Raw genomic sequence first — 40,689 nt, forward strand, 5'->3', positions numbered from 1 at the left:
GGGAAGCAGCGAAGCGCACCCTCGGCATGCGGCACTTCGACGTGCAGCTCATGGGCGGGGCGGCCCTGCACCTCGGCAACATCGCCGAGATGAAGACCGGTGAGGGCAAGACCCTCGTCGCGACGACGGCGGCGTACCTCAACGCGATCCCGTCGCGTGGCGTGCACGTCATCACGGTCAACGACTACCTGGCGTCGTACCAGTCCGAGATCATGGGTCGCGTCTTCCGCGCCCTCGGCATGACGACCGGCTGCATCATCGCCAACCAGACGCCGGCCGAGCGCCGCGAGCAGTACGCGGCGGACATCACCTACGGCACGAACAACGAGTTCGGCTTCGACTACCTGCGCGACAACATGGCGTGGCAGGCCTCCGACATGGTGCAGCGCGGCCACTTCTTCGCCGTCGTCGACGAGGTCGACTCGATCCTCATCGACGAGGCCCGCACGCCGCTCATCATCTCCGGCCCGTCCTCGGGCGAGGCCAACCGGTGGTTCACGGAGTTCGCCTCGATCGCCAAGCGCCTCACGCCGGGCGAGGACTACGAGGTCGACGAGAAGAAGCGCACCGTCGGCGTGCTCGAGCCCGGCATCGAGAAGGTCGAGGACTACCTCGGCATCGACAACCTGTACGAGTCGGCGAACACCCCGCTCATCTCGTTCCTCAACAACTCCATCAAGGCCGTCGCCCTGTTCAAGCGCGACAAGGACTACGTCGTGATGAACGGCGAGGTGCTCATCGTCGACGAGCACACCGGCCGCATCCTGATGGGCCGTCGCTACAACGAGGGCATCCACCAGGCGATCGAGGCGAAGGAGAACGTCGAGGTCAAGGCGGAGAACCAGACCCTCGCCACGGTCACGCTGCAGAACTACTTCCGGCTGTACCAGAAGCTCTCCGGCATGACCGGTACCGCCGAGACCGAAGCGGCCGAGTTCATGTCGACCTACAAGCTCGGCGTGGTCCCGATCCCGACGAACAAGCCGATGCAGCGCATCGACCAGACCGACCTGGTCTACAAGAACGAGAAGTCCAAGTTCGAGCAGGTCGCCGAGGACATCGCCGAGCGCCACGAGCAGGGCCAGCCCGTCCTCGTCGGCACCACGAGCGTCGAGAAGTCCGAGTACCTGTCGAAGCTCCTCGCCAAGAAGGGCGTGAAGCACGAGGTCCTCAACGCGAAGAACCACGCGCGTGAAGCCGCGATCGTCGCCCAGGCCGGTCGCCTCGGCGCCGTCACCGTCGCGACGAACATGGCCGGCCGAGGCACCGACATCATGCTCGGCGGCAACTCCGAGTTCCTGGCGGTGCAGGAGATGCACGCCAAGGGCCTGTCGCCGACCGAGACCCCCGACGAGTACGAAGCCGAGTGGGACGAGGTCTTCGCCCGCGTCAAGGCCGAGGTCGAGGTCGAGGGCGACAAGGTCCGCGAGGCCGGTGGGCTCTACGTCCTCGGCACCGAGCGCCACGAGTCGCGCCGCATCGACAACCAGCTGCGTGGTCGTTCCGGCCGTCAGGGTGACCCGGGCGAGAGCCGCTTCTACCTGTCGCTCACCGACGACCTCATGCGCCTGTTCAACTCCGGTGCCGCCGAGAGCCTCATGGGCCGCTCGAACGTGCCGGACGACCTGGCGATCGAGAACAAGCTCGTCGGCCGCGCGATCCGTTCCGCCCAGGCGCAGGTCGAGGGCCGGAACGCCGAGATCCGCAAGAACGTCCTGAAGTACGACGACGTCCTGAACCGGCAGCGCGAGGCGATCTACAGCGACCGCCGCCACATCCTCGAGGGCGACGACCTGCACGACCGCGCGCAGTCGTTCCTCAAGGCCGTCATCGACGACGTGATCGACACCCACACCGGTGAGGGCTCGCCGGACGACTGGGACCTCGACGCCATGTGGACCGAGCTCGGCACGCTCTACCCGATCTCGATCTCCATCGACGAGGTCATCACCGAGGCCGGCTCGAAGGGCAAGGCGTCGCGGGACTTCCTCGGCCGCGAGATCCTCTCCGACGCCAAGCTTGCGTACTCCACGCGTGAGGAGCTCCTCGGCGACGAGGCGATGCGCGAACTCGAGCGTCGTGTCGTCCTGTCGGTGATCGACCGCCGCTGGCGCGACCACCTGTACGAGATGGACTACCTCAAGGACGGCATCGGCCTCCGCGCGATGGCGCAGCGTGACCCGCTCGTCGAGTACCAGCGCGAGGGCTACGCGCTGTTCCAGACGATGATGGGCCAGATCCGCGAAGAGTCGGTCGGCTACCTGTTCAACCTCGAGGTCCAGGTGCAGTCCGACGGCGAGAACGCCGTCATCGAGGCCAAGGGTCTCGGCGAGGACGAGGTCTCCGGCCTCGAGTACTCGGCACCGTCGATCGACGGCGAGGTCGAGGTGCGCGACGAGAAGGGCCGCCTCGAGCAGGCCGCCACGGCGCGTGCGCAGCAGGCCCAGGCCGAGGCCGAGGCAGCTGCCGAGCCCGAGCAGGGCTCCGCGTTCGGCAACGCAGCCACGGCCTCCGGCCAGGCTGCCGCGGCCGGCAACCGTGCCGAGCGTCGTCAGGCGTCCAAGAAGTAGTCCGCGTGCGCGTGAGCGCATCGTGAGCAGCAATGGTCGGGTCCCGCGTCGGGACCCGACCATTGCTGCTCACCAGGCGCACCACGCGCGCCGACGGCGGACGGGAGGCCCGTGGCGACACCGCCACGGGCCTCCCGTCCGCGTCAGGCACCTACAGGACGCCGATCGCGGTGGCCCGCCACCTGCCGTCCCGCGTCTCCAACCGCATCGCCACGGCGCGTGCATGGCTGCGCGTGTGCACGACGACGGTCGCCTCGGCGACGCCGTCCGCCGGTCGGCAGACGAGCACGCTGCCGACCCGCAGCACCGCTCGGCTCCGCGACCGTCGGCGCACCGAGCGGGCGTGCGCGGCCACGGCTGCACGTTGCTGCAGGTGCCGGTGCACGTCGTCGGTGATCCAGCGGGCGATGCTGTCGACCTCGCGGGCCCCGGTCAGGACCTCGGCGACGCACAGTCCCAGGGCGCGTGCGGTGTCCGCCGGGTCCGGAGGGCCGCTCGCCGGTTCCTCGACCGGTTGCGGTTCGACGATCGTCAGTGGCGGCGAGTGTGCCGTCGTCGTCGTGTGGTCGATCCGGCGTGCCTGCTCCGCCACCCCTGCCCCTTCCGTTGCTGGAGCGAGCGTATGGGGCGTGCAACATGAGAAATACAAAGCTGCTGGGCCTGTGGAGAGGGCGACGTTCTCCACAAGTCGGCGCACCTAGACTGGCTGGGTGTCGACCCTCAGTGACCTCGTCCTCGCGCAAGGCCGTTCCTCCGAAGCCGACGTGGAGTGGCTCCACCTGCTCGTGGGGGACTGGCAGCTCCTCGCCGACCTGTCCTTCGCCGACATGGTGCTGTGGGTGCCGACTGCCGAGGACGGCTCGTTCGTCGCCGTGGCACACGCCCGACCGAGCTCCGCCGCCACACTGTTCTACCGCGACATCGTCGGCCAGGAGATCCGCGAGGAGTGGCGCGGTCAGGTGACCGAGAGCTTCGCCGGCGCCCGCGTCGTCGACTCCGCCGAGCCCGACTGGTACGAGGACACCCCCACCCGGGTCCGTGCGATCCCGGTGCTACGGCGCCTCAGTGCCAAGAGCGCAGAGACCACCGAGCGGCCGATCGCCGTCGTCACGCGGCACTCCAACCAGGACGAGATGCGGACGCCGAGCCGTCAGGAACTGAACTTCACCGCGAGTGCGAACGACCTGTTCGGCATGATCGCGACGGGCGACTTCCCGGACCTCGGCGCACCGGCCGGTCCGCGCCGCGGCGCCCCGCGCGCCAGTGACGGTCTGCTGCGCCTCGACACCGCCGGCATCGTGACGTTCGCCAGCCCGAACGGCCTGAGCGCCTTCAACCGGATGGGCTTCGAGGGAGAGCTCGAACGGAAGTCCCTCGCCGAGGTCACCACCGAGCTCATCGGCGCGCAGCTCGACGTCGACGAGTCCCTGCCCCTCGTCGTCACCGGTCGCGCTCCGTGGCGGGCTGACATCGAGTCGAAGGGCGTGACGGTGTCGCTGCGGTCGATCCCGCTCCGCGACCACGGCGACCGCATCGGTGCGATCGTGCTCTGCCGCGACGTGTCGGAGCTCCGGCACCAGGAGCGCGAGCTCATCACCAAGGACGCGACGATCCGCGAGATCCACCACCGCGTCAAGAACAACCTGCAGACGGTGGCGTCGTTGCTGCGCATCCAGGCTCGTCGGACGCACTCCGACGAGGCACGGACCTCGCTGCAGAACGCCATGCGCCGCGTGGCAGCCATCGCGGTCGTGCACGACACGCTGTCGAGCGGCCTGAGCCAGACGGTCGACTTCGACGACGTCTTCGACTCGGTGCTCAAGCTCGTCACCGAGGTCGCCGCGTCGCACAACACGACCGTGCACCCGAAGAAGACCGGCGAGTTCGGGGTGCTGCCGTCCGAGGCTGCCACGCCGCTCGCACTCGGGCTCACCGAGCTCGTCACGAACGCCGTCGAGCACGGGCTGGACGGCCGCGACGGCGAGGTCGAGATCGTCGCCCGCCGGTTCGACGACCACCTGGAGATCGAGGTCCGTGACAACGGCGTGGGTCTGCCCGAGGGGAAGGTCGGGTCGGGCCTCGGCACCCAGATCGTCCGCACGCTCATCCAGGGCGAGCTCGGCGGCACGATCGACTGGCACACCCTGACCGGCAGCGGCACCGAGGTGACGATCACCATCCCGTTCCGCTGGCTGACCGCTCCCGCCTAGCCCCCGCGCTGCGCCGCGCCGCGGGAGTTGTGCGTCGGGTCCGCGCCCGCTCGTGAGGTTCCGAGATCTGCGCATCTCGGCGTGCGATCGCGGTGTGTTGCGGAACCGCCGTGATCAACGCACGGCGTGTTGTGGAACCCCGAGGACCAGCGCACGGCGTGCCGCCCCGCCCCGCCCCGTGCCCTACGCGCACGACGACGCCCGCCGCCCCTGAAGGGACGACGGGCGTGGGTGTGTCCTGCGGGAACCGGCCCGGGTCAGGAAGCGCGGCGGGCGCGGGCGGCGCGACGCTTCAGCGCACGACGCTCGTCCTCGCTGAGGCCACCCCAGACACCGGAGTCCTGGTTGTTCTCGAGGGCGTACTGCAGGCACATCTCGGTGACCGTGCAGCGCGCACAGACCGACTTGGCCTTCTCGATCTGATCGACGGCGGGCCCGGTGTTCCCGACGGGGAAGAAGAGCTCGGGGTCCGCGGTGAGGCAAGCTGCCTTGTCACGCCAGTCCATGTGTGGTGCTCCTTGATGTCGATGCTCGAACGGCAGGCCGGGGCCGGGGTTCGGGGGATCGGAACGCTGACCATGCATGAGGCATGAGAGGACAACTGTGGGGAGGAGTCCGCTGGAAGCGAGTCTGACGCCCGCGTGACGCTCGGGGGAGGAGCGACGAACCACGGGAGACGCACACCACATCGTGCCGTCCAAACGACCTCGAATATCGTTCCATACTGGTAGGGGCAAATCAAGGGTTCCGATGCTGGAGGATCACTGTGCACGATGACGACCCGACGGCGGTCGACCGTCCTGAGCGACGCTCACGCGCGCTGATCGGCCTGCTGGTGGTGGTCGGGCTCGAGTTCGCGGCGCTCGTCGTGGTCACGGTCGTCCTGGTCGTCGAGCTGATCGTCGCGCCGGCGTCGAGCCTGGCGTCCGGGATCGCCCTGACGATCCTGTCGGCCGTCGCGGCGCTCTGGCTCGGTGCGCTCCTGAACGGCCTGTGGAAGCGTCGCGCCTGGGTGCGCTCCGGGATCATCGTCTGGCAGGTTCTGCAGGGTGCGATCGCGATCGGCGCGTTCCAGGGTGTCTTCCGCGAGCCGGCGGTCGGCTGGGTCCTGCTGATCCCCGCCCTGCTCGGCATCACGTTCGTGCTGTCGCGGTCGGTCACGGCCGCGCTCGCGCGTCCCGTGGAGTAAACGCGACCGACAGACGGACGGGAGGCGCGGTGCCGGCTGGCACCGCGCCTCCCGTCTCGCTGTGGTCCGGTCCTCAGACCAGGCCGAGCTTCTTCCGCAGGCTCGCCACGTGTCCGGTCGCCTTGACGTTGTAGAGCGGCAGCTGCACGCTGCCGTCCTCGTCGACCACGATCGTGGAGCGGATCGTGCCGGTCACGATCTTGCCGTAGTTGTTCTTCTCGCCCCACGCGGCGTAGGCCTTGTGCACCGCCAGGTCGGGGTCACTCAGCAGCGGGAACGTGAGCGCCTGCTCGTGCTGGAAGGTCTTGAGCTTCGCCTGCTCGTCCTTCGAGACGCCGAGGACCTCGTAGCCGGCTGCCTGCAGCGACGACATGTTGTCGCGGAAGTCGCAGGCCTCGGTGGTGCAACCGGGGGTGGACGCGGCCGGGTAGAAGTACACGATGACCTTCTTGCCCCGCAGTGCGGCGAGCGAGTGTTCGACGCCGTCCTGGTCCGGCAGCGTGAAGTCGGGGGCGGTGTCGCCGGCGGCGAGACGGTCGGTCATGGTGCTCCTGTTCGCTTGGTGCCCACGAGTGGTCGTGAGCGCGCAGAACCCATGCTATTGTTGATTCCCGTTGCGGCACGGAAGCCGGAACATGCACCTCTAGCTCAATTGGCAGAGCAACTGACTCTTAATCAGTGGGTTCTCGGTTCAAGTCCGAGGGGGTGCACCACAACCACGAAGGCCCCGACTCATCGAGTCGGGGCCTTCGTGCGTTCCGGGGGTGCGAACGCGTTCCGAGCGGGACACGCCCGAGGTGCTTCCGGCGGTCGGATTCAGTCGGCGGCGACGTCGACGATCCGTTCCGGGCCGACGACGAGGTTGACGGCGCCGGCGGAGGCCGCTGCGAGGTCGGCGGTCAGGGTCCCGAGCGCGTCGGCGGGCACCCAGACCTCGAACGTCGCCGCACGTCCGTAGGCCGTCGCACCGAGGGTCGCGTGGTGGTGCCGGACCCAGTCGCGCAGGACGTTGTCGAGCCGGCCGGCCTCGGCGTGCGGGGCGTCGAAGTGCACCTGCGTGAGCGCCTCGCGTCGGACGAGCTCGGCGGTGTCGAGGGCCTCCGAGACCGAGGTCGAGTAGGCGCGGACGAGTCCGCCGGCGCCGAGCTTCACGCCGCCGAAGTAGCGCGTCACGACGGCGACCACGTCGGTGAGGTCACGGCGGCGGAGCACCTCGAGCATCGGCACGCCAGCCGTGCCCGACGGTTCTCCGTCGTCCGACGACCGGGCCTGGTCGCCGAGGGTGCCGGTGACCATCGCGGTGCAGTTGTGCCGGGCGTCCCAGCGGCGGCGTTTCACCTCGGCGATGACCCGCTCGGCGTCTGCCACGTCCGACACGGGGGCGACCGTGGTGATGAACCGCGACTTCGTGATGACGATCTCGTGCTCGACCGGGTCGGCGATCGTCGCGGGGAAGCTGCGGGCCATGCCCACGAGGCTAACGGCGTGCACGGTGTCCGCCGCGCTACGATGTCGTGCACGCACGGATGGGGAGGAGTCCGACATGGAGACCGGTGATCCGAGGGGCGGGGTCCTGGACGCCGCCGAACTCGCACGGCGCATCAACCTGCTGCTCGACTTCGAGGAGTCCCAGCGTGGTGCCCCGGTGCCGTTCGCCTCGATCGAGGAGTACGTCGCCGCCCACGGCGGTTCGCTCTCGCGGGCGAAGTGGACCTACATGCTCTCCGGCGACGGCCGACGCAACCGCGACACCGAGCTCCTGCGGCTGCTCGCGGGGTTCTTCGAGGTCGACGAGCGCTTCCTGCTCGAGGACAGCGACGTCCCCGAGCGCATCGGCGCCCAGCTCGCCCTCGTCCGCTCCCTGCGTTCCGCCCGCGTGAGCGGGTTCGCTGCACGCACCTTCCCCGGCGAGCTCTCACCCGAGGCGCTGCGGCGCATCGCCGAGGTGCTCGAGGAGGAATCACAGCGCGGGAGCGTGGCGTGACCGACCCGCTGCTCGAGTCCTTCTGGGCACGCGGTGCAGTCGAGGGGTGGTCCGACGTCGACCAGGCCGTCGCCGCGGCAGCCGTCGTCGTGGACAAGCCCATCGTCGTCCGCGAAGAGGCGTTCCTGGCGACGGAGCCCGTGTGCGGCTTCGTCGCGACGCTCGAGCACGCCCACCTGATCATGATCTCGCCGACTGCGTCGCCGACCTTCCGGGCGTTCGTCATCGGCCACGAGCTCGGTCACGTCCTGCACCGGCACCAGGAGCACGCGCCCCAGTCCGCCTACATCCGCGACGTCATCCCGGACCTGCCCGAGTACAAGGTCGAGCGGGCGCTGGCGCGGGGGATGTTCTCGAACGCGTACGAGCACGAGGCCGAGGTCTTCGCCGACGCGCTCGCGACGCTCATCCGGCGGCACCGAGGCCGCCCGAGCGCCTTCCGCGGGGTCTTCGGGTGATCGTCGCAGTCGTCCAGGCGGTGCTGCTCATCGCCGGGACGATCGCGCTCTTCGTCCTGCAACGCGGGCAGGACCGGACCCTGGCGGTGACCTTCCTGCTGTTCGCCGGCACCATCGTCACGAACGTCGACCCGCTGTACCGGTGGCTCGACCCACTGCTCGGTGGCTTCAACGTGGTGACCGTGGTCAGCGACTGCCTGATGGTCGCCGGCACGAGCACGCTGCTCTGGGGCGTGGCGAAGGCCGTCGGAGCGGCGCGGCCGTGGCTCCGGAACGCGATCGTGGTGTCGTGCGCCGCGGTGGTGGTCGTGGTGGTCGTCGCCTTCTCGGTGCTGGACAAGCCCGCCAGCACGACGACGTTCATGCTCGACGCCGGGTCGCACCCGGCCGCGACCGTCTACTCGATCGCGCAGACGGTGTACCTCGGGGTGGCGCTCGGCGCGACAGGCCTCATCTGCGTCCTCCGCCTGCGCGAGGCCCGGACGACGACGGACCTGGTCGGGCTGTGGGTCCTGGTGCTCGGCGGTGTCCTCGGGGTCGTCCGGATGGTCGTCGTCGTGGTCATGGACCTGGCGCACGTCACGGGGGACCTCGACCGGATGCGCTCCCTCGCGCTGCCGTACGACGTCACGACGCCCGGCGCCGTGATCTGCGTCTCGACGGGGATGCTGCTGCTCGTCGTCGGACACCGGGTCTCGCGACGTCGACACACCCGGCGGGTCGACGCGGCGCTGCGGCGTCTCGCGCCGCTGCACGAGCGGATCGGTGCCGACAACGCCTACCCGTCGACCGAGGACCCCGCGACGCGGTTGAGCCGCGCGATCGTCGAGGTCAACGACGGGCTCCGGCGGACGCGTACGCCGTTGACCGATGCCGAGCGAGCCGTCCTCGCCGAGGCCGAGTCGGCGCTCGACTCCGCGTAGCCCGAAGGGGTGACTCGACGGTCTCCCGACGCCCGTGTAGGGTTTGTAGCAAGTGCTACAGATCCTGTGGCTCGTCGGTGGGACTCGGCCGCGTTGGGGGCGGCCGAGCACCACCGACACTCGTTGTCTAGACTCGGACGGTGCTCGTCTTCGCCGCAGTCGTCCTGTTCATCGGTGCCGTCTTCAACGTCGTCACCTGGCCGCGCTTCTTCCAGCGCGTCGCGAAGGACACCCGCGCGCGTGACGCCGCGGGCAAGCCGACGACGTTCTACACGGTGCACCTCGTGCTGCTGCTCATCGCGCTCGCGATCGCCGTGGCAGCGGTCGTCGCCGGGGTCCTGCTGCTGGTCTGAGCCATTCGCCGATCGCCGATCGCCGTCGGGCGTCGCTTCAGCGCTGCTTCAGGGCGGCACGGCAGGATCGTCGCCATGCGTGTCCTGGTGGTCGATGACGAGGTGCGGCTCGCCGACGGCGTCCGTCGCGGCCTCGAGGCCGAGGGGTGGGCGGTCGACGTCGCCCACGACGGCGTCGACGGCCTGTGGCACGCCCGCGAGTTCCGCTACGACGCGATCGTCCTCGACCTGATGATGCCGGGGATGAGCGGATGGGCGGTCTGCGCCCAGCTCCGGGCCGACCAGGACTGGACGCCGGTGCTCATGCTCACCGCCAAGGACGGCGAGTGGGACCAGGTCGAGGCCCTCGACGCCGGCGCCGACGACTACGTCACGAAGCCCTTCTCGCACCCGGTCCTCGTCGCCCGGCTGCGCGCGCTCGTCCGCCGCGGTGCTCGGGAACGCCCGGCGGTGCTGACCCTCGGCGACCTGGTCGTCGACCCGGCCGCACGGACCGTGGCGCGTGCCGGGACCCCCGTCGACCTGACGAGCCGGGAGTTCGCGGTGCTCGAGTACCTCGCGCGGCGCTCCGGGCAGGTGTGCTCGAAGCGCGAGGTGATCGAGAACGTCTGGGACGTCGACTTCGAGGGTGACCCGAACATCGTCGAGGTGTACGTCGGGCACCTCCGACGCAAGCTCGACCGGCCGTTCGGACGGACGTCACTCGAGACCGTCCGCGGTGCGGGCTACCGACTGGCGGCCGACGGTGGCTGACCGGGGGACGGGGCGCACGCGCCGCTTCCGGTCCGTGCGCGCGCGGACCACGCTCGGCGCCGGCGTGGTCGTGCTCGCCGCCCTGGTCGTCGGTGCCGTGGGGTTCGTCGTGGTGCTCCGCCTGGTGCTGCTCGACGGGGTGCGGACGTCCGCCGAGGCCGGACTCGAACAGGTGTCGTCACGGGTCGAGTCCGACGGTGCCGGTGCGGTGACCGACTACGAGGACGTCCTGGTACAGGTGGTCGGTGCCGGCGGCTCGGTCCTCGCACACGGTGAGGACGCCGACGCTCCGGCCCTGTCGACCGCCGACGAGTCCCGGTGGTCGCACGACGGCGAACGCTGGCTGCTCGTCGCCGACGACGTCGACCTGCCCGGTGGGGGTGAGGCGACCCTGGTGTACGGCGTCTCCCTCGAGCAGACCGACACCGCCATCCGGACCGCCGTGGTGCTCCTCGCCGGCGGGGTGCCGGTGCTCGTCCTCGTGCTCGGGATCGTGACCTGGTCCGTGACCGGGCGGTCGTTGCGGCCGGTGGAGCGGATGCGCACCGAGGTCGAGACGATCCGTGCCGCGCAGCCCCACGCCCGCGTGGTCGTGCCGGACACCGGTGACGAGATCGCCCGGCTCGCGACCACCATGAACGCGATGCTCGACCGACTCGACCGATCCGCGGCGGGGCAACGGCAGTTCGTGTCCGACGCCTCGCACGAGCTGCGGTCGCCGATCGCGTCCCTCCGCCAGCACGCCGAGGTCGCCGTCGCGTACCCGGACCGGACCGACGTCGCCGAGTTCTCCGACGTCGTGCGGTCCGAGGCCGTGCGCCTGCAGGACCTCGTCACCGGGCTGCTCGAGCTGTCGCGGCTCGACGAGGGCGGCACGGGTGTCCGTCGTCCCGTGGACCTCGACGACCTCGCACTCGACGCCGTCGCGCGGGCGCGGGCGCCGGGTGGTGGGACCGGCGACCGTGCGATCCGGGTCGACGGCTCCGGGATCTCCGCCGCACGCGTGCTCGGCGACGAACGGCTGCTCACCGGCGTGGTCCGGAACCTCGTCGACAACGCCGTCCGGCATGCCGCGTCGCGCGTCGCGGTGGCCCTGGTCGAGCAGGACGGCGCCGCGGTGCTGACCGTGGACGACGACGGCTCCGGGGTCCCGGCGGCCGAGCGCGACCGGGTGTTCGAGCGGTTCGTCCGGCTCGACGAGGCCCGCAGCCGCGACGCCGGTGGTGCCGGCCTCGGTCTGGCGATCGTGCGGGACGCCGTCCGGGCGCACGGCGGCGATGCGACGGTGGCGGACTCGCCGCTCGGCGGGGCGCGGTTCGTCGTGTGCATCGCACTCGGCGGCTGAACAGGCGGCTTCAGGTCTGCTTCAGCACCCCGCCGACATGCTCGTCCCATGACCTTCCGCACCCAGCTCCAGAAGCCCTCCGCCCGCCGCGTCACCGCCCTCGCCGCCCTGCCCGTCGTGGCCGCACTCGCCCTCACCGGCTGCTCCACCGACGGATCGTCCGACTCGGCGGCGTCGTCCTCGAACGGATCGGCCGCGACGGGCGCCACCACCGGCACGTCGGGTGGCGCGTCCGCGACCGCCGCTTCGGCCACGTCGAACGACGCCCTGCTGGCCGCCGTCGCGACCGCACGCGGGAGCGTCGGCTCCGGCACCGTCATCTCGGTCGAGCAGGAGCAGCGTGGCAGCGCGTACGAGGTCCTCGTCGTGACGAAGGACGGCACCGAGCACGAGGTGCACACCGACGCCGCCGGCACCGGGGCGACCGGTACTCCGCAGACCGAGACCGCGGACGCCGACGACCGCGCCGAGCACGACCGGTTCGTCGCAGCCGCCGACCTCGACGTCAGCAAGGCCGTCAGCGCCTTCGAGGACCTGCACGCCGGTTCGATCACCGAGCTCGGCCTCGACGACCACCTCGGCAAGGTGGTCTGGGAGGGTGACGTCGTCGACGGGTCAGGCACCAAGCACAGCGTCCGGATCGACGCCGGTTCGGGAGACGTCGTCACCGACCAGGTCGACACCGACGACTGACCCGACGACCGACCCGACGGCCGACCCGACCGACGTCGGCGGTCAGCGGTAGACCTGGGGGCATCCGACCCGGGCGTCGGCGACCTCGGGAGACACCATGACGGACCAGACCCCTCGCACCTACCCCCAGGGCGTGCCGAGCTGGATCGACGGACGACACCCGGACCCCGACGCCGCGCAGGCGTTCTACGGCGGTCTGTTCGGCTGGGACTTCGAGGAGCGCCTGCCGCCCGGAGCCCCCGGCTCGTACCGGATCGTGAGCATCGACGGGCGCGAGGTCGGCGCGATCGCCTCGGGTGACGAGCCGGCGTCGTGGACGACGTACATCGCCGTGGACGACGCCGACGTGGGGGCCGCTCGGGTCGTCGAGCTCGGTGGCACCGCCGCTCCGGCGGAGGACGCCGGGCCGGGTGGCGCCGCGGGCCGCAGCGTCGACTGCGTCGATCCGCGCGGTGCGGCGTTCGGACTCTGGCAGGCGCGCGAGCGGCTCGGGTCGCAGCACATCAACGCCCCAGGCGGCTGGGTCTTCAGCGACCTCCGCTCGACCGAGCCGGAGCAGGCGATCTCGTTCTACGAGCAGCTGTTCGGCTGGCGGGTCTCCGGCATCGAGGAGGGCCCGAGCGCCATGGTCCGGCTCCCCGGCTACGGGGACCACCTCGCGGCCACCTCCGACCCCGACATCCGCGAACGGCAGGTCGGCGCACCGGAGGGCTTCGCGGACGTCATCGGCGCCCTCGCCCGACTCGACGACGGGCCGGACGACTGGCACGTGTCGTTCAGCGTGGCGGACCGTGACGCCGCCGCCGCACGGGCCGAGGAGCTCGGCGGCGCCGTACTCGGCACCTGGCAGGGTCCGTGGACGCGTGCGGCCGAGCTGCGGGACCCGCAGGGCGCGACGTTCCGCGTCACGCAGTTCGCCCCGGAGGGCGACGCCTGAGCGCAGCGCCCGTGGATCGTCAGCCGGTGGTGAGCGGCGGTCCGAGCACCTTCTGGATCGCCAGCGCGGCGAGCTGCTCGTCCGAGGTGTCGAGCAGCACGCGGAACGTCTCCGGCTCCGTGACGAACTCGACGCAGACGGCGTCCTCGTCGCACGGGCCGAGGCGCCATCCCGACACCGCGTCCATCGGCACGGAGACCCGCGCCTCGCGCTCGTAGTCGGTCTCGGCCTCGAGGCGGTCGGGGAACACCCGGAGGTGTCCGTACGCGCCTCGCCAGCTGAGCCGGAGATCGAGGGTGGGTGGGACTGACGCAGGGGAGACAGAGCGGTCCGGCACCCGCCGATCGTACCGACGGGAGCCGGACCCACTGCACTCGGCGCGCGATGTGCTGCGCTCCGGGGACAGATCAGACGGTGTCGTCGGACCCCTTCTGCTCGTCGCCGTCCTCGCCGTCGCGACGGACCTGGTTCGCCGGGTCGCGGACACCGATCGGGTACGGACCGGTGACGCCCTGTCGGAGCGACGCGATGCGCAGGATGCGGTCGCGCTGCAGGAACCAGCCGACGATGAGCAGCGGGATGACGATCACGAGGGACGCGATCGTGTAGGTGCCGACCGGGTAGTCGATCGCCATCAGCACGATGACCGACGCCAGGAACGCCAGGGTGAGCCAGGCGGTCACCGGGGCACCCGGCAGCTTGAACGACGGCTCCTTCGCCAGTCCCTGCTTCGCCCAGGACCGGAGCCGCATCTGGCAGAGGATGATCGTGCCCCACGCGGTGATGATGCCGAGGCTCGCGATGTTCAGCGCGATCTCGAACGCCTGGCTCGGGACGAAGTAGTTGAGGACGACCCCGGCGACCGTGAACGCGGCGGTGAGCAGGATGCCGGCGTACGGCACACCGCCCTTCGACATCTTGGTGGTCCACTTCGGCGCCGAGCCGTTCATGCCCATCGAGTGCAGGGCGCGACCGGTCGAGTACAGGCCGGCGTTGAGCGACGACAGTGCCGCCGTGAGCACGACGAAGTTCATGATGCCGCCGACGATCGACCCCACCTGCGGGTTGCCGAGCGACGAGAAGAACGTCACGAACGGGCTCTCGCCCTCCTTGTACGCGGTGTACGGCAGGAGGAGCGAGAGCAGGATGATCGACCCGACGTAGAAGACCGCGATGCGGAACACGACGGAGTTGATGGCGCGGGGGATGACCTTCTCGGTGTTCTGCGTCTCACCGGACGCGGTGCCGACGAGCTCGATGGCCGCGTACGCGAACACGACACCCTGGATCACGATGACCGCGGGGAGCAGCCCGTTCGGGAACAGCCCGCCGTTGTCCCCCCAGATCGAGAAGCCCGTGCGGACGGCTTCGCCGCCGGCCTCGACCGGGAACGCGAAGACGAGCCAGATGATCGCGACGACGAGGAACGCGACGAGTGCCGCGACCTTGATGAGCGCGAACCAGAACTCGAGTTCGCCGAACACCTTGACCGCGACCATGTTGGCGGCGAGCACGACGATCAGGGCGATCAACGCGAGGAGCCACTGCGGTGCGGCGGTGAACGCGGACCAGTACTGCAGGTAGATGGCGACGGCGGTGGTGTCGACGATCGAGGTCATCGCCCAGTTCAGGAAGTACATCCAGCCGGCGGCGTAGGCGAACTTCTCGCCGTAGAACTCACGCGCGTAGGAGATGAACGACCCCGACGACGGACGGTGCAGCACGAGCTCGCCGAGGGCGCGCAGGATGAAGAACGCGAAGATGCCGCAGATCAGGTAGGTCAGCGCGAGCGCGGGGCCCGCGGTGTGGAGTCGTCCACCCGCACCGAGGAAGAGTCCGGTACCGATGGCCCCACCGATCGCGATCATCTGCAGCTGCCGGGGCTTCAGACCGTGCTGGTAGCCCTCTTGCTCGTGCGAGAAGTCGTTCGCCGGAGCACGGTTCACGCCCGTGTCGTTCTGCGCTGTCATGCGCGCCAACCTACATGCGCACGGAACCGGGGCGGCACACAAACCTCCGAACGAGCTGATCTGTAACGAGACGGTCACGATCGTGATCCCCATGTGCGTGGGCGACACGCCGACGACGGGGTACAGCGATGCCGGGATTCCGGCGGACGTCGATTGTGATCGGGGGACAGGAAGCCGTTAGGTTTGAACGTCCCCACAGGCCCGACGGCCGGGGGCACGACGACCAGAACGCGTCCGCGGCCAGCAGCGCCGTGACCGTACGGTCGGCCGGACCGGGACCGCCCCGAGCGTGGTCCCTGCGTGCGTGTTCGCTCGCCCTGCGCCGTTGCGCGGGCTGACGTGGGCCGTGCGCGCCGTCCCGGGCGACCCGTTCGCAACCACACCGTCACCGCACGTGCGCTCCGGCGCCGCGGCGACGCGAGGAGTCCAGTTGTCCATTGCCCCATCCGAGATCCGGCACGACACGTCGCCGGACCGCACGGGCGCCGCGCTCAGTGTGCGCGGTGTCTACAAGGTGTTCGGCCGCCGACCCGGCGACGCCGTCCGCCGCCTCGCCGCCGGCGCCACCCGCGACGAGGTCCGCGAGCAGGGATCCGCCGCGGTCATCGACGCGTCCTTCGACGTCCGCCCCGGCGAGATCTTCGTCGTCATGGGACTGTCCGGCTCCGGCAAGTCGACCCTCATCCGGATGCTCAACGGCCTGCTCGAGCCCAGCGCCGGCAGCGTCGAGATCGGCGGGCGCACGGTCACCAAGGCGAGCGCCAAGGAGATCCGCGAGATCCGTCGGTCGAGCGTGTCGATGGTGTTCCAGCACTTCGCACTGCTGCCGCACCGAACCGTGCTCGAGAACGTCGCGTACGGCCTCGAGGTGAACGGCGTCGACAAGACCACTCGGCTCGCGAAGGCCCGTGAGGTCATCGACCTGGTCGGCCTGGACGTCTGGGCCGATGCGAAGCCCGACGAGCTGTCCGGCGGCATGCAGCAGCGCGTCGGCATCGCCCGCGCCCTCGCCGCCGAGACCGACGTCCTGCTGATGGACGAGGCGTTCAGCGCGCTCGACCCGCTCATCCGCCGTGAGATGCAGGAGCAGCTCGTCGACCTGCAGCAGCGGCTCGGCAAGACCATCGTCTTCATCACGCACGACCTCAACGAGGCGATGTTCCTCGGTGACCGGATCGCCGTGATGCGCGACGGCCGGATCGTGCAGATCGGGTCGCCGGAGGACATCCTCACCGACCCGGCGAACGACTACGTCGCCCAGTTCGTGCAGGACGTCGACCGCGCCCGTGTGCTCACCGCCGCGAGCGTCATGGAACCGGCGCGCGCGGTCGTCCCGTCGACGGCGGGCCCACGTGGCGCGCTCCGGGTGATGCGCGACCTGCAGACCGCAGCGGTGTTCGTCACCGGGCGTGGTCGCACGCTCGACGGATGGGTCCGCGATCGCCACGTGATGCGACAGGTCAAGGCCGGCGACACGAACCTCGACGCCATCGTGAACACCGAGTACGCCCGGGTCTCACCCGACACCGCGCTCACCGATCTGTTCGAGCTCGCCGTGGAGTCGCCCCTGCCGATCGCCGTGGTCGACGACGAGGACCGCCTGCTCGGCGTCGTGCCGCGGGTCACACTGCTCGCAGCGCTCGGCAACGTGCCGACCGCGACCATGCCGATCCCGGTGCTCGAGCCGGTCACGCGCATCTCGGATTCGGATCTCGACGCGACCCTGGCCACCGGGGAACAGCCCGTCGTGAGCGATCCGACCATCATCTCGACCGACCGCACAGGAGCCGACGCATGACCACTCTCTTCGGATTCCGACTGCCGCTCGGCGACGCGGTCGACGCGATCGTCGAGTGGATCACGACCTACCTCGGTGGCGTCTTCGACGTCATCGCCGCGATCTTCACGTTCTTCTACGAGTGGATCGAGTACTTCCTCACGACGCCGCCGTTCTGGGCCGTGATCGTCGTGCTCGTCGCCGTGGCCTTCTGGGCGAAGGGCTGGAAGCTCGCGCTCGGCACCATGGTCGGCCTGGCTGTCATCGTGAGCATCGGCGAGTGGAGCTACGCGATGGAGTCGCTCGCCCTCGTCGTCGTCGCCGCCGGTATCGCCGTGGTGCTCAGTCTGCCGCTGGGCGTCTGGGCGGCGCGCTCCGACGCAGCGAGCCGGACGATCAAGCCGGTCCTCGACTTCATGCAGACGACCCCGGCGTTCGTGTACCTGATCCCCGCGCTCATCCTGTTCGGCATCGGGCCGGTGCCGGGCATCGTCGCGACGATCGTCTTCGCGATGGCGCCGGGCGTCCGCCTCACCGAGCTCGGTATCCGCGGCGTCAGCTCCGAGGTCGTCGAAGCCGGTGCTGCGTTCGGCTCGAGCCCGTGGCGGATCCTCCGTCAGATCCAGCTGCCGCTCGCTCGTCCGAGCATCATGGCCGGCGTCAACCAGGTCATCATGCTCTCGCTGTCCATGGTCGTCATCGCGGGCATGGTCGGCGCCGGGGGACTCGGCGGCCAGATCGTCGCCGCCCTGAACCGCATCGACGTCGGTCTGGGCTCCGAGGCAGGCATCTCGGTCGTGATCCTCGCGATCGTGCTGGACCGGATGACCGCAGCGTTCGGTGGCGACCGCAAGAAGCGCGCTCCGAGCCGGACGACGGCGGCCACCGCGCCCACCGGCGACGACGACCAGGAGTCGGCGACCCAGCAGGCGGAGCAGCCCGTGCCGGTCGGCGCCTGACGGCTGGAGCGCCGTCGCGCACCCGGTCGACCAGATCATCCAGACCCCACAGACCGCACGGTGACAGCACGCCGTGTCGACGACGCCGAACCCGGTCCGCCGGTGCCGAGCGTCGAACCAGGAAGGAAACCATGAACACCCGAACCAAGATCCTGTCGGCCATCGGACTCGGTGCCGCCGCGGCCCTCGCGCTCAGCGCCTGCTCGCCGCCCGGCTCGAGCAACGCGTCCGACACGGTGGACAACGGCGACAAGCAGGCGATGAAGATGGTCGTCTTCAACGGCTGGGACGAGGACACCGCAGCAAGCGAGCTCTGGAAGTACGTCCTCGAGAAGAAGGGGTACGACGTCGAGCTCGACTACGCGGACCCCGCGCCGGCGTACCAGGGGCTGGCTCAGGGCGACTACGACGCCGTGCTCGACACCTGGCTGCCGAACACGCACAAGGCGTACATGGACAAGTACGGCGACGACCTCGAGGACCTCGGGTCGTGGAACGACCAGGCGTCGCTCGAACTCACCGTGAACGCGGACGCTCCGATCGACTCGCTCGCCGACCTCGCCGCGCACAAGGACGACTTCGGCGGACGGATCGTGGGCATCGAGCCCGGCGCGGGCGAGACGAAGATCGTCAAGGAGAAGGTCATGAAGGCCTACGGGCTCGACGACTGGGAGCTCGTCACGAGCTCGACGCCGGCGATGCTGTCCGAGCTGAAGAAGTCCGAGAAGGACGGCAAGGACATCGTCGTCACCCTCTGGCGTCCGCACTGGGCCTACAACGCCTTCGACGTGAAGGACCTCGAGGACCCGAAGAACGCCCTCGGCGACAACGAGAGCATCCACACGATCGTGAACGAGGACTTCGGCGACGACTTCCCGCAAGCGCTGAAGTGGCTGCAGGCGTTCAAGATGGACTCCGACACGCTCTACTCGCTCGAGGACGCGCTCGTGAACAGCGGCGCGGACCAGTCCGAGTACCAGTCGATCGTCGAGAAGTGGGTTGCCGACAACGAGGACTACGTGGACTCGCTCACCGCGAGCAAGTAGCGGTTCCGTTCGGACAGGAGGCCCGCTGCGCGTCGTGCGCACCGGGCCTCCTCGCGTGCGTGGCCGGGTCCTGCGAACAACGCCTGTCGTCCGTTGCTTGCATGGAGGGATGGACATCCTCCTCCGACTCCTGGTCGCGATCGGGTTCGCCCTCCTCATCACCGCCGTCGCCGCGGTCGTCCTGCACCTGGTGCTGCGGACGGTCGCGCGACGGGAGCGGTGGGCCGGCGTGCTCTCGCGCCGGGCGAAGCACCCGTTCCGCACCACCCTGCTCGTGGTCCTGCTCTGGATCGCGTTCACTTCGAGCGTCCCGCGCGACGCCGACGCGTACCCGTGGCGCGACGAGGTCGTGCACGGGTTCCTCATCGTCACGATCGCGGTGGGCTGCTGGCTGGCGTGCCAGATCGCGATCTTCCTCGAGGACCTCGGCCTGCACCGGTTCCGCATCGACGTCCCCGACAACCGGCAGGCCCGCCGCATCCGCACGCAGGTCCTCATCATCCGGCGGCTGACCGTCGCCGTGCTCGTCATCATCGCCGTCGGCGCGATCCTGCTCACCTTCGACGGGGTCGAGGCGGCGGGCGCGAGCGTGCTCGCGAGCGCCGGACTCATCTCGGTCGTCGCGGGTCTGGCGGCGCAGTCGACGCTCGGCAACGTCTTCGCGGGCATGCAGCTCGCGTTCTCCGGGTCGATCCGCGTCGACGACGTCGTCGTGGTCGAGCAGCAGTGGGGGCGGATCGAGGAGATCACCCTGACCTACGTGGTCGTGCACCTGTGGGACGACCGGCGCTTCGTGCTGCCGTCGACGTACTTCACGAGCACCCCGTTCGAGAACTGGACGCGCACGAACAGCGAACTGCTCGGTGCCGTCGAGATGGACCTGGACTGGCGGGTCCGTCCGGGGGAGATGCGCGAGGAGCTCGACCGGATCCTCGACCGCACCGAGCTGTGGGACCGCCGCGTCAAGGTGCTGCAGGTCACCGACGCCGTGCAGGGGTACGTGCGGGTGCGGGTCCTCGCGACGTCGCACGACGCACCGTCGCTGTTCGACCTGCGCTGCTACATCCGCGAGGAACTCGTCGAGTGGATCCAGCGCACCCACCCCGACGCCCTGCCGGTCCAGCGCGTGCTCATGGTCGACGAGACCGCACCGCGGCGGCGCACGGCGTCGACCGCTGCCGACTCGGCGCTGTTCGCGCCGGGGCAGGAGGACCGCGCGGCACTCTTCACCGGTCCGATCCAGACGTCCGACATCCCGCCTGCGGAGCGCTGACGGGCTCCGGACCCGACGCGGGACGGACGGGAGGCCCGGTGCCAGCTGGCACCGGGCCTCCCGTCCGTCAGATGGTCGCGACCTACGGCTGGCGCGCCTTGACGGCGCGGTCGTCCTCGACCACCGTGCCGATCGCCACGATCGTGGTCGCGATCCACGCGACCCACGTCAGGGCGAGCCGCCAGTCGCGGGGTCCCTGGCGGGTGGTCTGGAGCACGCTGTAGCCGCTGATGAGCGAACTCCACACCGCACCGTTGAACATGAACTTGCGCACAGAGGCCTCCTGTCGTCGTGCTGCCAACGCTACCGGTCAGTACATTGGAGCGCCGCCGGACACCCTGCCCGGCGCACTCGTGGAGGAGCGCCCGTGCGTCAGGCCGTCATCGGAGCAGTGCTGCTCGTCATCGGCGCGGTGTGCGTCGCGCTCGGCCTGCTGCCGCTCGACGACCTCGGGGTCCTGGCCGAACGGGTCCTGCCGGTCCTCGGGTTCGTCCTCGGTCTGACGATCGTCGCCGAGCTCGCCGCGGACGCCGGGGTGTTCGACCGGCTCGCCGACGTCGCGGCACGTGTCGGCGGCGGACGCACCATCGGGCTGTGGGGCGCGGTCGTGGTCCTCGCCGTGCTCTGCACCGTGTTCCTGTCGATCGACACGACCGCGGTGCTGCTCACCCCGATCGTGATCTCACTGGCGCGCCGGGTCGGGCTGCCGCCGATGCCGTTCGCGCTCACCACCGTCTGGCTCGCGAACACCGCGTCCCTGTTGCTGCCGGTGTCGAACCTGACGAACCTGCTCGCCATCGACCGGATGGGCCTCGGCGGCCCGCTGCCCTTCGCCGGGCTGATGGCCTGGCCGGCCGTCGCCGGGGTCGTCGTGCCGTGCGCCGTCCTGCTCGTGGTGTTCCGCGGCAAGCTCTTCGGGCGCTACACGCCGGTGTCGGTGCGGCGTCCGTCCGACCCGGTGTCGTTCTGGGCGGCGTCCGGTGTGCTCGTCGCGCTCGTCGTGGCGCTGACCGCCGGGGTGACGGTCTGGATCGCGGCCGTGGCCGGTGCCCTCGTGCTCGTCGTCGTCGCGGCGTTCCGGTCGCCCGCCGAGCTCCGGCCGTCGCGGGTGCCGTGGTCGACGCTGCTGTTCGCCGCCGGACTCTTCGTCGTGGTCGAGACCCTGCACAGCACCGGGCTCACCGACCCGATCGTGCGGGCGCTCGGCGACGGCACCGGGACCGGACCGCTCCTGCTGCTCGGCGCCGGGGGAGCGGTGGCGGCGAACGCGATCGACAACCTGCCCGCGTACCTGGTGCTCGAGCCCGCTGCCGGTCACGAGGCCGTGCGGTACGCGGCGCTCCTCATCGGCGTGAACGCCGGGTGCCTGGTGACGCCGTGGGCCTCCCTCGCCACCCTGCTGTGGCACGCACGGCTGTCGGCCGAGGGCGTGCACCTGTCGTGGGGCAAGTACATGCTGCTCGGGTGCATCGCGGCTCCGCTCACCGTAATCGCCGGGGTGCTCGCGCTGGCGTTCTGACGTGGGGCCGCTGGGGTGCTCGCGCTCCGACGCGCCGTCGCGGTCAGAGCCAGTCGCGGGCCTTGAAGACGCGGTAGAGCACGAGCGACGACGCGACGATGAGCGCGAGCGAGACGTACAACCCGCTCCACGCACCCTCGCCCGGGAACGTCACGTTCTGCCCGAAGAAGCCGGTGATGGCGGTGGGGATCGCGATGATCGCGGCCCAGCTCGTCACCTTCTTCATCACGGTGTTCTGCCGGTTCGACGCCAGGTTGAGGTTCGTGTCGAGGACACTCGAGACGGCGTCGCGCAGTTGCTCGACGGAGTCCGAGATCGACACCAGGTGGTCCTCGACGTCGCGGAAGTACGGCCGGATGCCGTCCGAGATGGTCTCCGCGTCGCCGTGCAGCAGCGATGCGACGCTGTCGCGGGTCGGGACGACGAGCCGCCGCAGCACGCCGAGGGCCTTGCGGAGGCGGAACGACCGGCGTTGGATCTGCTGTTCGCGGGCGTTGCCCCGCTCGAACAGGTCGTCCTCGAGGTCGTCGATCCGTCGCTCGATGTCCTCCACGGTCTCGGTGGCGTGGTCGACGACGGCGTCGAGCAACGCCCAGACGAGCCACGGCACACCGTGCTCGGCCACGTCCGCGTTCGCGTCGAGCCGGTGCTCCATCGCGGCGGTGTCGACGTCGGCCCCGTGGATGGTGACGAGGGCGTGCTCGGTGACGAACGCCTTCACCTCGTGGGTGACGAGCTCACCGTCCTCGCCGAGACCGCCGACGTCGTAGACCACGAGGAACAGGCTGTCGCGGTACCGGTCGAGCTTCGGGCGCTGGCCCTGCTCGACGGCGTCCTCGACGGCGAGGGCGTGGATGCCGAGCTCCTGTTCGACCTGCACGAGGTCGTCGTGCACGGGGTCGGTGTAGTCGACCCAGACGAAGGTGTCCGCGTCAGCGACGAGGTCCGAGACCCGGTCGACCGGGAAGTCCCGTTCCGCCGCGTCGCCGTTCCGCCACGCCCGTGTCCTGACCATGCGCGTCAGCCTAGTGAGACGGCCGGCCCGGGGATCCCAGGCCGGCCGTCGTCGCGTTCGGTGGTGCGTCAGTAGGCGGAGACGAGCTTCCCGTCCTCGACCTTCAGGTACTGGTACACATCGAAGCTGTCCTCGCCGTGCTCCTCGTCCCCGAAGTACGAGGTGTAGTCGTACTCGACGACACCGTCCTTCGTGCTCTGCACCATGACCGTGCCCGAACCGGAGGCCTCGACCTCGACCTCGGGCATCGTCGTGACGTCGTAGCGCACGGCACCATCAGCGTCGTACGGGCCGTACCAGGGGCACCCGCTCAGCGCGCTGAGGTCGGTCTTCGTGGCGCAGTCGTCGATCAGGTCGGTCACGTACTGCTCGGCGTCCTGCTGCAGCGCCTTCGTGGCGGTGGGGGTGAAGTCGACGTACCCGGACGACGTCGCACCGACCGACACCTGCTCGGTGCCGCCGGTGAAGTACTTCGTCCCGCCGACCTGCACCTCGTAGGTGCCGGGGTAGGCGAGCGAGGTGAACCGGCCGTCGCTGATCTCACCGATCTCCTTGCCGCCGACCGTGACCGGGGCGCCCTCGAGCACCTCGGACGCGGTCAGGGTGACGGTCTGGGCGAGCGGCTCGGTGACGCGCCACTCGTCCTTCACCAGGAACGAGGTGCCGGTGCGCCGGAGGCTGACCTGGCCGGAGCGGTTCTTGCCGTCCTGGGTGTAGCTGATGGTGGCGAGGGCGCTGTCTCCGCTCGTCGAGACGCGGCCGACGCGGATGTCCGACGGGCGGTCCTTCGCGCTCTTCAGCACCGCGGTGTCGAGCATGGCGGCGTCGGACGGCACCTCGCTGAGTCGGGCGGCGGTGTCGGCGTCCCCGCTCGCGATGGCCTGCACGTAGGACTTCACGGTCGGCGCCGGGCCCCACACGTTGGCACGGAGCACACCGGTGGTGACGGCTCCCGCGATGACGACGACGACCACGGCGCCGCCGGCGATGAGCGAGCGGACCAGGACCTTCTTGGCGCGCGGCGACATCGGAGCGGGCGTGGGAGCGCCGCCGCCGACGAAGGGCTGTTCCGGCTGACCGGGGTGGCCGACGCCGGGCGTCGCCGCCCACGCTGCTGCCGCCGGGTCGCCCGCGGGCGCCGCCGACGGGAACGCGGGGTCGGCCGGCGGGAACGCCGGGTCGGCCGGCGGGAACGCCGGAGTCGCTGCCGGGAAGGTCGGTGCGGCTGCGGGGCGCGGGTCCGCTCCGACGAGGCGCGAGGTCCGCAGCACCATGCCACCGCCGAGGCGGGGGAGCAGCACGGGCGCGAGGTACCGTGCCACGGCCTCGATCGCGCCGCCCCACAGCGCGAACACGAGCGGCGTCCACGGTGCGATCCCGATCGAACCGGTCCCGCTGACGGCGCTGATGCCCGTCGCCTGGTAGGACACCAGCCCGGTGCCGAGCACGAAGAGCAGGAGCCCGAGGGCGAACCAGACGACCGGGGTCACGACCCAGTCCAGCGTGGTGCGGAACCGGTCGTTGCGGCGGACGGCGAGTGCGAGGCCCGCGACGACCGAGGTCACGACGACGAGCAGGACGACGAGCCAGGTCCAGCCGCCGGCGCCGCCGAAGACCGACGCCGTGCTGCCCGCCGAGCCGAAGCCGGACAGCCCGACGCCGCCGAGGAACCCGAGGGCGGTGAGGCCGACCGCGACGTTGCCGACGAGCACCGGCAGCGCTGCGCCCCACGAGGGCTGTGCGACCAGGGCGACGACGATGACGACGACCGTCACCAGCACGACGAGCACCGTGAGCTGCGACGCCGCGACGCGCAGCGTGCCGAGGACGCGACCGGCGAACACGTTCCGGCCGAGCAGGGCCGACGGGCGTGCGAGCACCGCGGCGAGTGCGCCGATCACGAAGGCCCCGAGGATGCTGCCGAGGCCGACCGCGTGCACGGGGTCGATGGAGGCGCCGGAGACGGCGGGGAACCGGATGGCGAGGATGCCCGCGGCGGCGTTGGTCAGCACCGTGGTCACCAGCCCGGACAGGACGGCGGTCAGCAGGATCGGGGTGCGCCCGAGGCCGCGGGTGCGGATGCGACGGGTGAGCACGACGGCCAGCACGACCTGCGCGGCGAGCACGAGCGCCGGGACGACCGCGAGTGCGCCCGACCCCGACCCGAGGAAGCCGATCGAGCCGGACAGGTGCAGACGGCCGAGGTCGGCGAGGGCGACGAGCTGGGCGGGGGTGCCGAGCAGGACGCTGACCCCGGACAGCAGCGACTGGACGTCGGGGGTGCTCCCGGCGCCGAGGTCGGTCCCGGTGCCGGTCGACCCCGACCCGACGGAACCGGACCCCGATCCGCCCGCTGCCAGCACGGCGACGGTGAGGAGCAGTGAGATCGCAGCGACCACGTAGGCGGCGACCCAGCCGCCGACGGCGGCGAGCACGGCGGCCAGCCAGTCACGGCCGGACACGGACCGCAGCAGGCGGCCGAACGCGTCCGACGACTGCGGGCCGGGCTGCCCCGGCGGGACGGGCGGGTTCGGCGGGTTCTCGCTCATGGCTGGTGGGTCCTCTCCGACCGGGAGGCCGATGCCGCACGCCAGCACCCGTGTCCCCCCGACACGCACCCGCAGCGTACCGGAACCCGCCGATCCGCCGTGAATCCGCTGTCCGGGCGCTGGTAGGTTCCCACCGTGTCTGCGCCTTCTCGTTCCTCCACCAAGTACGCCTTCGTCGTCGCCTCGAACCGCCTGCCGGTGGACCGGGTCGTCGACCAGGACGGCAACGAGGGATGGCGGCACTCGCCCGGTGGCCTCGTCACCGCCCTCGAGCCCGTGATGCGCGCGAACGACGGGGCCTGGGTCGGCTGGGTCGGCCAGCCCGAGGTCGAGGTCGAGCCGTTCGACAACGAGGGCATCCACATCGTGCCGGTCCCGTTGTCCGACGACGACGTCGAGGAGTACTACGAGGGCTTCAGCAACGACACCCTCTGGCCGCTGTACCACGACGTCATCGAGCACCCGAGCTACCACCGCGACTGGTGGAACGCCTACAAGCGGGTCAACGAGCGCTTCGCCGCCCAGATCGCCGAGATCACCGAGCAGGACGGCATCGTCTGGGTGCAGGACTACCAGCTGCAGCTCGTGCCGGCACTGCTCCGGGCCAAGCGTCCCGACCTGACGATCGGCTTCTTCAACCACATCCCGTTCCCGCCGGTCGGCATCTACGCCCAGCTGCCCTGGCGCGCGCAGATCCTGGACGGCCTGCTCGGCGCCGACGTCATCGGCTTCCAGCGCCACGACGACGCGAGCGACTTCCTCCGCGCGGTCCGTCACATCAAGGGCTACACGACGAAGGGCCAGACGATCGACGTCCCGGTCGACGACCCGGACGCACCGCGCAGCCGCAAGGGGATCACGGTCCGCCACGTCGAGGCCCGGCACTTCCCGATCTCGATCGACGCCGAGGCCTTCGAGGACATCGCGCGCCGTCCCGAGGTGCAGGAGCGTGCCCGCGAGATCCGCGAGAGCCTCGGCAACCCGAAGACGGTGCTGCTCGGGGTCGACCGCCTCGACTACACCAAGGGCATCCGGCACCGCATCAAGGCCTTCGGCGAGCTCGTCGAGGACGGCCGCATCAAGGTCGAGGACGCCGCCCTCATCCAGGTCGCGAGCCCGAGCCGCGAGCGCGTGGACACCTACGCCACCCTCCGCGACGAGATCGAGCTGAGTGTCGGCCGCATCAACGGCGACCTCGGGGTCATCGGCCACCAGCCGATCTCGTACCTGCACCACGGCTACCCGCGCGAGGAGATGGTGGCGCTCTACCTGGCCGCCGACATCATGCTCGTCACCGCGCTGCGCGACGGCATGAACCTCGTCGCGAAGGAGTACGTCGCGGCCCGCTTCGACAGCGACGGAGTGCTCATCCTGTCCGAGTTCGCCGGTGCCGCCGACGAGCTGAAGCAGGCCGTCATCGTCAACCCGCACGACATCGGCGCGCTGAAGGACAGCATCGAGCGCGCGATCGAGATGCCGCGCCGCGAGCGCTCGACACGCATGCGTGCGCTCCGGAAGCGCGTGCGCGACAACGACGTGGCGCGCTGGTCGCGCTCGTTCCTCGAGGCGCTCGACCGGCACGCGCCGCGGAACGCCCAGCTCGACCCGTCCGCCACCGACCCGGCGGACCGACACCGTGAGGCGCAGACCGACAACATGTCGATCTTCGACCAGGACGCCCAGTCCGCCAGGGCTGCCGAGGACACCCGGGAGGCACGTGATGACTGAGACCACCACCGACCAGACCGCCATCGACACGGCTCTCGAGACGCTCGCGGCTGCGCCGCGACTCATCGTCGCCCTCGACTTCGACGGCACGCTCGCGCCCTTCGCCGACGAGCCGTCGCAGGTCGGCGCCCTGCCGGGCTCGTGGGCAGCGGTCCTGACCCTGCACCGCGCGAAGGACACCGAGGTCGTGCTCGTCTCCGGTCGCCCGCTCGGCAGCCTCGCGGCCGTGTCGCACGCGCCGCAGGACATGGCGCTGGTCGGGTCGCACGGTGTCGAGTGGCGCGTGGACGGCCACGACGAGGCCGCCCTGACCGACGACGAGGTCGCCCGCGTCGCACGCATCGGTGCGGCGCTCGACGAGGTCGGCGCGCGGTACCCGGGCGTCGTCATCGAGCACAAGCCGGCCGGCCACGGCGTGCACACCCGTCGCGTGAGCGCCGAGGTCGCCGCGCAGGCGAACGCCGACGCGAGCCGTGCGGCGCACGATGCCGACGCCGACGTGCTCGAGCGCGGTGGCAAGGACATCGTCGAGTTCGCCGTCCGGCACGTCACGAAGGGCGACGCGATCGCCCGGCTGCGCGAGCTCCACGGTGCCGACGCGGTGTTCTTCGCCGGTGACGACGTCACCGACGAGGACGGCTTCCGCGTGCTCGGGGACGGCGACGTCGGCGTGAAGGTGGGCCCGGGGGAGACCCGTGCCGGGTACCGCATCGCGGACCCGGCGGCCCTGACCGGCGTCCTGAAGCAGCTCGCGCGCCTGCGTGCGACGCGCTGACCAGGGTGATCCGGGCCTCCCGTCCGCCACGCGGAAGCATGCGAACGCATGAAGGTGCGCGACTGGTATCCCAATCGGTCCTAGACTCGCTCCATGCCTGATATCGACGTCAAGCCGCGCAGCCGGGTCGTCACCGACGGGATCGAAGCAACCACCTCGCGTGGCATGCTGCGGGCCGTCGGTATGGGAGACGAGGACTGGAGCAAGCCGCAGATCGGCATCGCGTCCTCGTGGAACGAGATCACGCCCTGCAACCTCTCGCTCGACCGCCTCGCACAGGGCGCCAAGGAAGGCGTCCACTCCGGAGGCGGCTATCCGCTGCAGTTCGGCACCATCTCGGTCTCGGACGGCATCTCGATGGGCCACGAGGGCATGCACTTCTCGCTCGTCTCGCGCGAGGTCATCGCCGACAGCGTCGAGACCGTCGTCAACGCCGAGCGCCTGGACGGCACCGTCCTGCTCGCCGGCTGCGACAAGTCCCTGCCGGGCATGCTCATGGCCGCCGCGCGCCTCGACCTGGCCAGCGTGTTCCTGTACGCGGGTTCGGTCATGCCGGGCTACGTGAAGCAGGCCGACGGCACGATGAAGGAAGTCACGATCATCGACTCCTTCGAGGGCGTCGGTGCCTGCAAGGCCGGCACCATGTCCGAGGAAGAGCTGAAGAAGATCGAGTGCGCCATCGTCCCGGGCGAGGGCGCCTGCGGTGGCATGTACACGGCCAACACCATGGCGAGCGTGGCCGAGGCCCTCGGCATGTCGCTGCCGGGCTCCGCCGCCCCGCCGAGCGCCGACCGCCGCCGTGACTACTACGCGCACCGCTCCGGCGAGGCCGTGGTGAACATGCTCGAGCACGGGATCACCGCCCGCCAGATCCTGACGAAGGAAGCCTTCGAGAACGCGATCGCCGTGGCGATGGCCCTCGGCGGCTCCACCAACGTCATCCTGCACCTGCTCGCCATCGCCTACGAGGCCGAGGTCGAGCTGTCGCTGGACGACTTCAACCGCATCGGTTCGAAGGTCCCGCACCTGGCCGACATGAAGCCCTTCGGCAAGTACGTCATGGTCGACGTCGACCGCAACGGCGGCATCCCGGTGATCATGAAGGCGCTGCTCGACGCCGGCCTGCTGCACGGTGACTGCCTCACCGTCACGGGCAAGACCGTCGCCGAGAACCTGGCCGAGATCGACCCGCCGGCGCTCGACGGCGAGGTCTTCCGCACGCTCGACAACCCGATCCACGAGACCGGCGGCCTGACCGTCCTGCAGGGGACCTTCGCCCCCGAGGGTGCCGTGGTGAAGACCGCGGGCTTCGACGCCGAGGTGTTCGAGGGCCCCGCGCGGGTGTTCGACCGCGAGCGTGCCGCGATGGACGCCCTCACCGAGGGGAAGATCCAGAAGGGCGACGTCGTCGTCATCCGCTACGAGGGCCCCAAGGGCGGCCCGGGCATGCGCGAGATGCTCGCCATCACCGCAGCCATCAAGGGCGCGGGCCTCGGCAAGGATGTACTACTCTTGACCGACGGACGATTCTCAGGCGGCACAACCGGCCTGTGCATCGGCCACATCGCACCCGAGGCAGTGGACGCAGGTCCAGTTGCCTTCGTGCGCGATGGCGACCGCATCCGTGTCGACATCGCGGCTCGCTCGCTCGACCTACTGGTCGACCCGACCGAGCTGGAGGCCCGCCGTGACGGCTGGGCCCCGCTGCCCCCGCGCTACACCCGCGGAGTCCTCGCGAAGTACGCCAAGCTCGTGAAGTCCGCCGCCCAGGGCGCGGTCACGGGCTAGCGTTCGACACACGCACCATCGCCACCTCTCCAGGCAAGGACCACCTCATGCCCACGGAAGCAACTCCGCTGTCCGCGGCCGCCGGTGCACGCCGGTCGCCGGAGATCCTGACCGGCTCGGGAGCCGTCCTCCGGACGCTCGAGCACCTCGGGATCACCGACGTCTTCGGCCTGCCGGGCGGTGCCATCATCCCGTTCTACGACGAGCTCATGGCGTCGAAGACGATCCGCCACATCCTCGTCCGCCACGAGCAGGGCGCCGGCCACGCCGCCGAGGGCTACGCCTCGGCGTCCGGCAAGGTCGGTGTCGCCATCGCGACGTCCGGCCCCGGTGCGACGAACCTCGTCACGGCCATCGCCGACGCCTACATGGACTCGGTGCCCTTCATCGCGATCACCGGCCAGGTGTTCTCGACGCTGATGGGGACCGACGCGTTCCAGGAAGCCGACATCGTCGGCATCACGATGCCGATCACGAAGCACTCGTTCCTGGTCACGGACCCGGCCGACGTGCCGGCGACCCTGGCCGCGGCGCACCTCATCGCGACGACCGGTCGGCCCGGCCCCGTGCTGGTGGACATCACGAAGGACGCTCAGCAGAAGTCGGCGCCCTACGTCTGGCCGCCCAAGATCGACCTGCCCGGCTACCGACCGGTCACCAAGGCGCACGGCAAGCAGATCACCGCGGCCGCGCAGCTCCTGGCCGAGGCCGAGCGGCCGGTGCTCTACGTCGGCGGCGGCGTGATCCGCTCCCGCGCGACCGCCGAGCTGCTCCGCTTCGCCGAGGCGACGGGTGCCCCCGTCGTGACGACGCTGATGGCACGCGGTGCCTTCCCGGACTCGCACCCGCAGCACCTCGGCATGCCCGGCATGCACGGCACCGTCCCGGCGGTGCTCGGTCTGCAGGACAGCGACCTGATCATCGCGCTCGGTGCCCGCTTCGACGACCGCGTGACGGGCAAGGCCGACGAGTTCGCGCCGAACGCCAAGGTCGTGCACGTCGACATCGACCCGGCCGAGATCTCGAAGATCCGCTTCGCCGACGTCCCGATCGTGGGCGACGCCCGTGAGGTCCTGGTCGACCTGCTCGACGCGTGGGGCGGCATCGCCGTCGACGACCGCGCCTCGACGGCCGACTGGTGGACGAAGCTCCGCCAGCTCAAGGTGGACTTCCCGCTCGGGTACGCCGAGCCGACCGACGGCCTGCTCGCCCCGCAGGCCATCATCAAGCGCATCGGTGAGCTCTCCGGTCCCGAGGCCGTCTACGCCTCGGGTGTCGGGCAGCACCAGATGTGGTCGGCGCAGTTCATCAAGTACGAGCGCCCGAACGCCTGGCTGAACTCCGGCGGCGCGGGCACGATGGGTTACTCCGTCCCCGCGGCGATGGGCGCGAAGGTCGCCCAGCCGGACCGCGTGGTCTGGGCGATCGACGGCGACGGCTGCTTCCAGATGACGAACCAGGAACTCGCGACCTGCGTCATCAACGACATCCCGATCAAGGTCGCGATCATCAACAACTCGTCGCTCGGCATGGTGCGGCAGTGGCAGACGCTGTTCTACGACGGCCGTCACTCGTTCACCGACCTCGAGACCGGCCACGACTCCCGCCGTGTGCCCGACTTCGTGAAGCTGGCGGACGCGTACGGTGCCCTCGGCATCCGCGTCGAGAAGGCCGACGAGGTCGACGCCGCCATCCAGCTCGCACTCGAGACGAACGACCGCCCCGTGGTGATCGACTTCGTCGTGAGTCGTGACTCGATGGTCTGGCCGATGGTCCCGCAGGGAGTCAGCAACTCGTCCATCGAGTACGCCCAGGCCCTCGCACCCACCTGGGACGACGAGGACGCCGACATGACGGGGGAAACCGCATGAGCCACGTCCTGTCCCTCCTCGTCGAGGACAAGCCCGGTCTGCTGACCCGCGTCGCGGGCCTGTTCGCCCGCCGCGGGTTCAACATCGAGTCGCTCGCCGTCGGCAACACCGAGGTCGACGGCCTCAGCCGGATCACCGTCGTCGTCGACGTCGAGGACCTCCCGCTCGAGCAGGTGACGAAGCAGCTCAACAAGCTCGTCAACGTCATCAAGATCGTCGAACTGGACTTCTCGCAGTCCGTCCAGCGCGAGCACATGCTCGTGAAGGTCCGCGTCGACAACCAGACACGGTCGGCCGTGCTCGAGGCAGTGAACCTGTTCCGCGCACAGGTCGTCGACGTCGCGAACGACTCGCTCATCGTCGAGGTGACCGGAGACCCCGGCAAGATCCAGGCGATCCTCCGCGTCCTCGAGCCCTACGGCATCAAGGAGCTCGCCCGTGCGGGACTCCTCGGCATGGGTCGCGGACCGAAGAGCATCACCGACCGGGTGCGCTGACCAGCGGTCCGCCACCCCCACAATCCACCAGAACCAAGGAGACACACCCTCGTGACTGACATCGTGTACGACGCCGACGCCGACCTGACGCTCATCCAGGGCAAGAAGGTCGCCGTCATCGGCTACGGCTCGCAGGGCCACGCCCACGCCCTCAACCTCCGTGACTCGGGTGTCGAGGTCAAGATCGGCCTCAAGGAGGGCTCGAAGAGCCGCCAGAAGGCCGAAGAGGCCGGCTTCGAGGTCCTCACCCCGGCCGACGTCACCGCCTGGGCCGACGTCGTCGTCATCCTCGCGCCGGACCAGGTCCAGCGCATCGTCTACGCGGACGACATCCGTCCGAACCTCAAGCCGGGCGCCACGCTCGTCTTCGGCCACGGCTTCAACATCCGCTTCGGCTACATCGAGGCGCCCGAGGGCGTCGACGTGTCGCTCGTCGCCCCGAAGGGTCCGGGTCACACCGTCCGTCGCGAGTACGAGGCCGGCCGTGGCGTCCCCGTGATCGTCGCCGTCGAGGTCGACGCGTCGGGTTCCGCCTGGGACCTCGCCTGGTCGTACTCGAAGGCCATCGGTGGTCTGCGCTCCGGCGGCATCAAGACGACCTTCACCGAGGAGACCGAGACCGACCTGTTCGGCGAGCAGGCCGTCCTGTGCGGTGGCACCTCGCAGCTCATCCAGTACGGCTTCGAGACCCTGGTCGAGGCGGGCTACCAGCCGCAGATCGCGTACTTCGAGGTCCTGCACGAGCTCAAGCTGATCGTCGACCTGATCTGGGAGGGCGGCCTCACCAAGCAGCGCTGGTCGATCTCCGACACCGCCGAGTTCGGTGACTACGTCTCCGGCCCGCGCGTGATCTCGCCCGACGTCAAGGAGAACATGAAGGCGGTGCTCGCGGACATCCAGAACGGTGCCTTCGCGAAGCGCTTCATCGACGACCAGGACGCCGGCGCACCCGAGTTCAAGGCGCTGCGCGCCAAGGGCGAGGGCCACCCGATCGAGGCGACCGGCCGCGAGCTCCGCGCGCTCTTCGCGTGGAAGCAGAACGACGGCGACTACGTGGACGGCTCGGCAGCGCGGTAGTCTTCCGAGGAACACTCGATGACGAGGCGGTGGTGCAGCCCTTGCACCGCCGCCTCGCGACGTGACCCGAACGTTATGCAGCAGCTCTTCTCCAGCCCCGACGCCGTGGACCGGCGTCCCCTCGGCGTGCGCCCGGACGATGTGCGACAGCCGTCGTCCGCGGTCCGCACGAGCGGTCAGGGGCGGACCGACCAGCATGGGATGATCATCGGATGGCGGTGACGAAACGAGCGGTCCACATCGGCGCCGGCAAGATCGGGCGTGGGTTCGTGGGCCAGTTCCTCGTGGCGAGCGGCTACGAGCTCACCTTCGTCGACGTCGACGACCGTGTGGTGTCCGCGTTGAACGAAGCCGGACGCTTCGTGGTGCACGAGGTCGGCGAGATGCCGGTCGAGCACCTCGTCTACGGCTTCCGGGCGCTCAGCAGCAAGACCGACCGCGACCGCGTGATCCAGGCGATCGCGGAGGCGGACGTCGTGACGACCGCCGTCGGCGCCCGGACGCTTCCGCTCGTCGCACCGCTCATCGCCGAGGGACTCGCGGCACGTCCGCTCGAGCGGGGCGACGTCACGATCGTGGCGTGCGAGAACGCGTTCAACGCCACCGACTCCCTGCACGCGAGCATCCGGCGTGCGCCGGTGCTCGAGGACCGCGACATCGCCGCGGTCTTCGCGAACTGCGCCATCGACCGCATCGTCCCCGACCAGTCCGGCGTGCTCGGGCAGTCCGGCGGCCTCGACGTCGTGCTCGAGCCCTTCTACGAGTGGGTCATCGAGCGCACGCCGTTCCTCGGTTCCGACGCCGAACCCCCGACGATCGAGGGCGTCACCTGGGTCGACGACCTGCAGCCCTTCGTCGAGCGCAAGCTCTACACGGTGAACACCGCGCACGCGACGGCCGCCTACCACGGCTACGTCCGGGGCATCCGGCTCATCCGCGAAGCCCTCGAGGACGACGCCGTCCGTGCCGAGGTTGACGGCGTGCTCGCCGAGACCACCGCGCTGCTCGTCGCGAAGCACGGCTTCGACCCGGAGGACCACGCTCGGTACGTCGCGGCGAACCTGTCGCGCATCGCGAATCCACACCTCCCCGACACCACCGTGCGCGTCGGACGCAACCCGCTCCGCAAGCTCGGCCGACGCGAGCGCTTCGTCGGTCCCGCCGCGCAGCTCGCCGAACGCGGGTTGCCGGTCGAGCACCTGCTCGGGGCCGTCCGCGTCGCGCTCGCGTTCGACGACGAGAACGACCCGGAGTCGATCGAGCTGCACGCGCTGCTCCGCTCCGGCGCGACGGCGCACGCGCTCACCGAGATCCTCACCGGCCTGATGGAGAGCCACCCGCTCTTCCCCGCCGTGCGCGACGTCGTCGCCGAGGTGCTCGCGACGCAGCCCGCCGACGCCTGAGCGCACGTCCCACCGGGAACCCGTGGTCTCCCCGTGCGCCGGTCCCTCGTAGGATCGAGGCATGAACACGGCAGCATCCCCACCCGACGGGTCGGTCGACCCGGACGTGACGAACGCCGTCGACCACGACGACGAGGCGCTCAGCTGGGGTGACGCCGACGACGCCACCCACGTCGACGCCGCGCACAACCCGGTCGCCGTCAAGGACCGTGGCGACCGCGACCCCGAGGCACCGGAGACCTCCGGCGCCCTCGTCGGGTTCGGCGTGTTCGGTGGGCTCTACCTGCTCTACACGGTCGCCTGGCTGCTGACGGCGTCGACCTCGTACGTCTCGGGTGTCGACACCGTCCTGACGGTCTTCGTCGAGGTGCTCCGGTTCCTCGCCATCCTCGCGCCGGCGCTGTGGTTCACGGTGGTGCTGTGGGCCGCCCGCGGCAGCCGGACCCGGACCCGACTGCTCTGGATGCTGCTCGGCGCCGTGGTGCTGTTCCCGTGGCCGTTCCTGCTGACGCGGAGCTTCGGGTGACCGCCGCGACGCCGGTCGGCCGCCGGTCGCGCGGTCCGGTCGTCGGCCGCATCGCGGTCTGGCTCGTGTTCGCCGTGCTGTTCGCCTACATGACGGTGCAGGCGGTGGGGAACCTCACGCAGATCTCGCAGCGGGTGGACGAGTTCAACGCGTTCCTCGCGACCACCTCCGGTGGCGAGTCGCTGCAGGCGAGCACGCCCTGGGCGTGGCTGGTCCTGGACATCCTGATCGCCCCGGTCGCGTTCGTGGTCGCCTTGGTGATCACGCGTCGTGCGCGGCTCGCGGTCACCCTCGCCGTCTTCGTCCTCGCCTTCGCGGCGGCGGGCGCCCTCTGGCTCGACCTGCAGCTGTTCGTGCCGAGCCTGCTGCAGTTCTAGGCGCCCGCGGTCGTAACGGGCCGCGCACGTCGATAGCATGGTGGGATACCAACCGTCTCTCGTGAGGAAACAGCAGCTGTGTCGAAGCCGGTCGTCCTGATCGCCGAAGAACTCTCGCCCGCCACGGTCGACGCCCTCGGGCCCGACTTCGAGATCCGGAACGTGGACGGCACCGACCGCCCCGCGCTCCTGTCGGCCCTCGCCGACGCGGATGCCGTGCTCGTGCGTTCCGCCACCAAGGTCGATGCCGAGGCGATCGCCGCGGCCCCGAACCTCAAGGTCGTCGCCCGTGCCGGTGTCGGCCTGGACAACGTCGACATCAAGGCGGCGACCACCGCCGGTGTCATGGTGGTGAACGCGCCGACGTCGAACATCATCTCCGCCGCCGAGCTCACCGTCGGGCACATCCTGTCGCTCGCCCGCCACATCCCGGCCGCGCACGCGTCGCTGGCCGCCGGTGCGTGGAAGCGCTCGTCGTACACCGGCGTCGAGCTCTACGAGAAGACCGTCGGCATCATCGGTCTCGGCCGCATCGGCGCGCTCATCACGCAGCGCCTGCAGGCCTTCGGCGTCCAGGTGATCGCGTACGACCCCTACGTCACGACGGCTCGCGCCCAGCAGCTCGGGGTCGAGCTCGTCTCCCTCGACGACCTGTTGCGGCGTGCCGACTTCGTCACGATCCACATGCCGCGCACGCCCGAGACCCTCGGCATGATCTCGGACGACCAGTTCGCGCTCATGAAGCCGACGGCGTTCGTCGTGAACGTCGCCCGCGGCGGCCTGATCGACGAGGACGCCCTGCACCGTGCACTGACCGCGAACACCATCGCGGGTGCCGGTCTCGACGTCTTCGTGTCGGAGCCCCCGAAGGACTCCCCGCTCGTCGCGCTGCCCAACGTGGTCGTCACGCCGCACCTGGGTGCCTCGACGGACGAAGCGCAGGAGAAGGCCGGCGTCTCGGTCGCCAAGTCGGTGCGTCTCGCGCTCGGCGGCGAGCTCGTGCCGGACGCGGTCAACGTCGCCGGCGGCGTCATCGACCCGTACGTCCGCCCCGGCATCCCGCTCGTCGAGAAGCTCGGCCAGGTCTTCACGGCCCTCGCGACGTCGCCCGTCACGAGCATCGACGTCGAGGTCCACGGCGAGCTCGCCGAGTACGACGTCAGCGTGCTCAAGCTCGCGGCGCTCAAGGGCGTCTTCACCGACGTCGTCAGCGACCAGGTCTCCTACGTCAACGCCCCGCTCATCGCGGAGCAGCGCGGTGTCACCGTGCGGCTCATCACCGAGACCGACAGCCCCGAGTACCGCAACGTGCTCACGATCCGCGGCGCCCAGTCCGACGGCCCCGCGATCAGCGTCTCCGGCACGCTCACCGGCCCCAAGCAGGTCGAGAAGCTCGTCGAGATCAACGGGCACGACGTCGAGGTCCCGCTCGACCGGCACCACGTCGTCATGGAGTACGTCGACCGCCCGGGCATCGTCGCGGTCTACGGCAAGGAGTTCGGCGAGGCCGGCATCAACATCGCGGCGATGCAGATCTCGCGCGAAGCCGCCGGCGGCCAGGCGCTCAGCGTCCTCACCGTCGACTCGCCGGTGCCCGCCGAGATCCTCGAGCACGTCGGCCGGGCGATCGACGCCTCCTCGCTCCGCGAGATCGACATCACGCTCTGATGGCCGTCCGGACGCTCCAGCTCGCGGTGATCCGCGGGGACGGCATCGGTCCAGAGGTCGTCGACGAGGCCCTCAAGGTCCTGCACGCCGTGACCCCGGACGACCTCGTCATCGAGGAGACCCCGTTCTCCCTCGGTGCGACGCGCTACCTCGAGACCGGTGACATCCTCACCGAGGACGACCTGTCCGCCATCGCGTCGCACGACGCGATCCTGCTCGGAGCGGTCGGTGGGGACCCCCGCGACCCCCGGCTCGCCGGCGGGATCATCGAGCGTGGGCTCCTGCTGAAGCTGCGCTTCGCGTTCGACCACTACGTCAACCTGCGACCGACCAAGGTCCACGACGCCGTCGCGACGCCGCTCGCCGACCCGGGCGCGGTGGACTTCGTCGTCGTGCGCGAGGGCACCGAGGGGCCGTACGTCGGCAACGGCGGAGCGATACGGACGGGCACGCCCCAGGAGATCGCGACCGAGGTCTCGCTGAACACCGCGTTCGGTGTCGAGCGGGTCGTCCGCTACGCCTTCGACCTGGCGAACCGTCGGGCACGGAAGCACCTCACGCTCGTGCACAAGAGCAACGTCCTGGTGCACGCCGGGGCCCTGTGGCAACGCACGGTCGCGGCCGTCGGGGCGGAGTTCCCGGACGTCACGGTGGACTACCAGCACGTCGATGCGGTCACCATCCACATGGTGCGGGATCCTGCTAGGTTCGACGTCATCGTCACCGACAACCTCTTCGGCGACATCATCACCGACCTGGCCGGCGCGATCAGCGGCGGCATCGGTCTGGCGGCCTCGGGCAACATCAACCCGGACGGCACCTTCCCCAGCATGTTCGAGCCGGTCCACGGCTCCGCGCCGGACATCGCGGGTCAGCAGAAGGCCGATCCCACGGCCGCCATCCTCTCCGTCGCACTGCTGCTCGACCACATCGGTCGCAGCGACCTGGCGACGGCGGTGACGCGGGCCGTCGAGGCGGACCTGGCAGACCGGGGCACCACGCAGCGTCGCACGGCCGAGATCGGCGACGCCATCGCCGCCGCGGCCACGGCACGCACCACCACCGCCTGAGAAGGAGCCCTCCCCATGAGCACCGACACCGCCTTCGGACTCGAGTTCGCCACCACCCCGTCCGCGGACCGCCGCGCCGCCGCCGAGCGCGAGGAGATCCTCGCCGACCCGGGCTTCGGCAAGCACTTCACGGACCACATGGCCACCGTCGAGTGGACGCTCGACGGCGGTTGGCACGGTGCCTCGGTCCACCCCTACGGCCCGCTCTCGCTCGACCCCAGCGCCAGCGTGCTGCACTACGCGCAGGAGATCTTCGAGGGGCTCAAGGCGTACCGGCACGCGGACGGGTCGGTGTGGTCCTTCCGCCCGGACGCCAACGCCCGTCGGTTCCAGCGGTCGGCCCGTCGGCTGGCGCTGCCGGAACTGCCGGTCGAGGCCTTCGTCGAGTCGATCCGGCAGCTCGTGCAGACCGACGTCGACTGGGTGCCGTCCGCGCCCGAGACGAGCCTGTACCTCCGGCCGTTCATGATCGCGACCGAGTCGTTCCTGGGGGTGCGTGCGGCGCAGGCGGTGGCGTACCACTGCATCGCGAGCCCGGCCGGGGCGTACTTCACCTCGGGCCCGAAGCCGGTCTCGATCTGGCTGTCGACCCAGTACGCCCGTGCCGGCAAGGGTGGGACCGGTGCCGCCAAGACCGGTGGCAACTACGCGTCGTCGCTGCTGCCACAGCAGGAGGCCTACGAGCACGGGTGCCAGCAGGTCATGTTCCTCGACTCGGTCGAGGGCAAGTACCTCGAAGAACTCGGCGGCATGAACGTCGTGCTCGTGAAGTCCGACGGCACGCTCGTCACGCCGGATTCCGACTCCATCCTCGAGGGCATCACGCGCGACTCGATCCTGCAGTTGGCAGAGGACCGCGGGCTCACGGTCGAGAAGCGCCGGGTGACCCTCGACGAGTGGCGTGACGGTGTGGCCGACGGCTCCATCACCGAGGCGTTCGCCTGCGGGACGGCCGCCGTCGTGACCCCGATCGCGGAGCTCCGCGGCGAGGGCTTCACGATCGGTTCGCCGACCGAGGGCGCCGGGGAACTCACGATGTCCCTGCGCGACGAGCTCACCGACATCCAGTACGGACGTCGTCCCGACCCGCACGGGTGGATGACGAAGCTGACCGACGCGTCCTGATCGACGTCCGAGCGTGGGTAGGGTCGAACGGTGAAGATCGCACGGTTCAGCAGCAAGGGTGAAGACCCCCGGTACGGCATCCTCGACGAGCGGCACCTGGTGGTGCTCGCTGGAGATCCGATGTACCAGGGATTCGAGACCACGGGGGAGCGTGTCGCACTCGCCGACGCCAAGCTCCTCGCCCCCGTCATCCCGCGGTCGAAGGTCATCGGGGTGGGGCTCAACTACCTCGAGCACGCTTCGGAGATGGACGAGCGCGCCGGCGACGACCCGGTGGTGTTCCTCAAGCCGAACACCTCGGTGATCGGACCCGACGAACCCATCCGTCTGCCGGCGGACATCGGCCGCGTCGACCACGAGGGCGAACTCGCCATCGTGATCGGATCGCTCGCCAAGAACGTCCGGCGCGAGGACTTCGCGAGCGTCGTGCTCGGGTACACGATCGCCAACGACGTGACCGCCCGCGACCTGCAGGCCCGCGACGGCCAGTGGACCCGTTCGAAGGGGTTCGACACCTTCTGCCCGCTCGGCCCCGTGATCGAGACCGAGATCGACCCGTCGGACATCCGCATCGAGACCCGCGTGGACGGCGACCTGCGCCAGGCGGGCTCGACGAACGAGATGGTCCACGACATCCCCTCGCTGGTCGAGTTCGTGTCGTCGATCTGGACCCTGCTGCCCGGTGACGTCATCCTGACCGGTACCCCCGCCGGGGTCGGCCAGATCCGCGACGGCGAGGTCGTCGAGGTCACGATCTCGGGCATCGGCACGCTCAAGAACCCGGTGATCGCGCGCCACTGACCCGGCTCGTCACCCCACGGCCCGTTCCCCCTCGGGGGAGCGGGCCGTTCCGCGTTCGGCGCCGATCCGGGCGACACGCCCGGGATGCAGCCTGGCTTGGCGCAGCCGTTCGTCCCTGCGTAAAGTAATCACTCGTTGCCACGGCGGCGGAGAACGGAACGGCTGAGACGGTCACTGGGTCTACCCGGGGATTTTGTCCGCCACGGTTCTTCCCCGGGCAGCGGATTCACCAGCCTCTCTGGCGGAGCATCTTCGGGTGTCGAGCGGGGGAGTGCGTCTGGTCCTTGAGAACTCAACAGCGTGCACATTGTCAATGCCAATTTATTGATTGACCTCGTGCCTGGGCAGCTTCGGTTGTTCAGGTCATGATGCAATTCCTTTTGGATTGAAGATTGTCAGTAGACAGTCAACAGTCAGAATCAACTCGGTCTGATGCCTTCGGGTGTTGGGTCTGTATTTT

The 40,689-nt window shown here is 70.2% G+C and carries 38 protein-coding genes and 1 tRNA gene (1 of these 39 running past the window's edge); 30 read left to right on the top strand and 9 right to left on the bottom strand.

Annotated features, from left to right (window positions below):
* Positions 1–2,570 carry the 3' portion of a preprotein translocase subunit SecA gene (secA, locus tag EDF28_RS14275; protein WP_123938737.1) on the top strand. It extends 211 nt beyond the left edge of the window, so only the last 2,570 of its 2,781 coding nucleotides appear in the window; its start codon lies beyond the left edge, outside the window; it ends in the stop codon at positions 2,568–2,570.
* 151 nt (positions 2,571–2,721) lie between these two features.
* Here the strand turns inward: secA and EDF28_RS14280 are convergent, their stop codons facing one another.
* Entirely contained in the window at positions 2,722–3,162 is a 441-nt protein-coding gene (locus tag EDF28_RS14280) for an Rv3235 family protein (RefSeq protein WP_123938738.1), read from the bottom strand.
* Positions 3,163–3,280: 118 nt separating this feature from the next.
* On the opposite strand from EDF28_RS14280, the gene EDF28_RS14285 reads away from it, so the two are divergent.
* Positions 3,281–4,780, top strand: a complete 1,500-nt coding sequence (locus tag EDF28_RS14285) for a sensor histidine kinase (protein ID WP_111085963.1) — start codon at positions 3,281–3,283, stop codon at positions 4,778–4,780.
* 257 nt (positions 4,781–5,037) lie between these two features.
* Here the strand turns inward: EDF28_RS14285 and EDF28_RS14290 are convergent, their stop codons facing one another.
* Positions 5,038–5,286: a WhiB family transcriptional regulator gene (locus EDF28_RS14290; RefSeq protein ID WP_017888820.1), complete on the bottom strand. Its 249-nt coding sequence runs from the start codon at positions 5,284–5,286 to the stop codon at positions 5,038–5,040.
* Positions 5,287–5,546: 260 nt separating this feature from the next.
* Between EDF28_RS14290 and EDF28_RS14295 the strand changes: the two genes are divergently transcribed.
* Positions 5,547–5,969 carry a hypothetical protein gene (locus EDF28_RS14295; RefSeq protein WP_111085962.1) on the top strand — a complete coding sequence of 141 codons (423 nt, stop codon included), beginning with the start codon at positions 5,547–5,549 and terminating at the stop codon, positions 5,967–5,969.
* A 73-nt stretch (positions 5,970–6,042) separates the two neighbouring features.
* Here EDF28_RS14295 and bcp read toward each other — a convergent pair whose 3' ends face one another.
* Positions 6,043–6,513 carry a thioredoxin-dependent thiol peroxidase gene (bcp, locus tag EDF28_RS14300; RefSeq protein ID WP_123672221.1) on the bottom strand — a complete coding sequence of 157 codons (471 nt, stop codon included), beginning with the start codon at positions 6,511–6,513 and terminating at the stop codon, positions 6,043–6,045.
* A 93-nt stretch (positions 6,514–6,606) separates the two neighbouring features.
* On the opposite strand from bcp, the gene EDF28_RS14305 reads away from it, so the two are divergent.
* Positions 6,607–6,682 (top strand) — tRNA-Lys (locus EDF28_RS14305).
* 103 nt (positions 6,683–6,785) lie between these two features.
* Here the strand turns inward: EDF28_RS14305 and EDF28_RS14310 are convergent.
* Entirely contained in the window at positions 6,786–7,436 is a 651-nt protein-coding gene (locus tag EDF28_RS14310; protein WP_395875272.1) for a YigZ family protein, read from the bottom strand.
* 76 nt (positions 7,437–7,512) lie between these two features.
* On the opposite strand from EDF28_RS14310, the gene EDF28_RS19285 reads away from it, so the two are divergent.
* From EDF28_RS19285 to EDF28_RS14345, 8 genes are all read left to right on the top strand, one after another.
* Positions 7,513–7,953: a hypothetical protein gene (locus EDF28_RS19285; RefSeq protein WP_159573933.1), complete on the top strand. Its 441-nt coding sequence runs from the start codon at positions 7,513–7,515 to the stop codon at positions 7,951–7,953.
* Positions 7,950–8,411: an ImmA/IrrE family metallo-endopeptidase gene (locus EDF28_RS19290; protein ID WP_111085958.1), complete on the top strand. Its 462-nt coding sequence runs from the start codon at positions 7,950–7,952 to the stop codon at positions 8,409–8,411. The genes EDF28_RS19285 and EDF28_RS19290 overlap by 4 nt, the downstream gene beginning before the upstream one ends.
* On the top strand, positions 8,408–9,334 hold the full coding sequence (locus EDF28_RS14320) for a hypothetical protein (protein WP_123938740.1): 927 nt from the start codon (positions 8,408–8,410) through the stop codon (positions 9,332–9,334). Before EDF28_RS19290 ends, EDF28_RS14320 begins: the two co-directional genes overlap by 4 nt.
* Before the next feature lie 140 nt (positions 9,335–9,474).
* Positions 9,475–9,687 (top strand): SCO4848 family membrane protein, encoded by a 213-nt coding sequence (locus tag EDF28_RS14325; protein ID WP_123938741.1) that lies wholly within the window; start codon positions 9,475–9,477, stop codon positions 9,685–9,687.
* Positions 9,688–9,762: 75 nt separating this feature from the next.
* Complete coding sequence (locus EDF28_RS14330) at positions 9,763–10,440, top strand: response regulator transcription factor (RefSeq protein ID WP_123938742.1); 678 nt, start codon at positions 9,763–9,765, stop codon at positions 10,438–10,440.
* Positions 10,441–10,474: 34 nt separating this feature from the next.
* Positions 10,475–11,785, top strand: a complete 1,311-nt coding sequence (locus EDF28_RS14335; protein ID WP_185094252.1) for a cell wall metabolism sensor histidine kinase WalK — start codon at positions 10,475–10,477, stop codon at positions 11,783–11,785.
* A 48-nt stretch (positions 11,786–11,833) separates the two neighbouring features.
* Positions 11,834–12,478, top strand: a complete 645-nt coding sequence (locus tag EDF28_RS14340) for a PepSY domain-containing protein (RefSeq protein ID WP_123938744.1) — start codon at positions 11,834–11,836, stop codon at positions 12,476–12,478.
* Between the two features lie 97 nt (positions 12,479–12,575).
* The gene (locus tag EDF28_RS14345; RefSeq protein ID WP_123938745.1) at positions 12,576–13,415 is read left to right on the top strand and encodes a VOC family protein; all 840 of its coding nucleotides are present in this window, start codon (positions 12,576–12,578) and stop codon (positions 13,413–13,415) included.
* 19 nt (positions 13,416–13,434) lie between these two features.
* Here EDF28_RS14345 and EDF28_RS14350 read toward each other — a convergent pair whose 3' ends face one another.
* Both EDF28_RS14350 and EDF28_RS14355 read right to left on the bottom strand, forming a co-directional pair.
* Positions 13,435–13,665, bottom strand: a complete 231-nt coding sequence (locus EDF28_RS14350; RefSeq protein WP_111085952.1) for a hypothetical protein — start codon at positions 13,663–13,665, stop codon at positions 13,435–13,437.
* Positions 13,666–13,822: 157 nt separating this feature from the next.
* On the bottom strand, positions 13,823–15,385 hold the full coding sequence (locus tag EDF28_RS14355) for an amino acid permease (protein ID WP_123938746.1): 1,563 nt from the start codon (positions 15,383–15,385) through the stop codon (positions 13,823–13,825).
* Positions 15,386–15,815: 430 nt separating this feature from the next.
* On the opposite strand from EDF28_RS14355, the gene EDF28_RS14360 reads away from it, so the two are divergent.
* From EDF28_RS14360 to EDF28_RS14375, 4 genes are all read left to right on the top strand, one after another.
* Positions 15,816–17,183: a glycine betaine/L-proline ABC transporter ATP-binding protein gene (locus EDF28_RS14360; RefSeq protein WP_260155016.1), complete on the top strand. Its 1,368-nt coding sequence runs from the start codon at positions 15,816–15,818 to the stop codon at positions 17,181–17,183.
* Positions 17,180–18,121, top strand: a complete 942-nt coding sequence (locus tag EDF28_RS14365; RefSeq protein WP_123938747.1) for a proline/glycine betaine ABC transporter permease — start codon at positions 17,180–17,182, stop codon at positions 18,119–18,121. Before EDF28_RS14360 ends, EDF28_RS14365 begins: the two co-directional genes overlap by 4 nt.
* A gap of 131 nt (positions 18,122–18,252) precedes the next feature.
* A complete protein-coding gene (locus EDF28_RS14370) occupies positions 18,253–19,167 on the top strand; it encodes a glycine betaine ABC transporter substrate-binding protein (protein ID WP_123938748.1) in 915 nt (304 codons plus the stop codon).
* A 109-nt stretch (positions 19,168–19,276) separates the two neighbouring features.
* Positions 19,277–20,440, top strand: a complete 1,164-nt coding sequence (locus tag EDF28_RS14375) for a mechanosensitive ion channel family protein (protein ID WP_123338999.1) — start codon at positions 19,277–19,279, stop codon at positions 20,438–20,440.
* 82 nt (positions 20,441–20,522) lie between these two features.
* On the opposite strand, the gene EDF28_RS14380 is transcribed toward EDF28_RS14375, so the two are convergent.
* On the bottom strand, positions 20,523–20,714 hold the full coding sequence (locus EDF28_RS14380) for a hypothetical protein (protein ID WP_111085947.1): 192 nt from the start codon (positions 20,712–20,714) through the stop codon (positions 20,523–20,525).
* Positions 20,715–20,807: 93 nt separating this feature from the next.
* Here EDF28_RS14380 and EDF28_RS14385 point away from each other — a divergent pair, with 93 nt between their 5' ends.
* Complete coding sequence (locus tag EDF28_RS14385) at positions 20,808–21,959, top strand: SLC13 family permease (RefSeq protein ID WP_123938749.1); 1,152 nt, start codon at positions 20,808–20,810, stop codon at positions 21,957–21,959.
* A gap of 43 nt (positions 21,960–22,002) precedes the next feature.
* Here EDF28_RS14385 and EDF28_RS14390 read toward each other — a convergent pair whose 3' ends face one another.
* A complete protein-coding gene (locus EDF28_RS14390) occupies positions 22,003–22,974 on the bottom strand; it encodes a magnesium transporter CorA family protein (RefSeq protein WP_123292263.1) in 972 nt (323 codons plus the stop codon).
* Between the two features lie 68 nt (positions 22,975–23,042).
* Complete coding sequence (locus EDF28_RS14395; RefSeq protein WP_123938750.1) at positions 23,043–25,523, bottom strand: hypothetical protein; 2,481 nt, start codon at positions 25,521–25,523, stop codon at positions 23,043–23,045.
* A 135-nt stretch (positions 25,524–25,658) separates the two neighbouring features.
* On the opposite strand from EDF28_RS14395, the gene otsA reads away from it, so the two are divergent.
* From otsA to EDF28_RS14460, 13 genes are all read left to right on the top strand, one after another.
* Positions 25,659–27,251, top strand: coding sequence for an alpha,alpha-trehalose-phosphate synthase (UDP-forming) (otsA, locus tag EDF28_RS14400; protein ID WP_123292265.1), 1,593 nt, complete (start codon positions 25,659–25,661; stop codon positions 27,249–27,251).
* The gene (gene otsB, locus EDF28_RS14405) at positions 27,244–28,026 is read left to right on the top strand and encodes a trehalose-phosphatase (protein ID WP_123938751.1); all 783 of its coding nucleotides are present in this window, start codon (positions 27,244–27,246) and stop codon (positions 28,024–28,026) included. The genes otsA and otsB overlap by 8 nt, the downstream gene beginning before the upstream one ends.
* Positions 28,027–28,119: 93 nt before the next feature.
* On the top strand, positions 28,120–29,814 hold the full coding sequence (gene ilvD / locus EDF28_RS14410) for a dihydroxy-acid dehydratase (RefSeq protein ID WP_123292267.1): 1,695 nt from the start codon (positions 28,120–28,122) through the stop codon (positions 29,812–29,814).
* Between the two features lie 47 nt (positions 29,815–29,861).
* Positions 29,862–31,685 (top strand): acetolactate synthase large subunit, encoded by a 1,824-nt coding sequence (locus tag EDF28_RS14415; RefSeq protein ID WP_123292268.1) that lies wholly within the window; start codon positions 29,862–29,864, stop codon positions 31,683–31,685.
* Complete coding sequence (ilvN, locus tag EDF28_RS14420) at positions 31,682–32,182, top strand: acetolactate synthase small subunit (RefSeq protein ID WP_022907763.1); 501 nt, start codon at positions 31,682–31,684, stop codon at positions 32,180–32,182. Before EDF28_RS14415 ends, ilvN begins: the two co-directional genes overlap by 4 nt.
* A gap of 51 nt (positions 32,183–32,233) precedes the next feature.
* A complete protein-coding gene (ilvC, locus tag EDF28_RS14425; RefSeq protein ID WP_111085939.1) occupies positions 32,234–33,259 on the top strand; it encodes a ketol-acid reductoisomerase in 1,026 nt (341 codons plus the stop codon).
* Between the two features lie 212 nt (positions 33,260–33,471).
* Positions 33,472–34,662 (top strand): mannitol-1-phosphate 5-dehydrogenase, encoded by a 1,191-nt coding sequence (locus tag EDF28_RS14430; protein ID WP_123292269.1) that lies wholly within the window; start codon positions 33,472–33,474, stop codon positions 34,660–34,662.
* 61 nt (positions 34,663–34,723) lie between these two features.
* Positions 34,724–35,188 carry a hypothetical protein gene (locus tag EDF28_RS14435; RefSeq protein WP_111085937.1) on the top strand — a complete coding sequence of 155 codons (465 nt, stop codon included), beginning with the start codon at positions 34,724–34,726 and terminating at the stop codon, positions 35,186–35,188.
* Entirely contained in the window at positions 35,185–35,565 is a 381-nt protein-coding gene (locus EDF28_RS14440) for a hypothetical protein (RefSeq protein WP_123938752.1), read from the top strand. The genes EDF28_RS14435 and EDF28_RS14440 overlap by 4 nt, the downstream gene beginning before the upstream one ends.
* Before the next feature lie 78 nt (positions 35,566–35,643).
* Complete coding sequence (gene serA / locus EDF28_RS14445) at positions 35,644–37,233, top strand: phosphoglycerate dehydrogenase (protein WP_123938753.1); 1,590 nt, start codon at positions 35,644–35,646, stop codon at positions 37,231–37,233.
* Complete coding sequence (locus EDF28_RS14450; protein WP_123938754.1) at positions 37,233–38,303, top strand: 3-isopropylmalate dehydrogenase; 1,071 nt, start codon at positions 37,233–37,235, stop codon at positions 38,301–38,303. The genes serA and EDF28_RS14450 overlap by 1 nt, the downstream gene beginning before the upstream one ends.
* 15 nt (positions 38,304–38,318) lie before the next feature.
* Positions 38,319–39,428 carry a branched-chain amino acid aminotransferase gene (locus EDF28_RS14455; RefSeq protein ID WP_123339009.1) on the top strand — a complete coding sequence of 370 codons (1,110 nt, stop codon included), beginning with the start codon at positions 38,319–38,321 and terminating at the stop codon, positions 39,426–39,428.
* A 30-nt stretch (positions 39,429–39,458) separates the two neighbouring features.
* Complete coding sequence (locus EDF28_RS14460) at positions 39,459–40,229, top strand: fumarylacetoacetate hydrolase family protein (protein WP_111085932.1); 771 nt, start codon at positions 39,459–39,461, stop codon at positions 40,227–40,229.
* Positions 40,230–40,689: the final 460 nt, after the last annotated feature.

This window comes from Curtobacterium sp. PhB137 (genome assembly GCF_003814955.1).
GTDB lineage: Bacteria > Actinomycetota > Actinomycetes > Actinomycetales > Microbacteriaceae > Curtobacterium.

Bases quoted from the DNA above. Each gene is read 5' to 3' on its own strand.
- EDF28_RS14290 (WP_017888820.1), bottom strand. From the start codon at position 5,286: ATGGACTGGCGTGACAAGGCAGCTTGCCTCACCGCGGACCCCGAGCTC.
- bcp (WP_123672221.1), bottom strand. From the start codon at position 6,513: ATGACCGACCGTCTCGCCGCCGGCGACACCGCCCCCGACTTCACGCTG.
- EDF28_RS14310 (WP_395875272.1), bottom strand. From the start codon at position 7,436: ATGGCCCGCAGCTTCCCCGCGACGATCGCCGACCCGGTCGAGCACGAG.
- EDF28_RS19285 (WP_159573933.1), top strand. From the start codon at position 7,513: ATGGAGACCGGTGATCCGAGGGGCGGGGTCCTGGACGCCGCCGAACTC.
- EDF28_RS14330 (WP_123938742.1), top strand. From the start codon at position 9,763: ATGCGTGTCCTGGTGGTCGATGACGAGGTGCGGCTCGCCGACGGCGTC.
- EDF28_RS14340 (WP_123938744.1), top strand. From the start codon at position 11,834: ATGACCTTCCGCACCCAGCTCCAGAAGCCCTCCGCCCGCCGCGTCACC.
- EDF28_RS14345 (WP_123938745.1), top strand. From the start codon at position 12,576: ATGACGGACCAGACCCCTCGCACCTACCCCCAGGGCGTGCCGAGCTGG.
- EDF28_RS14355 (WP_123938746.1), bottom strand. From the start codon at position 15,385: ATGACAGCGCAGAACGACACGGGCGTGAACCGTGCTCCGGCGAACGAC.
- EDF28_RS14365 (WP_123938747.1), top strand. From the start codon at position 17,180: ATGACCACTCTCTTCGGATTCCGACTGCCGCTCGGCGACGCGGTCGAC.
- EDF28_RS14370 (WP_123938748.1), top strand. From the start codon at position 18,253: ATGAACACCCGAACCAAGATCCTGTCGGCCATCGGACTCGGTGCCGCC.
- EDF28_RS14375 (WP_123338999.1), top strand. From the start codon at position 19,277: ATGGACATCCTCCTCCGACTCCTGGTCGCGATCGGGTTCGCCCTCCTC.
- EDF28_RS14390 (WP_123292263.1), bottom strand. From the start codon at position 22,974: ATGGTCAGGACACGGGCGTGGCGGAACGGCGACGCGGCGGAACGGGAC.
- EDF28_RS14395 (WP_123938750.1), bottom strand. From the start codon at position 25,523: ATGAGCGAGAACCCGCCGAACCCGCCCGTCCCGCCGGGGCAGCCCGGC.
- otsB (WP_123938751.1), top strand. From the start codon at position 27,244: ATGACTGAGACCACCACCGACCAGACCGCCATCGACACGGCTCTCGAG.
- ilvD (WP_123292267.1), top strand. From the start codon at position 28,120: ATGCCTGATATCGACGTCAAGCCGCGCAGCCGGGTCGTCACCGACGGG.
- EDF28_RS14415 (WP_123292268.1), top strand. From the start codon at position 29,862: ATGCCCACGGAAGCAACTCCGCTGTCCGCGGCCGCCGGTGCACGCCGG.
- ilvN (WP_022907763.1), top strand. From the start codon at position 31,682: ATGAGCCACGTCCTGTCCCTCCTCGTCGAGGACAAGCCCGGTCTGCTG.
- EDF28_RS14430 (WP_123292269.1), top strand. From the start codon at position 33,472: ATGGCGGTGACGAAACGAGCGGTCCACATCGGCGCCGGCAAGATCGGG.
- EDF28_RS14435 (WP_111085937.1), top strand. From the start codon at position 34,724: ATGAACACGGCAGCATCCCCACCCGACGGGTCGGTCGACCCGGACGTG.
- EDF28_RS14450 (WP_123938754.1), top strand. From the start codon at position 37,233: ATGGCCGTCCGGACGCTCCAGCTCGCGGTGATCCGCGGGGACGGCATC.
- EDF28_RS14455 (WP_123339009.1), top strand. From the start codon at position 38,319: ATGAGCACCGACACCGCCTTCGGACTCGAGTTCGCCACCACCCCGTCC.